51 protein-coding genes, 1 tRNA gene and 3 pseudogenes (1 of these 55 running past the window's edge) are annotated in these 57,671 nt (G+C 62.0%); 11 read left to right on the forward strand and 44 right to left on the reverse strand.

Features of this window, described 5'->3' with window-relative positions:
• From NKI70_RS16525 to NKI70_RS16565, 9 genes and pseudogenes are all read right to left on the reverse strand, one after another.
• Positions 1-190, reverse strand: a 190-nt coding sequence (locus NKI70_RS16525) for a hypothetical protein (protein ID WP_352700791.1), incomplete at its 3' end; no start/stop codon positions are given.
• Positions 191-1,253: 1,063 nt separating this feature from the next.
• A complete protein-coding gene (locus tag NKI70_RS16530; protein ID WP_352680158.1) occupies positions 1,254-1,418 on the reverse strand; it encodes a DUF736 family protein in 165 nt (54 codons plus the stop codon).
• 338 nt (positions 1,419-1,756) lie between these two features.
• Positions 1,757-1,885 (reverse strand): annotated as a pseudogene (locus NKI70_RS16535) (DUF736 family protein); the annotation flags it as partial.
• 384 nt (positions 1,886-2,269) lie between these two features.
• The gene (locus NKI70_RS16540; protein WP_352680159.1) at positions 2,270-2,602 is read right to left on the reverse strand and encodes an antibiotic biosynthesis monooxygenase family protein; all 333 of its coding nucleotides are present in this window, start codon (positions 2,600-2,602) and stop codon (positions 2,270-2,272) included.
• Positions 2,599-2,964, reverse strand: a complete 366-nt coding sequence (locus NKI70_RS16545) for a 4a-hydroxytetrahydrobiopterin dehydratase (protein ID WP_352700790.1) — start codon at positions 2,962-2,964, stop codon at positions 2,599-2,601. The genes NKI70_RS16540 and NKI70_RS16545 overlap by 4 nt, the downstream gene beginning before the upstream one ends.
• A 49-nt stretch (positions 2,965-3,013) precedes the next feature.
• Positions 3,014-3,088: pseudogene (locus NKI70_RS16550) on the reverse strand (NADH-quinone oxidoreductase subunit D-related protein); the annotation flags it as partial.
• A gap of 42 nt (positions 3,089-3,130) precedes the next feature.
• Positions 3,131-4,774, reverse strand: coding sequence for a chaperonin GroEL (gene groL, locus NKI70_RS16555; RefSeq protein ID WP_352458343.1), 1,644 nt, complete (start codon positions 4,772-4,774; stop codon positions 3,131-3,133).
• 50 nt (positions 4,775-4,824) lie between these two features.
• The gene (locus NKI70_RS16560) at positions 4,825-5,139 is read right to left on the reverse strand and encodes a co-chaperone GroES (RefSeq protein ID WP_023676575.1); all 315 of its coding nucleotides are present in this window, start codon (positions 5,137-5,139) and stop codon (positions 4,825-4,827) included.
• Positions 5,140-5,779: 640 nt separating this feature from the next.
• Positions 5,780-6,217 (reverse strand): hypothetical protein, encoded by a 438-nt coding sequence (locus NKI70_RS16565; protein ID WP_352458344.1) that lies wholly within the window; start codon positions 6,215-6,217, stop codon positions 5,780-5,782.
• A gap of 412 nt (positions 6,218-6,629) precedes the next feature.
• Between NKI70_RS16565 and NKI70_RS16570 the strand changes: the two genes are divergently transcribed.
• The 6 genes from NKI70_RS16570 (at position 6,630) to NKI70_RS16595 (ending at position 13,003) form a co-directional block, all read left to right on the forward strand.
• Positions 6,630-7,004 (forward strand): DUF1488 family protein, encoded by a 375-nt coding sequence (locus NKI70_RS16570; protein ID WP_023676577.1) that lies wholly within the window; start codon positions 6,630-6,632, stop codon positions 7,002-7,004.
• Between the two features lie 50 nt (positions 7,005-7,054).
• Positions 7,055-7,240, forward strand: a complete 186-nt coding sequence (locus NKI70_RS16575) for a DUF3606 domain-containing protein (RefSeq protein WP_023676578.1) — start codon at positions 7,055-7,057, stop codon at positions 7,238-7,240.
• 364 nt (positions 7,241-7,604) lie between these two features.
• The gene (locus NKI70_RS16580) at positions 7,605-8,261 is read left to right on the forward strand and encodes an ABC transporter ATP-binding protein (RefSeq protein ID WP_031211739.1); all 657 of its coding nucleotides are present in this window, start codon (positions 7,605-7,607) and stop codon (positions 8,259-8,261) included.
• A complete protein-coding gene (locus NKI70_RS16585) occupies positions 8,261-10,669 on the forward strand; it encodes an ABC transporter permease (protein WP_352724782.1) in 2,409 nt (802 codons plus the stop codon). Before NKI70_RS16580 ends, NKI70_RS16585 begins: the two co-directional genes overlap by 1 nt.
• Positions 10,659-11,714, forward strand: a complete 1,056-nt coding sequence (locus tag NKI70_RS16590) for a lipocalin-like domain-containing protein (RefSeq protein ID WP_352587570.1) — start codon at positions 10,659-10,661, stop codon at positions 11,712-11,714. Before NKI70_RS16585 ends, NKI70_RS16590 begins: the two co-directional genes overlap by 11 nt.
• Positions 11,715-12,742: 1,028 nt before the next feature.
• Positions 12,743-13,003, forward strand: a complete 261-nt coding sequence (locus NKI70_RS16595) for a pyocin activator PrtN family protein (RefSeq protein WP_352458348.1) — start codon at positions 12,743-12,745, stop codon at positions 13,001-13,003.
• A gap of 682 nt (positions 13,004-13,685) precedes the next feature.
• Here the strand turns inward: NKI70_RS16595 and NKI70_RS33970 are convergent.
• The 11 genes and pseudogenes from NKI70_RS33970 to iolG form a co-directional block, all read right to left on the reverse strand.
• Positions 13,686-14,027, reverse strand: a complete 342-nt coding sequence (locus NKI70_RS33970; protein ID WP_502894573.1) for a transposase domain-containing protein — start codon at positions 14,025-14,027, stop codon at positions 13,686-13,688.
• A 649-nt stretch (positions 14,028-14,676) separates the two neighbouring features.
• Positions 14,677-15,169: pseudogene (locus NKI70_RS33975) on the reverse strand (IS66 family transposase); the annotation flags it as partial.
• Positions 15,170-15,475: 306 nt separating this feature from the next.
• Entirely contained in the window at positions 15,476-16,525 is a 1,050-nt protein-coding gene (locus NKI70_RS16620; protein WP_245274692.1) for a Gfo/Idh/MocA family protein, read from the reverse strand.
• Positions 16,526-16,735: 210 nt separating this feature from the next.
• Entirely contained in the window at positions 16,736-17,740 is a 1,005-nt protein-coding gene (locus NKI70_RS16625) for a substrate-binding domain-containing protein (RefSeq protein WP_023676588.1), read from the reverse strand.
• Positions 17,741-17,798: 58 nt separating this feature from the next.
• Positions 17,799-18,899 (reverse strand): ABC transporter permease, encoded by a 1,101-nt coding sequence (locus NKI70_RS16630; protein WP_156937342.1) that lies wholly within the window; start codon positions 18,897-18,899, stop codon positions 17,799-17,801.
• Positions 18,892-19,632, reverse strand: coding sequence for an ATP-binding cassette domain-containing protein (locus NKI70_RS16635; RefSeq protein WP_352449986.1), 741 nt, complete (start codon positions 19,630-19,632; stop codon positions 18,892-18,894). Before NKI70_RS16635 ends, NKI70_RS16630 begins: the two co-directional genes overlap by 8 nt.
• Before the next feature lie 137 nt (positions 19,633-19,769).
• Positions 19,770-20,894 carry a Gfo/Idh/MocA family protein gene (locus NKI70_RS16640; RefSeq protein ID WP_352568985.1) on the reverse strand — a complete coding sequence of 375 codons (1,125 nt, stop codon included), beginning with the start codon at positions 20,892-20,894 and terminating at the stop codon, positions 19,770-19,772.
• Positions 20,884-21,849, reverse strand: coding sequence for a hydroxyacid dehydrogenase (locus NKI70_RS16645; protein ID WP_352568986.1), 966 nt, complete (start codon positions 21,847-21,849; stop codon positions 20,884-20,886). Before NKI70_RS16645 ends, NKI70_RS16640 begins: the two co-directional genes overlap by 11 nt.
• Positions 21,849-22,664: an HpcH/HpaI aldolase family protein gene (locus NKI70_RS16650; RefSeq protein ID WP_023676593.1), complete on the reverse strand. Its 816-nt coding sequence runs from the start codon at positions 22,662-22,664 to the stop codon at positions 21,849-21,851. The genes NKI70_RS16645 and NKI70_RS16650 overlap by 1 nt, the downstream gene beginning before the upstream one ends.
• Positions 22,665-22,674: 10 nt before the next feature.
• Positions 22,675-24,111 (reverse strand): NAD-dependent succinate-semialdehyde dehydrogenase, encoded by a 1,437-nt coding sequence (locus NKI70_RS16655; protein ID WP_023676594.1) that lies wholly within the window; start codon positions 24,109-24,111, stop codon positions 22,675-22,677.
• Positions 24,112-24,114: 3 nt separating this feature from the next.
• Positions 24,115-25,122 (reverse strand): inositol 2-dehydrogenase, encoded by a 1,008-nt coding sequence (iolG, locus tag NKI70_RS16660; protein ID WP_352458352.1) that lies wholly within the window; start codon positions 25,120-25,122, stop codon positions 24,115-24,117.
• Between the two features lie 107 nt (positions 25,123-25,229).
• Between iolG and iolD the strand changes: the two genes are divergently transcribed.
• From iolD to NKI70_RS16675, 3 genes are all read left to right on the forward strand, one after another.
• Positions 25,230-27,077 carry a 3D-(3,5/4)-trihydroxycyclohexane-1,2-dione acylhydrolase (decyclizing) gene (iolD, locus tag NKI70_RS16665; protein ID WP_352568989.1) on the forward strand — a complete coding sequence of 616 codons (1,848 nt, stop codon included), beginning with the start codon at positions 25,230-25,232 and terminating at the stop codon, positions 27,075-27,077.
• 125 nt (positions 27,078-27,202) lie between these two features.
• Positions 27,203-28,102, forward strand: coding sequence for a myo-inosose-2 dehydratase (iolE, locus tag NKI70_RS16670; protein ID WP_352568990.1), 900 nt, complete (start codon positions 27,203-27,205; stop codon positions 28,100-28,102).
• A gap of 3 nt (positions 28,103-28,105) precedes the next feature.
• Positions 28,106-28,939, forward strand: coding sequence for an SDR family oxidoreductase (locus tag NKI70_RS16675; RefSeq protein WP_023676598.1), 834 nt, complete (start codon positions 28,106-28,108; stop codon positions 28,937-28,939).
• A gap of 61 nt (positions 28,940-29,000) precedes the next feature.
• Here the strand turns inward: NKI70_RS16675 and NKI70_RS16680 are convergent, their stop codons facing one another.
• The 3 genes from NKI70_RS16680 to NKI70_RS16690 all read right to left on the reverse strand — a co-directional run bounded on the left by NKI70_RS16680 (position 29,001) and on the right by NKI70_RS16690 (position 32,236).
• Positions 29,001-29,876 carry a MurR/RpiR family transcriptional regulator gene (locus tag NKI70_RS16680; RefSeq protein WP_245274693.1) on the reverse strand — a complete coding sequence of 292 codons (876 nt, stop codon included), beginning with the start codon at positions 29,874-29,876 and terminating at the stop codon, positions 29,001-29,003.
• Between the two features lie 465 nt (positions 29,877-30,341).
• A complete protein-coding gene (locus NKI70_RS16685; protein WP_352724755.1) occupies positions 30,342-31,517 on the reverse strand; it encodes an S-adenosylmethionine:tRNA ribosyltransferase-isomerase in 1,176 nt (391 codons plus the stop codon).
• Positions 31,514-32,236 (reverse strand): SDR family NAD(P)-dependent oxidoreductase, encoded by a 723-nt coding sequence (locus NKI70_RS16690; RefSeq protein ID WP_352625753.1) that lies wholly within the window; start codon positions 32,234-32,236, stop codon positions 31,514-31,516. The genes NKI70_RS16685 and NKI70_RS16690 overlap by 4 nt, the downstream gene beginning before the upstream one ends.
• A gap of 85 nt (positions 32,237-32,321) precedes the next feature.
• Here NKI70_RS16690 and soxR point away from each other — a divergent pair, with 85 nt between their 5' ends.
• Positions 32,322-32,756, forward strand: a complete 435-nt coding sequence (gene soxR / locus NKI70_RS16695; protein ID WP_352458231.1) for a redox-sensitive transcriptional activator SoxR — start codon at positions 32,322-32,324, stop codon at positions 32,754-32,756.
• 1,199 nt (positions 32,757-33,955) lie between these two features.
• Here the strand turns inward: soxR and NKI70_RS16700 are convergent.
• On the reverse strand, positions 33,956-35,338 hold the full coding sequence (locus NKI70_RS16700; RefSeq protein ID WP_352458233.1) for a DUF6538 domain-containing protein: 1,383 nt from the start codon (positions 35,336-35,338) through the stop codon (positions 33,956-33,958).
• 137 nt (positions 35,339-35,475) lie between these two features.
• Positions 35,476-35,560: transfer RNA gene (locus NKI70_RS16705), tRNA-Leu, on the reverse strand.
• Between the two features lie 175 nt (positions 35,561-35,735).
• Between NKI70_RS16705 and lipB the strand changes: the two genes are divergently transcribed.
• Positions 35,736-36,479, forward strand: coding sequence for a lipoyl(octanoyl) transferase LipB (lipB, locus tag NKI70_RS16710; protein WP_023676608.1), 744 nt, complete (start codon positions 35,736-35,738; stop codon positions 36,477-36,479).
• Between the two features lie 387 nt (positions 36,480-36,866).
• Here lipB and NKI70_RS16715 read toward each other — a convergent pair whose 3' ends face one another.
• The 19 genes from NKI70_RS16715 to NKI70_RS16805 all read right to left on the reverse strand — a co-directional run.
• The gene (locus NKI70_RS16715) at positions 36,867-37,550 is read right to left on the reverse strand and encodes an ABC transporter ATP-binding protein (protein ID WP_023676610.1); all 684 of its coding nucleotides are present in this window, start codon (positions 37,548-37,550) and stop codon (positions 36,867-36,869) included.
• Positions 37,547-38,833 (reverse strand): lipoprotein-releasing ABC transporter permease subunit, encoded by a 1,287-nt coding sequence (locus NKI70_RS16720; protein ID WP_352458234.1) that lies wholly within the window; start codon positions 38,831-38,833, stop codon positions 37,547-37,549. The genes NKI70_RS16715 and NKI70_RS16720 overlap by 4 nt, the downstream gene beginning before the upstream one ends.
• Positions 38,830-40,158, reverse strand: coding sequence for a proline--tRNA ligase (proS, locus tag NKI70_RS16725; protein ID WP_352570374.1), 1,329 nt, complete (start codon positions 40,156-40,158; stop codon positions 38,830-38,832). The genes NKI70_RS16720 and proS overlap by 4 nt, the downstream gene beginning before the upstream one ends.
• Before the next feature lie 560 nt (positions 40,159-40,718).
• The gene (locus NKI70_RS16730; protein WP_023676613.1) at positions 40,719-41,003 is read right to left on the reverse strand and encodes a DUF1467 family protein; all 285 of its coding nucleotides are present in this window, start codon (positions 41,001-41,003) and stop codon (positions 40,719-40,721) included.
• On the reverse strand, positions 41,000-41,404 hold the full coding sequence (mce, locus tag NKI70_RS16735) for a methylmalonyl-CoA epimerase (RefSeq protein WP_023676614.1): 405 nt from the start codon (positions 41,402-41,404) through the stop codon (positions 41,000-41,002). The genes NKI70_RS16730 and mce overlap by 4 nt, the downstream gene beginning before the upstream one ends.
• Before the next feature lie 140 nt (positions 41,405-41,544).
• The gene (locus tag NKI70_RS16740) at positions 41,545-43,215 is read right to left on the reverse strand and encodes a ribonuclease J (RefSeq protein ID WP_352589718.1); all 1,671 of its coding nucleotides are present in this window, start codon (positions 43,213-43,215) and stop codon (positions 41,545-41,547) included.
• A 119-nt stretch (positions 43,216-43,334) separates the two neighbouring features.
• Positions 43,335-44,156, reverse strand: coding sequence for a biotin--[acetyl-CoA-carboxylase] ligase (locus tag NKI70_RS16745; RefSeq protein ID WP_352589715.1), 822 nt, complete (start codon positions 44,154-44,156; stop codon positions 43,335-43,337).
• Between the two features lie 4 nt (positions 44,157-44,160).
• Positions 44,161-45,597: an NADH-quinone oxidoreductase subunit NuoN gene (gene nuoN, locus NKI70_RS16750; protein WP_352589712.1), complete on the reverse strand. Its 1,437-nt coding sequence runs from the start codon at positions 45,595-45,597 to the stop codon at positions 44,161-44,163.
• A gap of 18 nt (positions 45,598-45,615) precedes the next feature.
• Positions 45,616-47,121: an NADH-quinone oxidoreductase subunit M gene (locus tag NKI70_RS16755; RefSeq protein ID WP_352724756.1), complete on the reverse strand. Its 1,506-nt coding sequence runs from the start codon at positions 47,119-47,121 to the stop codon at positions 45,616-45,618.
• A complete protein-coding gene (gene nuoL / locus NKI70_RS16760) occupies positions 47,121-49,094 on the reverse strand; it encodes an NADH-quinone oxidoreductase subunit L (protein ID WP_023676619.1) in 1,974 nt (657 codons plus the stop codon). The genes NKI70_RS16755 and nuoL overlap by 1 nt, the downstream gene beginning before the upstream one ends.
• A gap of 10 nt (positions 49,095-49,104) precedes the next feature.
• The gene (nuoK, locus tag NKI70_RS16765) at positions 49,105-49,413 is read right to left on the reverse strand and encodes an NADH-quinone oxidoreductase subunit NuoK (protein ID WP_023676620.1); all 309 of its coding nucleotides are present in this window, start codon (positions 49,411-49,413) and stop codon (positions 49,105-49,107) included.
• Between the two features lies 1 nt (position 49,414).
• Entirely contained in the window at positions 49,415-50,035 is a 621-nt protein-coding gene (locus NKI70_RS16770; RefSeq protein WP_023676621.1) for an NADH-quinone oxidoreductase subunit J, read from the reverse strand.
• A gap of 118 nt (positions 50,036-50,153) precedes the next feature.
• Positions 50,154-50,645 (reverse strand): NADH-quinone oxidoreductase subunit NuoI, encoded by a 492-nt coding sequence (gene nuoI / locus NKI70_RS16775; protein ID WP_023676622.1) that lies wholly within the window; start codon positions 50,643-50,645, stop codon positions 50,154-50,156.
• Positions 50,645-51,688: an NADH-quinone oxidoreductase subunit NuoH gene (nuoH, locus tag NKI70_RS16780; protein WP_023676623.1), complete on the reverse strand. Its 1,044-nt coding sequence runs from the start codon at positions 51,686-51,688 to the stop codon at positions 50,645-50,647. The genes nuoI and nuoH overlap by 1 nt, the downstream gene beginning before the upstream one ends.
• 2 nt (positions 51,689-51,690) lie before the next feature.
• On the reverse strand, positions 51,691-53,772 hold the full coding sequence (gene nuoG, locus NKI70_RS16785) for an NADH-quinone oxidoreductase subunit NuoG (protein ID WP_352699373.1): 2,082 nt from the start codon (positions 53,770-53,772) through the stop codon (positions 51,691-51,693).
• Between the two features lie 74 nt (positions 53,773-53,846).
• Positions 53,847-54,542 (reverse strand): helix-hairpin-helix domain-containing protein, encoded by a 696-nt coding sequence (locus NKI70_RS16790; RefSeq protein WP_352699371.1) that lies wholly within the window; start codon positions 54,540-54,542, stop codon positions 53,847-53,849.
• A 77-nt stretch (positions 54,543-54,619) separates the two neighbouring features.
• Complete coding sequence (gene nuoF / locus NKI70_RS16795; protein ID WP_023676626.1) at positions 54,620-55,924, reverse strand: NADH-quinone oxidoreductase subunit NuoF; 1,305 nt, start codon at positions 55,922-55,924, stop codon at positions 54,620-54,622.
• A 10-nt stretch (positions 55,925-55,934) separates the two neighbouring features.
• Positions 55,935-56,996: an NADH-quinone oxidoreductase subunit NuoE gene (gene nuoE, locus NKI70_RS16800; protein WP_352589702.1), complete on the reverse strand. Its 1,062-nt coding sequence runs from the start codon at positions 56,994-56,996 to the stop codon at positions 55,935-55,937.
• A gap of 435 nt (positions 56,997-57,431) precedes the next feature.
• A protein-coding gene (locus NKI70_RS16805; RefSeq protein ID WP_352699369.1) for an NADH-quinone oxidoreductase subunit D crosses the window boundary here: on the reverse strand, positions 57,432-57,671 show its 3' portion. 951 nt of this gene lie beyond the right edge of the window; 240 of the gene's 1,191 nt are visible here — the last part of the coding sequence; its start codon lies beyond the right edge, outside the window; its stop codon occupies positions 57,432-57,434.

Raw genomic sequence — 57,671 nt, forward strand, 5'->3', positions numbered from 1 at the left:
GCAGCGTGCGCGAATTGACCGGCGCGCCGCCATGCCGCGTCCGGCCGGTGCGAACCTGGAATTGGTCGCTGTCACGATCTGCCATCACGACAGCATCGGGAGTCGAATTTCCCGCTTCAAGATGGCCGGAGCGCAGAGCGTGCGACGGCCCGCGAAGACTTGTTGTGGCGTAGACCAACGGATCGCACATCGCTGCGGCACTACGGGTTTGCGTTTCAGATCAATTGCATACCCGATGGCCGTGAGCCCCCGCACCTCACGTCATTCCGCCTGACGTCAGCACGGGCAGGAAAAAATAATGTGCAGACAGATACTTAGAGCGAAGCGAGGGCGAGCGCCAGCTCGCTTTATCTTGCCCTCGCTCCTCACTCTCGGTCCCGCTGTCCCGCTCCCGTCCTCCGCCATCTCTCCCCGTCCCCCTGAAACAACCCTCCCACTGCAGTTCCCGCGACGCAACAGACCGAAATGCGCTTGACCAGGAATGCCACTGCCAACGTGATGCTATGGAAGGGCACTGGACAAACAGGCTATCTGCGGCGGGTCTCGCAGCCGGACACACAAGCTATCCGGCCGAGGCTCGACCGCAGTTAAGTCAACTACGGCAACGTTCGTCGGCGACCGACTGTTGGGCGAATGAATCGCCGCGAACACTGCCTCTGCCGCAACATTCGCGTCACGGTCGCTACGCATTGCAACGTCATTCCGGATGTCGCCCGTGCGCGAAAACCGGCGAATGGAGGGCGCTCGCCTCGCCCGCTCCCTGCCGAGAGCGCGTCGGAATGGAAACCGCACCATTGATCAGCGATGCGCGCAGCTTCCCGGAAACCATGGATCAGCGGATAAGATCGTGCTGCTGGAGCGCGCCCGCCATTCACCATGCGTGGGAGGTTCCGCGCAAATAGCCGACGCCGAATGGGTGAGCCAAGCATGCAGACATCATTGTCATGGTGCTGCGGACGACAGTGCATACACCCTATCCTGACGCACAGGCAGTCTGCCGCCGTGCTCGCTTCAAGGGCAAGGCTTCGCCGGCCGACCTGCTTGCCGCAAATTGCGTCGCGATGAGCGTCCGCAGCCATTGGCAAGCGTCCCGCTGCCCTTGACCTTCGCTGCGCACGCCAGCCGCCTGACGGGAGATCGGGTCGGAGTGTTTAACCAGCGCCCGAGTTGACGCGAAAGGCTCGCTGAGGCGCAATAGGAGCATCCGATCAGCCTCGCTCGTCGCGCTCCGAGAGCCGGCTCCAGTGCAGGCCCTAAGCACTTTTCTCGGCATCGGATTGGAACAGAGTTGCGCGGATCGGGTTGCACGAAGGATGAATCGTCGATGCATACGGAGAGAAGGCGACAGCCTTCTCGCCGGTGCGATCCCACGCCGCACCGATCTCCATGTCTTTGTAGAGAACGCGGTGGTCTGGCATATTTTGGCATTCGATTTCTCGGCGGGCAGGATGGCAAGCTTCCCGTCGAGCGCCAGGGTTGAGATGTTGCCGAAGAAGCCGTCGTCGTTGCAGGTGAAGGTTCCGATCTGGGCCATTCCGTTGCACCTTTCATAAGCGTTGACGAAGTTTACTGCGAGCCGTCACGGCTCGCCGGAGAGCGTTGTGAACAAACCCAATCGCAGTTAAGTCGCCGGTGAGGAAGGCGCGCAAGGCACCTGCCAAAGTGTAACGTGCCGCATCTGACAGAGGTGCCAAGCAGTGGCGAACCTGAATATGGCGAAGCTCCGCCTTGCGGCGGGGCTTCGTGTTAGGTCGGATCACTCTGCGGCGCGGCGAGACCCGATGAGCGAGAACGCGCCCTCGGTGTCGGTCTCGACCGGGCTCGCAGATATCGGAGCGGAGAAGCTTGGATCGTCGAGCTTGACGGGGTAGTCGCGTCCCTCGCTCGAGGTCTTCTTCTATGCTGCCCCGAACTCGGTGTTATGCAGTGCGCCACGTAAGTTCGATGCGGAGTGAGGTGCCTTTGGCCCTTTTGGCCGATCCAATAACTCGATCCTTGTCTGGCACTTGCTTCTCCTCGCCCGGTGAAATCGAAATTTGTCCGGGACAATGGAACCGTGGACCCGAATGGCGCTGTCTTTCTTGATTGCCGTCAAATGTGGAACATCGACGTAGTGCATTGCGGATCGGCCCCCCAGGCCCGCCGGAGAGCACTGGTGCATGGAGGGGGCGTTGGTGCATGTAAATTCACCAGCTCATGTCGGGTGTCTCGACCCGGCGGTTCAGGTCACGTGGACGGCATGCCTACTGACCACTATCTATCACTTGGGCTACCATCGTACAGATGGGGATCGATCTCGTCCGTCACCTGATCGAAGTGACCCCACTCCTGCGGAATTTTGATGAGCCGATCGCAAGAGATCGCGACTCTGCCATTGGACGTAGTTGACGATGCGACGCCCGTCGAGGCTGCGATGCAGGCTGATTGAGATGAACCCAGGCTGGCGCGCCATAAAGCGCGCTCGCTCGGTCACGACGGACATGCCTCGGCCTGCTTGTCCGGTTCGGGCTCGATAACAGTGATCTGAGTTGCGGGCTGATCGTCGGTACGGATGTGTGGCATAAACGACCTCACTTGATTGGCAATGGATTTGCCGTGTCACCGTTGGCGGTCGAGGGGCCGCCCCGCGCGATCGAGCATCCGATCGATCTTGCTCGCCATGATGAAATCGTTCTCGTGCAGTCCTTTGATCTTCTTGGTGCTCAGGGAAACCGTCACATAACCCCAGCCGAAGCTGATGTCGGGGTGATGGCCCTCGATTTCGGCGAGCTCACCGATCTCCTGAACAAGGGTGAGCGCGTCCCGGAAATTGCGGCATCGAAAGCTCCGCTGGATGCGGTGGGCATCGTCACCCAGCTCCCAATCAGGAGCCTGTGCCTGGAAGCGTTGGGCTTCATCACGCGTGAGCGGCGGGACGCCGCCGCGACAAGGCGTACATGTTTTCTCGGCAAGAGTGTCGGTCATGTTCTTGTCTCCAAGACCATTTTTAGCAGCAAATACGACAGCGACGAGCCTATCGATCGATCTCCCCGAACACGATGTCGAGCGAACCGATGATCGCCGAGATATCGGCTCGCATGTGCCCGCGTCGCTGGCCTTCCGTCGTCCTGGCTATAGTTTCAGGCGCCGCTCAGTAGTCCATTCCGCCCATTCCGCCCATACCTCCCGCGCCACCCATAGCGGGCGAAACCTTCTGCGGAATGTCCGCGATCATTGCTTCAGCGGTGATCAGGAGCGCGGCAATCGAGCCGGCATCCTGCAGGGCCGTCCGAACGACCTTGGCGGGGTCGACGATACCGGCCTTGATCATGTCGACATATACTTCGTTCTGGGCGTCGAAGCCCTGATTGTGATCCTTGCTGTCGGAGAGCTTGCCGACGACGATCGAACCTTCAACGCCGGAATTCTCGGCAATCTGGCGGATCGGCGCTTCAAGTGCTCTCAGCACAATCGAAATACCTGCCGTCATGTCAGCATTCGCGCCAGTAAGCTCAGTCAAAGCTGCCTTGGCGCGCAAAAGCGCAACACCGCCGCCGGCAACGATGCCTTCTTCCACGGCTGCACGAGTGGCGTTCAGCGCATCATCGATGCGGTCCTTCTTTTCCTTGACTTCCGTCTCGGTCGCGCCGCCGACGCGAATGACAGCAACGCCGCCAGCCAGCTTGGCGAGACGTTCCTGGAGTTTCTCCTTGTCGTAATCCGAGGACGTTTCCTCGATCTGCAACTTGATCTGCTGGACGCGCGCCTGGATGGTGGCTTTCTCGCCGGCGCCGTCGATGATCGTCGTCGTATCCTTCTCGATGAGCACGCGCTTAGCCCGCCCGAGCATGTCGATCGTGACGTTCTCGAGTTTGATGCCGAGATCCTCGGAAATCATCTGGCCGGCGGTGAGCACGGCAATGTCTTCCAGCATCGCCTTGCGCCGGTCACCGAAGCCTGGCGCCTTGACGGCTGCGACCTTGAGGCCGCCGCGCAGCTTGTTGACGACCAGCGTTGCTAGCGCCTCGCCTTCGACGTCTTCCGAGATGATCAGCAGCGGCTTACCGCTTTGCACCACAGCTTCGAGGATCGGCAGCAACGCCTGCAAATTGCCGAGCTTCTTCTCATGGATGAGAACGTAAGGGTCCTCCAGCTCCGCGCGCATCTTCTCGGCATCGGTGACGAAATAGGGCGAGAGATAGCCACGGTCGAACTGCATGCCTTCGACGACATCGAGTTCGGTTTCGGCTGTCTTGGCTTCTTCGACGGTGATCACGCCCTCATTGCCGACCTTGTTCATCGCCTTGGCGATCATGGCGCCGACCGACGCGTCGCCATTGGCGGCGATCGTACCAACCTGGGCGATCTCGTCCGAAGATTTGACTTTCCTGGCCCTGGCTTGAATGTCCTTCACCACAGCAGCCACAGCAAGATCGATGCCGCGCTTGAGATCCATCGGGTTCATGCCCGCGGCAACGAATTTGGCACCTTCGCGCAGGATGGAAGCGGCCAGCACCGTGGCTGTCGTCGTGCCGTCGCCGGCGAGGTCGTTGGTCTTCGAGGCCACTTCGCGCACCATCTGGGCGCCCATGTTCTCGAACTTGTCGGCAAGCTCGATTTCCTTGGCGACGGCGACACCATCCTTGGTGATGCGCGGCGCGCCATAGGCCTTGTCGATGACGACATTGCGGCCTTTGGGGCCGAGCGTCACCTTGACGGCGTTGTTCAGAATTTCGACGCCGCGAAGCATCCGGTCGCGGGCATCGGTAGCGAATTTGATTTCCTTGGCAGACATGATTTTACGTCCAGTTCAGTCTTGAAATTGCGGGATCGGAAATCGCCCGGTCAGGCGGCTTTCTTGGCCGCTTTGATCTTCTCGACGATGCCCAAAATGTCGCTCTCCTTCATGATCAGGAGGTCCTCGCCGTCGATCTTGACCTCGGTGCCGGACCATTGGCCGAACAGGATGAGATCGCCGGCCTTGACGTCGAGCGGGATCAGCTTGCCGCTCTCGTCACGCGAGCCCGGGCCCACGGCGATCACTTCGCCTTCCTGAGGCTTTTCCTTGGCGGTGTCGGGAATAATGATCCCGCCCTTGGATTTGGTATCGCCTTCCGCGCGCCGAATGACGACGCGGTCGTGGAGTGGCCGGAATTTCATTGGGGGTTCTTTCTGCCGCCGCACATAGAGCGACTGCAACACTTAACATAGCCCCTTTGGCACTCGAATGATAGGAGTGCCAAATTTTTAATTCCTCAAACCGAAAATATTTGAAATGAAATCAGTCGTTTTTACCGGCGCTTTTGGCCGTCCGAAAGGCGGAGCTATAAGCAATTTTATTGTAATTCATCCCTCTTAATTTTGCCGACAACAGACTATATTAATCCGCAATTACGAGACAAACCTATCGAGCCTTGATTGAATGTGCATCGAGAGATATATACAGTTCGCGAAAATTTGGCACGATTTGGCTTTCCCGGTCCCGATCGACATAGGTCCGCGACCTCCGACCCACCATGAAGCACCGAATTTTCGACAGCGAATGTATAGCGCTTATCCGGCGCGCATGTCGCTCTGTTCGAGCCTTTGAACCACGGCGCTGACCACGGATGTACTGGCAGCATTGGGATCTTTCCGGTTCGGATGGAAAAGATGCAGGAGGGGCGTCGGCGTGCTCCTGCGGAAAGCCGCACCCCCTCATGCAACGCAGCCTCCCCGCGTGGGGAGCGCTTGCCCGCGCTACGGCGGCGGCTTTCCATGCGAGCCGCTTCAAAAATGATGCTGCGAAACGGCTCCGGCTTTATCCGACGAACGCCTCACGCATCCGAGCGAACATGCCGGGCTGTCTCCCGGCAATCGCCGCACGGATGTGACGGGCGGCCGTTACGGCGCTCACCGTCGCGCCGAAATGACAATAGCAGATGATCTCATGCAATTGCCTGTCGGTCAGTTCGAAGAACCGCTTCGCTTCGCCGTAGTTGTCGCTTTCCAACCCGGCGGCGCGGAGGACAGGATCCTCGAAAGCGACTGAGATCGGCGAGCCGTCGCCGCGCATGGCCCCGCGTGATCTAACCGGCTGATACTCGGTTTGGTGTAGCGTCGAGAGTCGCCGGTCAGGGTTCCGTTCAAGGAGCTCCGCCCAGCGTTCAAGACGTTCGCTGCGCGACATGGCCTGGCGCAGGTAGTCCTGATCGATCTCGGCGACGATCTGCAGTTGCTCAAGCGTCTGGTGCTTCATTTTAGCCTCCTATTCGGACGATAGTTGGCCCACCCATATCCTTCTTATACCTGCGGCCAGCGTGACTCCGACCGATCGTGAAGTCCAATCACGATGATGCTGGGAGGGCTTCCCCCCACAAAAATGCGGAGGCTTCGCAAAGATCCGGCCATTAATTTGGCGAACGCGGTCAAGTGCGCGGCTGTTCGACGATGTCGGTCTGGAGTCCGTGCCGATCGAGGTGATCGACGGGCAGAGTCTGTGCTAGAGTAGCCCGGCTCCATCGCTGGCCGGGCAGCGGGATCAAGCGAGTGGCAGTTTAGCTTCGAAACCGCCGTAATTCTGAACGCGCACAATGCGAAGAGACGCAAGGCCGCGAGCCTGCAACAGACGTTCGCTACGCGGTTCTTGACGGCTTGAGGTATGTTCAACCTTGGCGCTGACTTTTCCGAACCGAAGCCGCAGCTACGACGAGGCCGGACAATACCTCCATTTTCTCGGCTACGATGGCATGTTTGAAATGCCGTTCTTGATTGAGATTGAAGCGCTCGCGAACGCAAAACCGGAAGCAGCCACAGCCGAAGCGGGTTATTTGGCGACCTTCGATGCATCAAGGGACTCCATTCGTGATGTCGCGCGGAAAGCTTCCTCCCACGGCCGCAAGAACGTGTACCAGCCCAGAAGACCTCGACGCTTCGAACGGCGGACGAGCAAAGCGTTCCCCGTAAGGGATCGGCTTATCCCTGCGACCGCGGAGTTGTGCGGTTTCGACATGGTTGGCGACTACGTCCTTGTCCCCGTCGATTAGAGGATTATCCTTGACACGTTTGGGCGAGGCGATCGCCCATGGAGGTTGTCATGGCAGACGACAAGTCAAAGCGTGGTCCGCAAGACAGAGCACGGGTCGACGGTGGCGAAGACTATGAAGTCGGGTACCTCATGAAGAAGCACCATCTCGAACGGGCTGATGCCCTCAGGCTGGTAAAAAAGTATGGAAACAACCGCGCAAAGATCGAAGAGGAACTCTTTGCCCGAAAGGTTTGATCGCGTATTCCCGTGAGGCTGGCATAGAGCCAAGCACGCCTGAGTGTGACCAGGCTGCAGGCATAATCATGGCGCTTTTCAGCAACGGCATCGGCACTGCTGAGGAATTGAAGGCAGCGCTCCAGTTCCGTTTGGAGAGTGAGTTGCGACGGCACGGTCAACGCCTATCCCGCCTAGCTGAGAACCGCTCTAGATCGTAATTGTACATCGAATTCCAAGTGGAGGTCGCGTTAGATGCAAAACGCGAGCCTCTGAAGAAAACCATTTAAGGCAGTGGGTTTGGAGGCTGTATGAAAGGGGTCGTTGTTTGGCGCTATTTCACTGGCATGCCGTGTCAGAAGCACGCGGGCCTCCGGGGAGTAACATGCTGCTGAGGCTGGACCAGATCGACAAATTCTACCCCACTGGCGAAGGGCCGTTGCATGTTCTGCACGGGATCGATCTTTCGCTGGAGGCGGGCAAGAGCCTTGCGCTGACCGGCGAGTCTGGCAGCGGCAAGAGCACGCTTTTGCACCTCGTTGCAGGGCTCGACAGCCCTGATGCGGGAGAAATCCACCTTGGCGGTACCAATATTGTGGGGCTGAACGATACGGCCCTTGCCGCCCTGCGGCGGGGAACAGTCGGACTTGTGTTCCAGCAGTTCAACCTGATCCCTTCGCTTGATGTGGCAGCCAACCTTGCCTTTCAGGCTCGACTTGCCGGCCGTCCTGATCCGGCGTGGCTGAAGGTCCTTGCTGAACGGCTGGGCCTGGCCAAGGTCCTAACGCGCTACCCTGAACAGCTGTCGAGTGGGCAACAACAGCGGGTGGCGATTGGGCGGACCCTAGCCGTTCGGCCCCGGCTGGTTTTGGCCGATGAGCCCACGGGCAATCTCGATGAGGCAACAGGGGACGCTGTACTCGATCTTATGCTGTCGCTGGTGGCTGAAACGGGTGCCGCCCTGTTAATGGTTACCCATTCCAACCGTCTGGCAAACCGGCTGAACGCCCACGTTCACCTGCACGCGGGACGGCTGGCTTGATGGTGTGGACCGGGTTGTCAGCGCTCTTGTCGCATTGGCGCAGGCGGCCTGTCCAACTGGCGATGCTGCTTTTGGGGCTATCGCTGGCAACGGCGTTGTGGTCAGCGATTCAGGCGATCAACGGTGAGGCGCGGGCGAGCTATGACCGTGCAGCGGCGATCCTTGGGCAGGACCGGCTCGCGCAACTGGTGCGTGAGGACGGGACCCGGATGGATCAACAGGTGTTTGTGAGACTGCGGCGAGCAGGCTGGCTGGCTTCGCCGGTGATTGAAGGTGAAATGCGGTTTGGGGATGTGCGGTTGCGCGTCCTCGGCATTGACCCACTGACTTTGCCGCCGCAGGCGCAGCAGGTGGATGTTGCAGTGGGTGATGAGCTATTGCCGTTCATCACGGCGCCCGGGGTGCTCTATGCAACTCCGGAAACCGCGGCACGACTAACCGAGCAAGCAACACCTCCCGTGCGCGTGGCCGAGGGTTTGCCGCCTGGCACAGTCCTCACCGACATCGGGCAGGCGCAGGTCTTGCTTGGGGCAAAGGACAAGATCTCTCGTCTTTTGCTCTGGCCGGACCAACCGATTGGCCGTGCCCCTCTAGAGGTGACAGCCCCCGGCCTGACCCTGCGCGAGCCGAGTGAAACGGGGGATCTTGCCAGGCTGACCGACAGTTTTCACCTGAACCTGACGGCTTTCGGTTTTCTTGCCTTTGCGGTGGGGCTCTTCATCGTGCATTCCGCCATCGGTCTGGCTTTTGAACAGCGCCGCCCGGTGTTTCGCACGCTGCGCGCACTGGGCTTGCCGGCCCGCGTGCTGGTCCTTTTGCTGATCGCCGAGCTGCTGATCTTCGCCCTCCTCGCGGGATTGGTGGGCGTGGCACTTGGCTATGTAGTCGCCTCGGCCCTTTTGCCCGACGTCGCCGCCACCCTGCGCGGACTTTACGGGGCCGATGTGCCGGGAACGCTGTCGATCCGCCCCGCAGTGTGGGCAGCGGGGCTGGCGATCGCGGTAATCGGCACGCTGGTAGCGGCCGCACAAAGCCTCTGGCGGCTATGGCACCTGCCGCTGCTTGCGCCGGCCCAGCCTCGGGCCTGGGCGCGGGCTTCGGAGCGGGCCCTGCGCGCGCAAGGCGTGGCTGCGATGGTGCTCCTGTTGACGGCGGCGGGAATTGCACACTTCGGATCCGGCCTCGAGGCGGGCTTTGCGCTTCTGGCGGCACTGCTGTTGGGGGCGGCACTGGCGCTGCCGCTCGTGCTGACGGGGATATTGCACCTTGGCGGCCGCTTGGCGCGTGGACCATTGGCTGAATGGTTTTGGGCCGACACGCGTCAACAGCTTCCCGGCCTGTCATTGGCGCTAATGGCACTGCTGCTTGCGCTGGCCGTCAATGTGGGCGTCAGCACGATGGTGTCGAGCTTTCGGCTGACCTTCACCGGCTGGCTCGATCAGCGTCTCGCCTCAGAGCTTTACGTGACCGCCCGCACCGAAGCAGAGGCCACGGCGATACGCGACTGGCTGGCCCAGCGCAGCGACGCGGTCCTGCCGATCTGGAGCATTGAGGGCCGGGTCGCAGGCCAGCCCGCGGCAATATACGGCGTGGCCGATCATGGCACCTATCGCGACAACTGGCCGATCCTCTCTGCAGTGCCGGGGGTGTGGGACCGGATCGCCACAGGCGACGGCGCCCTGATCAACGAACAACTGGCGCGGCGCCAGGAGTTGGGCTTAGGGGACCAGATCACGCTGCCCGGTGGCTGGCGGGCCAGCATCGTCGGCGTCTATGCCGACTATGGCAACCCGATCGGCCAAGTGATCATCGGGATCGACACACTGCTCCAGCACTATCCTGACGTCTCCCGCCTGCGCTATGCCATTCGGATTGCCCCCGGCAAGGCCGAAGCACTGGCTGCGGGTTTGCGGGCGGAATTCGGGCTGCCCGCGCAGAACGTGATTGACCAGGCCGGGATCAAGGTCTTTTCGCTCAAAGTGTTTGAGCGCACATTCAGAGTGACAGCCGCGCTGAATGTGCTGACGCTGGGAGTCGCGGGGCTGGCGATGTTTGCGAGCCTCATGACCCTGTCGGGGATGCGCCTACCGCAACTGGCGCCGGTCTGGGCCATGGGTCTGCCCCGCCGCCACCTCGTATGGCTGGAGCTTTGGCGCGGCTTGTTGTTGGCAGCCTTGACCATGCTGGCCGCTCTGCCTGTAGGTATCGGGCTCGCCTTTGTTCTACTGGCGGTGGTGAATGTGGAGGCTTTTGGCTGGCGTCTGCCGATGCACCTTTTTCCCGGTGACTGGGCGCGGCTGGCGGCGCTCGCGTTGCTGGCGGCCGGACTTGCAGCCGCCGTGCCTGCCTGGCGGCTGGCGCGTCTTTCGCCATCGGATTTGCTGAAGGTATTTGCACATGAGCGTTAGAGCATTGCTGATCTACATGAGCTTGGCCGCACCTGCCTTTGGCCAGGGTTTTGCTGGGCTTGGCACAGAGGCTGACGGGTTTTCAGTGCCGCAGCCGGGGACTGCATTCAACTTTCCGGCAGACCACGGCCCGCACCCCGGTTACCGGATCGAATGGTGGTATTTGACGGCCAACCTGCAAGCTGCGGATGGAGCGGACTATGGCGTGCAATGGACTCTTTTCCGATCCGCCCTGGCCCCGGTGGAGCGGTCCGGCTGGTCCAGTCCGCAGCTTTGGATGGGCCACGCCGGGCTGACGACGCGAACGCGCCAATTCGTGGCCGAACGGCTGGCACGGGGCGGCATCGGCCAGGCGGGGGTTTCGGCTGCACCCTTTGCGGCCTGGATTGACAACTGGCAGATGGCAGGTCGGGCCCTGCCAGAGGCGGATGCGCTGTCGGCGCTCGATCTGCACGCGGCGGGACAGGCGTTTTCCTACGAACTGGCACTGGACGCCAAAGGCCCTCTGGTGCCGCAGGGAGTGCAGGGCTACTCGGTGAAATCCGAGAAGGGGCAGGCGAGCTATTACTACTCGCAACCATTCTACCACGTGACCGGTACACTGACCCTTCCGGCGGGCGTGATCGCGGTGTCCGGTCAGGCGTGGTTGGACCACGAATGGTCCTCGCAGCCGCTGGCTGAGGATCAGACCGGGTGGGACTGGTTCTCCTTGCATTTCGACAGCGGCGAAAAGATGATGGGCTTTCGCCTGCGCGACGGAGGCGCGGGCTTTACATCGGCCACATGGATCAAGGCCGACGGCAGGCCGCAGCCGCAGGCCCCCGGCGCGCTAAGGGTGACGCCGCTCGAAACGGCGGCAGTCGCGGGACGTAGCGTGCCGATCCGCTGGAGGGTGCAATTGCCGGAAAACGGAGTGGATGTGACCATCCGGACGCTAAACCCAGAAGCCTGGATGGACACACGCTCTCCCTATTGGGAAGGCCCGATCCGATTTGAGGGCACCCATGCCGGGCGCGGCTATCTCGAGATGACAGGCTATGAGTGACTGGAGGACACTGCTCAATCGCGAGATCGCGACGGTTGGCGAATTGCCGAAAATGGAGAAGGTTAGTTTCCAGCGCCCTTCCCTCTACCACCACCTCAAACCCACTATCTCAGGTAATGGCTCTGGCGATGTAGCGGTCCTGCGCCGCCACCTACCACTACATGGCTCCGAATTGCGGATCGATGTTGCGTGGCCGGAGATGGGCGCGCATCTGCGTAGTGCAGAGTTGCCGCGAGCGTGTTTTCCGATTTCTACGTCGAAGCACCACCGCTGCACGCGTCAATCTTGTCGGTGTCGATCTCCATGCCAAGCAGTCTAACACGCGAAACGGCGTCTGCCGCGGTCCACACCGGATGGTTACGCTGCACGGCGCATTCTGCCGATGATTGAGGTTCATGAAGGCCTTCCCGCAAAATATGCGCCTTAATGCCCGGCCTCACGGCCTCACGCAATCCAGACATTTTCAAACTCGCCACACGAAAAAACCGCCTCGGTTAGACCGAGACGGTTATCGTACTATGACAGAAGTGGTTGCGGGGACACGCAACCACCGATACCGACATCATTAACGTGACGATTTGACAGGTCCAGGCCAGCATTGCAGGGAGGCGACTTGGTGGGCTCGGAGGGATTCGAACTCCGCGCTTGGAAAAGCGTCCCTCTCGTCTTCACCGTGCAGGCCGCTTACTCTGGGCGGCAGAGTGCCCTTCCGCGCTTCGCCAAACCTGCCGTGGGAAAAGCCTTGCCGTTTTTTCCGGCGGGGCTTTGATCAGATCGCGACTATTAGTGATTTATGCTGGAACTGGTTGCGGAGGTCTGGAGTCGGACCGATTTGCGCCGATTAAGAAGCCCGTCAGCAAACGAACTCGGTCACAGCACTGTATTGGCGGTATCCCTCTAGCGACTTGAACGCCCCGGCCGTTGCTTAGGTCGCGCCCACCCTTTTGCACGCGCCCCCCTGCCCGGCCGTTGAACCCGTTGGGCGGCTTGCTAGTCTGCCAAGCTCCTAACAGGGATAGCAACCTGGAATGAACACAGCACTGCTTTTGATGGCTCAGTATGGTGGCAAGGCCATCATCCCGATCGATGAGGTCTGCCGAGACTATTTCTCCCACCTGACGCCGCCGAAGTTGGTCCGAAAGATTTCCATGGGGGAAATTGCCCTTCCGCTCGTGCGGATCGAGGACAGTCAGAAGTGTGCCAAGGGCGTCCATCTCGCCGATTTGGCCAAATACCTTGAGTTCCGGACTGAGGCTGCGAGAAAGGAAATGACGGGTCTCACGGAGTAGCGAGGGAGCGTGAATGAGGTTTCGTTCAGCCCTGCCGTACACAGCCGCCCGCGGCTTATGGCCTGATGAGCGACGAACTGGATCAACCGTTTCAAGGCCGGTACTGCATTTGGTACAGCACCACTTCAACAAAGACGCGTAATCGACTGTCTGAACTGCATGTTTGTTGGGACTGCGTCCCATCTGATGTTGGACACGATGGTACAACTTTGCAGTATCAAACGAGGCTTTTCGCGAAATGATCCTACAGAACACGCACGTGTCCCTGCGACGAGCCGAAGCAGCGCACCGGCTGCGTGGAACACGCTGACGGGAGGGGCCTGAAAAAGAAGATTATTAGTCGGCTGCCGAGGTCATTATGAATTCAAATGCCGTCAGCTATTTGTACAGTTCTGGCTTACTCATTGCGCCAATAACTGCCTTTCGCCCTTCTGATAGTGATTGCAGACCCGCCTCGGCAGCGATTGCAGCCCGGTATCCGTCCAGCAGCTTGCTCCGGCCGGAATTCCGCTGAGTATTGAATGGATCCAGGCCTGGGCCTGCAGGCGATAGGCATCGGTGAAGCGAGGACGCCAGTCCGCGGGATAGGCCGTTCCTCGCGACAGACCCGAATTGATCTCGGTGCGCAGGGGCGAAAGCAGCGAGACCGTTGCGGTGGAAGCGTAAGCGCCTCGCGGATCGCCTATGGATTTGGGCTTGACGTTTTCCGGAATCGCCAGGGCATGAGTTCCTCGATCTGGGTTTGCGGATGGCCGTTGATGATGGCGTCGAGGGTTTCGGCGAGGTAGGCGACCGGGTTGACGTCGTTGAGCCTGCAGGTGGCCACGATGGAGGCGAGCAGCGCCCAGTTGTCGAACGTAGTGCTGTGCTGCGATTGTCGACAGTGTCCCAGGAGCCTCTTAGGGACTATTGCCTCCAACGATCCGTTGCTTTCCCCACCCCAACTTTCAAAATTGTGGTAAAGTCTCGACGTTGTTATTGGCTTTGAGCGAGCGGTGTGAGGGCGCTGGAGGCTACCATGCACTTCATTAAGCTCCTGGTTGGCTCAGCAATATTGACAGCATCGGGGGCAGCGTTTGCGGCAGAGGAGGTGTCTGTCGAGAGAGGACGGCTGGTTTCCATCATCGGCAGCTGTCACGACTGCCATACTGACGGCTACAGGGAAGCCGAAGGCGCACTCGACCCCACCAAGGCATTGAGAGGGAAAGTAATAGGTTGGCGGGGGCCGTGGGGCACAACGTATGCAAGCAATCTGAGATGGAGCGCGCAAGACCTTAGCGAAGACGGGTATGTAACCTACATCAAGACACTTCGCACATTGCCGCCGATGCCTTGGTACAACGTTCGCGTCATGCCGGAGAGCGACATTCGGTCATTCTATCGATATGTGAAGTCGCTCGGTGATCCCGGCGCCTTCCTCCCGAGAACGGCGAGACCGGGGGAAGAGCCGAGGACGCCCTTCGTCACGCTGGAGCCACCGCAAATGCCGAAACCTTGTTCACGCGACCTGGACTGCGGCGTGGGCGAAGTTTGCTCGGCCGCACCAGTCCGCCAATGCGTTAAGAAGTAGGCACCGTGGGCAGCGGCCCTCTTAAGACAGCCGACCCCAATTACGCGGTAGGGCGAAACCTTAAGTTTCGGAATAGTAGCGAACGCCGCCCTCGGGCCAGACGTCAAGTCAGACCGTCAATGATAAAACTTAGGGTGAGCGCCTCGCGGATCGCCTGTGGATTTGGGCTTGACGTTTTTCGGAATCGCCAGGGCATGAGTTCCTCGATCTGGGTCTGCGGATGGCCGTTGATGATGGCGTCGAGGGTTTCGGCGAGGTAGGCGACCGGGTTGACGTCGTTGAGCCTGCAGGTGGCGATGGAGGCGAGCAGCGCCCAATTTTCGGCCCCGACTTCGTGACCTGCAAACAGGGCATTTTTTTCTGGTCAGGCATACTGGCCTGATCGCGTTTTCAACCGGGTTGGTGTCGAGTTCCAGGCGGCCATCGTCCAGGAAGCGGGTCAGGCCTTGCCAGTGGCCGAGCCCATGCCGGATGTCTTCGGCCAGGCCAGAGCCGGAGGAGATCATCGATAGCTGCTTTTCGAACCATGGTTTCAGGGCAGCGATGAAGGGCGCGGAATGCTCCCGTCGGGCGGCAAGCCGGGCTTGAGGTGATGCGAGCATCCGCGCGTGATCCGCACCCATTACCCCTACGCCGATAATTCCAACGCGTATACTCAAGTTGACCTCCGTATTATTCCAATGCGTTCAGTCAAGCCAGCCGGTTGTCCGGGCTTTTCCGGCCTCGTGCGAGTCGGCGGCCGCCTGGATGAATTTCACCCAGCGCAGCCCGTCGAGCACGTTCGGAAACAAGATCGTGACTGCCTCCGCATGAACGGTTGCACGGTACAACGCGGTACGCGATGCCGTTTCGTGAGACGCTTCTCGCAATGAATCCTGGCCGGCTCCGCGGGCGAAAGCGCGTCAGAGAAGCAGCCGCTGGTCCGTTGTAGGCAAGATGCGGATCATATCCGCAGTAGGATGAACCTGCCGTGCCGGCGTGTCTATCTTCTGAGGCTGACCGGTGCTGGCGGCGCGCTCAATGGCAAGCAGGGCGCGCACGTCGGCAAATCCTTCTCCACCGTCGGCTTCAGGCGGTTGTGCATTCAGGATGCAGTCGGAGAAATACGCGGTCTGTCCGGCGAAATGGTCTGTCTGCGGGAACGCCTTTTCGGTTCTGATGTCGCCATGCCGAAGCTTCATTTGCACGGCAGTCTCGAAACGGAAGCCAGGGTCGGCCGTTACGCTCCCCTTCGTTCCGGCCACGTGGTAAAAATCCGAATTGTCCGCGCCGAAGCTGGCAATGAACTGCGCAAGCCGGCCCTCGGGGAAGCGCAACGTCACGGCAATGCTTTCCTCTACCTCCCCGACTGAGGCGCTGCCGAAACTCCTTACCGCGACTGCCTCGATCGGCTCAGTGGCAAAGATATGGCGCGCGGCATTCAGGCAGTAGACGCCGATGTCCTGCAAGGGACCGCCCCAATAGGCGGCCTTGAGGCGGTGATTGTCGGACGACGCTACGAAGGAGAAGACCGCGGCAAAGATGCGGGGATCGCCGATCTCACCGCTGCGGATGCGCTCCAGGACCTCGACAGTGCCGGGCTCGTTGTGCAGCCGATACGCCGTCATCAGGTACGCTCCGCTCTCATTGGCGGCGGCGATCATCGCCTCGCATTCCGCCTCGGTCGTGGCCAGCGGCTTCTCAACGAGCGCGTGCTTGCCGGCTCTCAGGGCTCGGATCGCATAGTCGGCATGCATGGAGTTCGGCAATGCCACGTAAACTGCATCGGCGACGTCCGATGCGAGCATCTGGTCGTACTGCTCATAGCTGAAGACGTGTTCCACGCCGTAGAATTCGGCGAGCTTGGCGGCGTTTTTGGCCGAGCCGCTGACGATCGCCGTGATTGTCGAGTTTCCGGTCTGGGACACACCGGGCATAAAGGCTTCCTGTGTGATCCAGCCCGCGCCCACCACGGCATATCGTATCTTTCTCAATTGCTCCTCCCGAATGGGATCACTCCCGGCACTCGTCTAAAAATGGTCACGCCGTGGCCAGCGGAGCGTCTCTGAGGCCTGACGGCAGCGGTCGATTTGAGCCAGTCGCTCGATGGGTCTGTTGTCGCCTCTCAGGGGCAAAGGCGGGCAAGAGTCATCCCTCGCCCGCCGCAGAGTTGCGCCCCCCGCCTACTTTCCGATGCAGGTGTCGGCGGTTTCGGGGGTGCAGACGTCGAGACCGGTGTAGGTCGGGTCGGCCGGCGCGGGCTTGCCGTCCTTGATGTCCTTCAGCGCCAGCATGGTCTTGTAGCCCATTTCGAACGGCCGCTGTCCGACCTGGCCGAGCGACAGGCCTTCCTTCATCTGGTCCATCTGCACCGGCAGCGTGTCGGCGACGACCAGAGCCAGCTCCTTCTTGGCGATCTTATCCTTGTACGGCTCGACCGCAGCGCGATTCGCATCCGGTATGAATTGCGGAAAGCCGCCTGTCGGCACGAAGGCGTCGAGGTTTGGCGTCTTCGCCATGAAGTCCTGGAACTGCTGAACCGACAGAGGGAAGTCGTCGTTGGTATAGAGAGGGCAGCCCGGTGCTTCCGTCCAGCCGTTCTGGCCGGTCAGGGCATCACCTGGCGAGGCGGCCGACTCCTTGCCGGCCAGCGTATCGCGTATACCCTTCATGCGCTCATTGTGGTTGGCCGCGGCAGCTCCGCCCGACTGGATACAGATGGTGCCGCCTTTCGGCTTGATGGTCTGCACGATCTTGGCGAGGTTGACGCCAATTTCGTAATTGTGCGTGCCGATATAGGCGACACGCAGGTCCTTGTTCTCCGGTAGCACATCCGAGTCCCAGGTAAGCACGGGAATGCCCGCTTCCTTGGCGGCCTGAAGCGCGACGGCCATTGCCGCGGCGTTCGACGGGGCGACGGCGATGCCGTCGACCTTCTTGGCCACCAGGTCCTGCACGATCTGCACCTGCTCCTCGCCGCCGCCATGCTCGCCGGGGCCGATATACATGCATTCGATCGCGCCGCTGGATTCGGCTTCGGCCTTCTTGCAGCCGTCACGAGCCTGGTCGAAGAAAGGATTGTTCATGTTCTTCGGCACAAGGGCGAAGACGTATTTCTGCTGGGCATAGGCCTGCCCTGCCATCAGCGCGGAAAACGCCACGGCCGCCGTCAGAATGTATTTTTTCACCTGTTCCTCCACTTTGTTTTGACGTCCACTATCCCCGACGGCTTGCGGCCGCCGGATTCTATTTGCGCTTCCAGGTAAACATACCCTCCAGCGTCGCCCGCAGCGACTTGCCCGAGGTCTGCATGCCGAGAAGCACGGCAAGAATGATGAAGGCCCCGACAAAGGCGCCCTGCCAGTTCGAATCGATCCCGGCCATCAGCAGCGCGTTGCGGATGACCTCGAGGAAGGCCGAACCGATCACAGCGCCAAACGCGGTTCCGTAGCCGCCCATCAGGCTGGCCCCCCCGATGACGGTGCCGGCGATCACCCTCAACTCGTAGCCGGTTCCCATCGCGTTGATGGCCGAGCCGCTGTAGCCGAGCAGCAGCAGGGACGCGATCGATGCGGTAAATGCGCAGAAGACATAGGCCTGGAATTTGATCCAGTCGACGGGGACGCCGGTCATCCGCGAGGCGTTCTCGTTGCCGCCGATCGCGAAGAGGTGGCGCGCCCAGGCGGTGAAAATGAAGACGGAGCCGACGATGAGCGCGAGGATCACCATCACCCAGAACTGCGAGGACAGTTCCGGGATCCAATGAGGCACCCAGCCGTCAGGCGTGTGCCTCGGCCATTTGGCCTGGCCGATGGCCTTGACGATCGGCGCATCGGGTCCGAACTGGTAAAGCATCTGGTTGCCGGACAGCACGACCGCCAGCGAGCGCGCGATCGACAGCATGCCTAGCGTCACCACGAAGGACGGCATGCCGATATAGGCCACGAAGAAACCGTTAAAGGCTCCGCAGGCGATGCCTGCGAGCAGACCCGCGCCAAACGCCACATACCAAGGCTGGTGCCAAGTGAGCAGCAGGCCGGCGACGATCGCGACCAGCCCCATCACCGAGCCGACCGACAGATCGATGCCGCCGGTGATCAGCACCACCGTCATGCCCAGCCCCATGATGGCGATAGGTGCAAAATTGCGGGTGGTGTTGGTAACGTTGTCGACCGTGCCGAAGCTGGGCTCCAGCCACGTCATGAAGACCACCAACACGAAAAGCGCGATCGCGACCCAGAAGGCCTGGCTGGCGATCATCTTCTGGAAAACGCTCTGCTCTATTATGCCGACCACATCACCGATGGACGCATGGCCTTCCTTCAGCATGTCGCTCTGGCTATGCATCACGGATCGCTCCCGTAATTAGGCCGGTGATCTCCTCCGGCGATGTCTTCTCCGTCGCCTTGTCGGCCACTTTCGAGCCGCGTCTCAGCACGATGATGCGGTCGCAGACCGCGAACACATCGGGCATGCGGTGGCTGATCAGCATTACCGACACATTTTGCGATTTGAGCCGCCGGATCAGCTCCAGCACCTCGGCTACCTGGCGGACCGAAATCGCCGCGGTCGGCTCATCCATCAGCACGAGCTTGGAGTTGGATAGCCGGGTGCGGGCAATGGCGACCGCCTGCCGCTGGCCGCCTGACATTTTTTTGACCAGATCGCGCGGCCGCGTCTCCGACTTCAGCTCCGCGAACAGTTTTGCCGAGCGGTTGATCATCGCCTGCTTGTCGAGCACGCGGAGCGGCCAAAACCCCTTCTTAATCTCGCGGCCGAGAAAGACATTTTGGGCGGCCGTCAGATTGTCGGCCAAGGCCAGATCTTGATAGACGACCTCGATCCCTTCGCCCCGTGCCTCGATCGGCTTGTGGAAATGGCAAACCTTGCCGTCCACCGCGATTTCGCCGTCGGAGGGTGGGAAGTTCCCCGCAATCAGCTTCACCATGGTCGATTTCCCGGCACCGTTGTCGCCCATCAGGCCAACCACCTCGCCGGCAGCAACCGCGAAGCTAACATCTGACAAGGCGCGGATAGCACCAAAGCTTTTCGAGACGCTTCGTACGTCCAGCACAGACACATTCTCCTCCCTGTGCGACGTCGACTTGAGCACTCAGCCGACGTACCTCTCTCCGGCTGCAATCTATATTGCAAAATGTACAAACATGCAATGTTTATTTCAGACGCATGCGGGGCGGCGACCAACTCTCCCTCGCATCAGTCTGTTCGCAGCCACTTGCTCTCCCGGGCCGAGCCCTGAATTGCCTCCACGAGTTCCTGGATGCGTTGGCCGGCCCGGAAGCCGAAAGACTCGTCTCGCTTCCCGGCGATCGCATCGACGAACCGCGCAATCTCGATAGCCTTCAGATCGTTGAAGCCGAGCTGATGGCCTGATGCGACGCAGAAGAGTCCATAGGGATCGTGATCCGGACCGGCCTCGATGCGCCGAAAGCCACGCCGGCCGCCGGGATCGGCCGTGCTGTAGAAATGCAGCTCGTTGAAGCGCTCCTGGCTGAAGACGAGCGCCCCCTTGGTGCCATAAACCTCGAAATCGTGCTGCATCTTGCGGCCGGTGGCGACCCAGCTCGCTTCGATGCTGCCGGATGCACCATTGGCAAAACGCAGAAATGCGCGACCGATGTCGTCGACCTCGATGGTCCGGCGCCCGCCTCGGCCATCCGGACGGCTCGCTATGACGGTGACGGAATCGCCGAGGACCCGTTCCACCGAGCCAAGCAGAAACTCCGCCGTGGCCAGAGCATGGCTGCCCAGATCCGCCAATGCGCCACCGCCGACAGGATCGTGCCGGAAGGTAAATGGGCTTTCCGCATCCGCCATGTAGTCCTCGGCGTGAATGCCGCGATAGCTGCGGATCTCGCCCAACTCGCCCGCGCGGATCATCTGCCGCGCCAGCGCGAGCAGCGGGTTGCAGAGATAATTGAACCCGACCTGCGTCCTGACGCCGGCCGCTTCCGCCGCCTCGGCCATCCGTCGGGCATCCGCCGCAAGGGGCGCCAGCGGCTTCTCGCAATAGACGTGCTTGCCGGCGGCAATGGCGGCGAGCGCCATCTCCTTGTGGAAGCCGTTCGGCGCCGTGATATCGATCATATCGATCTCCGGGTCCTCGACCAGACGCCTCCAGTCCCCGCTCGCCCGCGCGAACCCCAAGGCCTGCGCCGCCTGCGCGGCGAGGTCCTCGGTTCTGTCCGCAACCGTGTGGAGCACCAGTTCGTAGGGAAGATCGAAGACACGTTGTGCGGCAGCAAAGCCGAACACATGGGTCTTGCCCATGAAGCCGGTGCCGATCAGGCCGATTCTGAGTTGAGGTTTTTCACCGGCCATTCAACTCGGCTCCGTTTACCACCAGCGCTGAGTCGATCCGCCCGGCGAAAAAATCGAGCACGTTCTGCACGGACGAGATTGCCATGCGCTCGCCGCACTCGGCGGTGAGCCCGGCAATGTGCGGCGTCAGAATCACCTGGTCGAAGCCGAAGAGCGGATGGTCCGCGGCGGGTGGTTCATCGTCGAAGACGTCGATACCGGCCGCTGCGATGCGCCCCGCTCGCAGCGCCGCGATCAGCGCCGCCTCGTCGACGATGCCGCCCCGCGCTGTGTTGATGAGAACAGCAGTCGGTTTCATCGCCGAGAGTTCCACGGGGCCGATCACCGGGCGCTCGGCCTTGGGTACGTTGACGGAGATCGCATCGGCCCAGGCGAGTCCCGTTTGCAAATCGCTCACCGGCGCGACCGGCCCCTCCGGCCAGCCTTGCCTCTCAAGGAATGGATCATAGGCACGCACGTCCATGCCGAATGCCGCCGCCATGCGCGCCAGGTGGCGGCCGATCCGGCCGAACCCGAGGATCAGAAGCCGCTTGCCCGAGAGTTCGCTTGGCTCCAGCCGGTTGCGCCAACCCCATTCGTTACCGCGCACCGAACGATCCGCTCGGATCAGCCGCTTGGTTGCCGCCAGCAACAGCATCATGGCGTGCTCGGCCACCGACACCGAGTTCACATCGCCGACTATCGCCAGCGCGATACCACGTTCGTTGAGAGAAGGCAGATCCACAGCGTCGTAGCCGACGCCATGGCGCGAGACGATCTTCAACCTCTCGGCGCGTGCGACGGTCGGAGCCGACAAGGGCTGGGTGCGAATGACCAGGCCATCGGCCTTGCCGATCAGAGGTGCGTAGCTTGGTTCGGAGACATCTTCGACATAGTCGTAGGTGACGCCGGGCGACGCATCGAGAAGTTCGATGCCGCTCGGATGAAGTTTTCCGGCGACCAGAACGTGCGGCATCAATAGCCTCCCTTGCCGGCTTCAAGAGAGGCGGGCTTCGCGCCGGTCAATTCGCGAAAGCGGGCAACACACGCCTGGGCCGCTGCTGCGAGCAGGCGGGAGTCGCCTGACACGGTGGTCATGTCGAAACCCCATTCGATGGCACGTGCGGCGTAGTCGGCCGTGCCGCAATGGAGCGCGGCGCGTTTGCCGTTCCTCTTGCAGGCTGCAACGATCGTCCGCAGAGCGGCGATCATGTCAGGCTCCTCGCGATCGAAGGACGGCGCGAGACGCCCCTGGTGCAGGCTGAAGGTCAGGTCTGCGGGACCGACATAGATGCCGTCGAGCCCTGGCGTTGCGGCGATCGCATCGAGATTGCGCATCGCCTCGGCGGTCTCGACCATGGCGAAAGCCAGGATCTCGTCATTGGCTTCGGCCGCGTAGTTGGCACCTGCCGAGAAGTTGGCACGCGTCGGCCCAAAACTGCGCTGGCCGGCCGGCGGATAGCGCAGGTAGCTGACGAGCTGAGCCGCCTGTTCCGGTGTGTTGATCATGGGACAGATCACGCCATAGGCGCCGGCATCCAGCACCTTCATGATGATGCCCGGCTCCAGCCACGGCACGCGCGCCATGGGCACCACCCTGGATGCACGCATCGCCTGGAACATCGGAAGCAGCATCGAATAGTCGAGCGCGCCGTGCTGGACATCGATGCTCACGCTGTCATAGCCCTGCGCGGCCATGATCTCGGCGGTGAATGGACTGCCGATCGAAAGCCAGCCATTGATCGTGGGCCGCCCTTCGGCCCAGATCTGCTTGAGCTCGTTCTTGATCAAGGCGGCCTCCTCAGAACACAATCTGCGCAAGCTTGGTGTCGAGGTAGTCACCGATACCTTCGCTGCCGCCTTCGCGACCCATTCCGGAATATTTCGTGCCGCCGAACGGCGCTTCCGATGCGGCGAGAGCGAAGCTGTTGATGCCCACCATGCCTGCCTTCAGCTCGGCTACCGTGCGGCGCGCACGCTTCGGGCTCGACGTGAAGGCATAGGCCGACAATCCCATTGGCGAAGCATTCGCCCGCTCCAGCGCCTCCTCATCCGAGGAAAACCGGGTGATCGCCGCGATCGGCCCGAAATTCTCCTCGGCAAAGACCCTCATGTCGTCGGCAACATCGGTCAGGACCGTGGGCTCATGAAAATGGCCGGCATTGAACGCCGCAACCCGATGGCCACCCGCGACGAGCTTCGCACCGGCTTTCATAGCGTCGGACACGATGTCTTCGATCTCGGAAAGCCGGCCGGCATTGATGAGCGGGCCCATCTGCACGGATGGGTCGAGCCCGTCGCCCAGTTTCAACGCTTTGGCGCGTTGCACAAAGCCCTCGACGAAGGCGTCGTGCAGGCTTTCGTGGACGAAGAAACGATCCGGTGTGACGCAGACCTGGCCGGAATTGGCGTATTTGGTCGGCACGGAGACGTTGAGCGCGGCATCCAGATCGGCGTCGTCGAAGACGATCAGGGGCGCGTTGCCGCCAAGCTCCATAGACACCTTCTTCACCGTGTCGGCAGCATCGCGGATCATCTGCTGGCCGACGCGGGTCGAGCCGGTGAGGGACACCTTGCGCACCGCCGGCGAAGCCATGATCGGCGCATAGGTCGTGCTCGTGGGCCCAACGACCAGGCTGACGGTGCCGGCAGGAAGATTGCAGGCGCGGATGCAGTCGACCATCAGCATCGCCGTCCCGGGCGTCTGACTTGACGGCCGGACGATGGTCGAGCAGCCAGCGCCAAGCGCCGGCGCCACCTTGCGGGCGACCAGTGCCGCCGGAAAGTTCCAGGCGGTGAAGGCGGCTGCGATCCCGACAGGCTCGTGCAGAACTTCGAAACGACCGCCGGGCACGCGCGATTCGATGACGCGCCCATAGATCCGGCGGGCCTCCTCGGCGTACCAGCGGAACTGATCGACCGCCAGCCCCCATTCGCGCTCGGACTGGGCAATAGGTTTGCCGGTCTCGCTGGAGATCATCCGCGCGGCTTCGTCCTTGCGGCGGATCATCTCGTCCGCGATAGCATGCAGGGCGGACGCGCGCTCAAAACCACCCTTGGATTTCCATGCGGAAAACCCACGGGCGGCGCTAACCAGCGCCTCTTCCGTGTCCGCGCGGGTGGCGACCGGAGCCTCGCCCAGCGGCTTTTCCGTCACCGGGCTCGTCACCGGCGCCGTCCCGCCGTCGGATGCCTTGCGCCACTTCCCGTCGATGAACAGTCCGTAATTCGCGTACATGGCTTATCCGATCTCGCTGACCTTCACGAAGCGGCCTTCGACCGCCGATTTCATCGCCGCCTCAGCCAGGATCAGGGCGCGGCGCCCGTCCTCAAAACCGACCAGCGGCGGCTCGCCCTTCTCGACGCAGGTGACGAAGGCGTCGATCTCGGCATCGAACGCTTCGCGGTATCGCTCGATGAAGAAGTCGAGATAAGGCGCGGCGGCTTCGGTTTGCGCGACCGAGTAGCGGCGCAGTTCGTGAGGCTTCCTGTTGCCGCTGATCACCATGCCGGTGCTGCCCAGCAACTCGACGCGCTGGTCGTAGCCATAAGTGGAGGTTCGGGAGTTGTTGATGTGGCACTGCTTGCCGCTTTTGGTCCGCATCACGACCATGACGCTGTCGTAGTCGTTCAGCTCCGCCATCATGGCCGGGTCGATCAGCCGGCCACCGATGGCGAACACCTCCTCCGGCTCCTCTCCCAGCATGAAGCGGGCCAGGTCGAAATCGTGGATCGTCATGTCGCGAAAAAGCCCGCCCGCGACCTCGTAGTAGGAACGGGGCGGCATGCCCGGATCACGCGAGGTGATAATAACCTGGTGCAGGTCGCCGATCTCGCCGGATCGTACGGCGTTCCACGCCGCACGATGACCGGGGTCGAAACGTCGGTTGAAGCCGATCTGGACCGGCACGCCCTTGGACAAAATTGCTTCGGCGCAACGGTTCACCCTTTCCAGGCTAAGATCGATCGGCTTCTCGCAGAGCACGGGTTTGCCAGCGGCCACCGCCTTTTCGATGTAGTCGGCATGCGTGTCAGTCACCGTCGCGACAAGGACCGCATCTACATCTGCCGAGGCAAATACCTCGTCCGCGGATCCCGAAGCGCGAACGCCGTGCCGCGCCGCGACAGTCTCCGCGGACGATTCGTCGATGTCATAGACGGTGGCTAGTTCCGCACGAGGATGTGCGGCGATGTTTGCCGCATGCATCCTGCCAATCCGACCGCAGCCGAGCACAGCTATCCTGAGCAAGAAGTCCTCCCGGTTTGAATGTTTGCAATGATCGTTGCAAACATATTGATTTGTCAATGGGCATTCCGTATAGATTTGGAAAGACCGTCGTTAGGGAGGAGACAAAGATGACCAGAGCCACCGTCCGTCTGACCATGGCACAGGCGCTCGTGCGCTATCTGTGCAACCAGTTCACGGTCGTCGACGGCGAGAAAGTTCCGCTTTTTCCGGGAGTCTTCGCCATCTTCGGGCACGGCAACGTGACGTGCCTTTCTGAAGCACTCGAGGCGGTGAAGCACGTGCTGCCGACCTGGCGCGGCCAGAATGAGCAGTCGATGGCGCTTGCAGCGATCGGCTTTGCAAAGGCGAAGCGCCGGCGCCAGATCATGGTTGCGGCGACCTCGATCGGTCCGGGTGCGCTGAACATGGTGACGGCGGCGGGTGTCGCCCATTCGAACCGGCTGCCGGTGCTGATGCTCTCAGGCGACACCTTCGTCAGTCGCCGGCCCGATCCGGTCATGCAGCAGGTCGAGCACTTCGGCGACCCGACCATCAACGTCAATGACGCCTTTAAGGCGGTCACGCGCTACTGGGACCGCATCGTCCATCCCGAGCAGATCATCTCGTCGTTGCCGCAGGCGGTTGCGGTGCTGCTTGATCCGGCCGATTGCGGGCCTGCCTTCATCGCTTTGCCGCAGGATGTGCAGGAGATCGCCTGGGATTATCCCGAAGCCTTCTTCGAACAGACGGTGAATGAGGTGCCGCGCCCCCGGCCCGATCGCAGCCGGCTCGCCGAAGCGACGCGCCTCCTCAAAGGCGCAAAGCGGCCGCTGATCATCTCGGGTGGTGGCGTGCGTTATTCGGGTGCCGAGAAGGTTCTTGGCGATTTCGCCAAAAGGCATGGGATCCCGCTCGCGGAGACGATTGCCGGCAAAGGCACGGTTACGCACGACCACCCCGCGCATGTCGGACCGATCGGCATCGTCGGCTCAACCTCCGCCAACGCGCTGGCGGCGGAAGCCGACGTGATCATCGCCGTCGGCACACGGCTCATGGACTTCACCACCGGATCCTGGAGCGCCTTCTCGGCCGACGCAAAGTTCGTCTCGATCAATGCCGCACGCTGGGATGCCACCAAGCACCGGGCGCTCGCCGTCGTCGGCGACGCGCTGGAGACGGTGAGCGAACTCGAAGGTGCCCTCGGCGACTGGAAAGCGGAGAGGGCCTGGACAGACAAGGGTCGCATCGAGTTCGCCAAGTGGAACACGATGCTTGACGGCTTCCAGAAGCCGACCAACGAGCCGGTCCCGACCTATGCGCAGGTCGTAGGCGTGGTGAACGCCAAGGCGGGCGAGCGTGACCTGCTGATCACCGCGGCCGGCGGACTGCCCGGCGAGGTGATGAAGAACTGGCGGGTGAAGGAACCCAACACTTTCGACTGCGAGTTCGGCTTCTCCTGCATGGGTTATGAAATCTCTGCCGGCTGGGGCGCGGCCATGGCCGACCCTACCCGCACGCCGATCGTCATGATCGGCGACGGCACCTACATGATGATGAACTCCGACATCTATTCGTCGGTGCTCGCCGGCCACAAGATGATTCTCGTGGTATGCGACAATGGCGGCTATGCGGTGATCAATCGGCTGCAGAACGCCAAGGGCGGCGCCTCCTTCAATAACCTTATCAAGGACTGCCGGGTCAAGGAGCCGTTCTCGGTCGACTTCGCCAAGCACGCGGAAGCCATGGGCGCGCTGGCGCGGCGTGTCGAAAGCCTTGCCGATCTCGGCCAAGCGATCGAATGGGCGAAGACCACCGACCGAACCACCGTCATTACCATCGTCTCCGACGCCTTCAGCTGGACGCCCGGGGATGCATGGTGGGACGTCGGCGTGCCCGAGATCAGCGGGCGCCAGCAGGTCCGCGACGCGCATGCCGCGCAAACCGAAGGTCGCAAGAAGCAGCGCGTGGGTGTCTGAACCGTTCGGGCGCGCGGGGGCGTCCCCTGCCGGAACGATGCAAAACTCCCTGAGCATTGTTCCGGCAGTTTTTTGTCGCTGCGCAGGCAGCCAGCAGCATTCGAAAATCATGATTGGAGATGACGATGAGAGCCAAGCTTGGCATCGCGCCGATCGCCTGGTGGAACGACGACCTTCCCGAACTGAGCGACGACGTCTCGCTGGAGGAGTGCCTGCGGCAGGCCCGTCAGGCCGGCTTCACCGGCATGGAGACTGGCCGCCGCTTCCCGATGGACGCGGCGGTGCTTGAGCCCATCCTGAGGCAGCATGCCATGAGCGTCTGTGGCGGCTGGTTCTCCGGCCGCTTGCTGGTCGGCAATATCGATGAAGAGAAGGACCGCATCGCCGCGCAGATGGAGTTGTTCAAGGCGACCAACGCGCCCTGCATCGTCTATGGCGAGACGGGTCGCACCATTCAGGGCGACCGCGGAACGCCGCTGGCTATGCGCCCGCGTCTCGACGACGATCAGATCAAGGCCTACGGCCGTAAGCTCACCACTTTCGGCGAATGGTGCGCGGGTCAGGGCATGCCGATTTGCTACCACCACCACATGGCCGCGCCGATCGAAAGCGAACAGGACGTCGATCTGCTGATGAAGCATTCCGGCGAGGGTCTGCCCCTGCTCTACGATGCCGGCCATATGGCCTTTGCCGGCGGCGACGTGCTGCGGGTGGTGGACAAGCACCACGCCCGGATTTCGCATGTACACACCAAGGACATCCGCCAAGCGGTCGTGGACGGGCTCGACCGCAGCCGGGAAAGTTTTCTCGACGCAGTGGTAAAGGGGGCCTTCACCGTACCCGGTGACGGCTCGCTCGACTTCGAGGCGATCGTGAAGCGGCTGGCCTCCTACGGTTACGAAGGCTGGTTCGTCGTTGAAGCCGAGCAGGATCCCGTCAAAAGTCCGCCACTCGAAATGGCGAAGATCGGGCATAAGGAATTGCGGCGCGTCATGGCCGCGGCTGGCTACACTGTGGAGAGCTGAAGTATGAATCGCATGGATGGAAAGGTCTGCGTTGTCACGGGTTCAACGCAGGGGTTGGGAGCGGCCATTGCGCGCCGGCTGGCGGAAGCCGGCGCTGCCGGTCTTGTCACTCTCGGCCGCAACGAGGCGAAGGGCCGTGCCGCGGCCGAGGCGATCACGCACGACACCGGCGTGCCTGTCCACTTTGTCAAGGCCGATCTCGGCAAAGTCGAGGATTGCCGAAGCGTGATGGCGGAGGCCGAGCGCGTTTATGGCAAGATACATGTGCTGGTGAACGCCGGTGCCCGCACGGACCGTGGCACCATCCTCGATACCTCGCCCGAACTTTTCGACGCCCTGTTCGCCGTCAACGTGCGCGGACCCTACTTCCTGATGCAGGAGGCCATCCGCCGCATGATCCGCGACGGCATTGAAGGCGCCATCTGCAACATCGGCTCGATCTCGGAACATGCCGGCCAGCCTTTCATCAACGTTTACTGTGCCACTAAGGCGGCGCTGGCGACGCTGACCCGCAACACGGCGTTTTCCGTCATGAAGAACCGCATCCGCGTCAACCAGCTGGATGTCGGCTGGATGGCGTCTGATAACGAGCGAGAATTGCAGGCGAGTGAGACGGGCGATCCCAATTGGGAAGCGAAAGCCGTTGCGAACCTGCCCTTCGGCCGGCTGGTCGATCCGGCCGAGGCCGCCCGCACCGTCAACTTCCTCGTTTCGGACGATGCCGGGCTCATGACAGGTGCGGTGGTGGATTACGACCAGACAGTCCTCGGTGCCGCATCCGGCCCCATGGCCGTGCCTGAAAAGGCGATGGCGCTCTCGCCTTCCGACACTGATTGAGAATCGACGGCCGGCGGTCCGAAAATGCTACAATGAGGCCAGGTTTCGCGGTTCGCAGTCCCTACCGCTCGGTAACCGTTGGAATGCGGGGATCGACTGCGTTGTTCTGAAGCCTGGCCGCCAAGGCCACGGTCAAAGCCTGCGCAAGACACATAGGAGCTGCCAGCGAGCGCGAGAAAGTGTATTCGTGCTCCGGTACGGCGAACAGAACGCGCGCGCTCTTGGCCAATGGAGACAGCGTGCTGTCCGAGATCGCCACGATGGGTACACCTCTCCCCACGGCTTCTTCCACAACATTGACGACCTCGTTCGCATAGAAGCGGAACGACACCGCAAACAGCAGGTCCGTCTTCCGCATCGCGCGGGCCATATGCGTGGCCAGTCCGCCGCCCGGATCCAGGAGCACGCAGCGCTTACCTAGCATGGTCAGTATATAGCGAAGGAGTTCGACGACCGGTGCCGAGCGAAGTTGTCCCATCAGATAGATGACGTCGGCCTTCTCGAGCAGGCTAACGGCTTCTGCCAGATCCTCGGGTTGAAGATCGGTGAGCATCTCTTTCAGGGACGCGATGTCACGGACGACCAGGTCGTGCATCAATCCCATCTCGCTGCGATCTGTCCGCTCCCCCAGTTCCTTCTCCAACGCCTTGACGCGGGCTTCGAAGCCGGGAGCCGCGGTGGACAATCGTTTCTGGAAGAGGCTCTGCAGGTCCTTGAACCCTTCATACCCCAATGCTTGGGCAAATCGGACGAAGCTGGACGCGTGAACGCCGCTGCCTTCCCCGATCGAGTTCACCGATCGCACCGCGACGTCATTCGGATTTTGGGTGAGGTACAACGCAATCTTCTGGTACGACTTGCTCATCCCATCATACCGGTCGTGTATCACGCGGATGAGATCCTCATAATCCTTGGGAGCCTCGACCTTCTCGTCCACGATGCACATCCTTGCAATTTTTGTTGCATGATGGCGTCTTTGAAGGTTTTTGACCAGCAGAGAGTTGTCAACTCTGTTATCGGGTCTGTTATCGGGTCTGTTATCGGGCCACAAGTTGTGTGCGCACCGCGCGTCCGCGCACCAAGAGGGCTGCGACAGCTCCGTGCGAAGGAGAAGCGTCAGAGGAGCAGCGGTTTCGGACCCTTGAGCGGCTTTACGGCGATGTTCTCGAAGTTTGGCGACCGTGGACGGCGGCGAGACTGCAGGGGAAGTGCCTGGACTGTGGTCACCACATGGCTGAGGAAGCACCGGATGCGCTCGCGGCCGAAATCCTGCGATTCTTGGGACCCTGCTAGGCTCTGCCTGCCGTGGCACGTATCGAAGCATTGACGCCCGGCAAGCCATGTTGTCCGCTTCGCCCGCAATGCGGACCCAATGTGAGGGCTTCGGAACTTCGACTTTGGGTCAAATGCCGAATTTGGTCCGCTGTAACATAGCTCCGACTTCCTTGCGCGCCGAGCACGAAATACCACCGATCCTGCCGACATCATGGCCCACCTCGAGTAAAGCCTTCGTCTCGAGCCCCTCGCCCCGATTTTGTTCGCGCGATAGAAGCGGCGGTTGGCGATTGAGCAGCATGGAATCGCCGAATTCATGCGCGCGGTATCGATACGCGATGAAGGCTGCGGAGGCCTTGGCGAGCAGAGCATCGTCGGCAAAGGCGCGCAGGAGCTCGAAATGGCTTTCGCCTGGCTGGTGGACGCCCGTGAGAATCGCATCGACCACGCGAAGCCGCGTGCCCCGCGCGATGCGCCCTGTCGCAATGCCATTTCCGGCACGCACATTGCCGCCGGGATTGGCGGCTGCCTCAAGTGCGCGCACTACGCTCGTGCCGATCGCAATGATGCGGCTGCCGCGCAGCTTCGCCCGCGCGACCTGCGCCGCGGTGCGCCCAGGGATGCGGTATGGCTCGTCGAAGGGAAGGCGCGAGTCGAGCGCGGGATCGCCGGTAGAAGAGACGCCCGCAGCATGCGTGAGTGTTGCAAAGCCAACGTCGTGCCGACGCCAGGCTTGGAGCGTGCGCCAGTCGAGCGCGAAGCCTGCCGACGGCGCCTCGAACGCGACCGGCCCGGCGGCAATCTTCGTCCAAACATCCCACAGTGCCAACGGCTCGGGAACATGCGCGTATTGGATCGGCCGGCCGAGCTGCGCCAGTTCTGCAAACACCGCTGCGCGGTTGCCTGGGAAGTGCAACTCGAGAAGGCGTGGATGGTCGAGAAGGCGCTCGACGACGGTGTCAAGCGAGCCGAGCCGGAGGCGATCGCCTGGTGACAGCGGAGGTGGAGGCAGCCGGTCTTCCGTGCGCGTGCGGTGATCGCCCGAGCCGAAGGCAATCGCCACGAAACGGGTTGGATCGGGAAGTGACAGCCAGCCCGCCAGGCGGATCTCGATCGCCTCGCCGCTTGGGACATGCGTGCCGTGCAAGCTGGCAGGCAAGGTCGCGGCGTCATTGGCGACGACCAGATCGCCGGGGTTGAACAGCGTCGCGAGTCCAGCTCGCGGCAGGTCGCGCATCGTGCCGTCCGCCTCGACGACGAACAGCCTGGCGGAGCGCCGATCGGGACGATCGGCGGCAATCATCCATGTGCTCCGGCCAGAAGGGTAGAGCGGACCGGCAACGCGTCGAGCATCTTTTTGATGATCTCGGCAGCTGCCTGCTCGGGGCGCTTCAAGGTCGCCGGATCAGCATCAGGGATCGCGAGCGCGTGCAGTGGGGTGTCCATATCGCCGGGGTCAAGCGCGAGGAACCGGATGCCGTCTGCTTTCGCCTCCTCGTCCCAAATCGCCGTCAGATGGGCAAGAGCGGCCTTGCTCGCGCCGTATGCTCCCCAGCCGGGATAGGCGTTCACCGCGGCGTCGCTGGAAATGTTGATGACCAGCGCGCCGCGGCCCTCGCGTGCGGACGCGGCAAGCGCACCGAACAGGGCTTTCGTCAGCCGGAAGGCGCCGACGAGATTGACCGCGAGCGCCATTTCCAGCTCCTCGCACTCGGTATCGGCGAGGAGCGCCAGAGGGACAGGGCCGAGGCTCGACGCATTGTTGATCAGGACATCGAGCCCGCCGAGGCTGGCAGTAACCTGCAACGCGATCGGGTAGATGTCCGCCTTCTTGCCGACGTCGCCGACAATGCCGTGCGCGCCCGTCTCATCGGCGATGCGTTCGACATTCGCGGCGGTCCGGGCGACGAAGGCGACGCACGCACCCTGTGCGGCAAGCTGCCGCACAAGCGCCAGTCCGAGGCCGGACGTGCCGCCCGTGACTGCCACGCGAAGTCCCTGAAGTTCGATATTCGTCTGCATTGCCAGTGCTCCTTTAATCCGTATGCCTCTTGCTACAAGTTCAAGTTAACTTGAAGTCAAGCGGGAATTGTGCTTTCGTTCATGCATGGATTCCATGCTGACCATCACCGACGTGTCACGGCGCAGCGGCGTCGCCTCATCGGCCCTGCGCTTCTACGAGGAGCGCGGGCTGATCGGGTCCGAGCGGGCCGGCTCGGGACACCGACGCTATCCGCGATCCGTGCTGCGCCGGATCGCCTTCATCGTCTTCGCGCAGCGAATTGGGCTGACGCTCGAGGAGATCGGCGCCGAGCTGGCCAAGTTGCCAGCCGATCGCGTGCCGTCGCGTCGGGATTGGTCGCGGTTGTCAAGCCAGTGGACCAAGCGCATCGACCAGCGCATCGCCGAGTTGCAGCGCCTGAGGTCGGGGCTTACCGAGTGCATCGGTTGCGGCTGCCTGTCGATCGACCGGTGTAGCCTTGCGAACCCTGCCGATATGGCAGGACGCAAGGGGCCGGGGCCGAGGTATTGGCTGGGGTGAGTTGGCAGCCAAGTGCGAGACGCTGCGGACCGGTAACGTTCAGCGGCGGTATCGTTTGTCGCTGACTTTCTCGATCCACTCGACGGCGTTGCCATCAATTGCTTGCGCCGTCCTGCCAGACGGTTCGTTCCTTCTAAAGATGCGGCTGCATTTCAGCGGGCCAAGCGAAATAAGGAAATACGTCGAACTGCTCCGGGTGCGGCAGTCATCAACCTCTTCAGCCCCCCGAAACGCTGAGCATTGGAGCCGTTGCGCGTTGCCACAGGCTGATCGGATTGATCCGGCGGTTGGCGATACCTTTCTTGCGGCAACGAAGGACGAAAACGGTGTCTAGGCCATCGGTAATGGTAGCCTGTTCAAAATTTCGCCAATCGTTGGCTGATCGCCCGCACGGTACTGCATTCGGACAGCATGACCCAAGACTTTACATTAAGTATTCGAATTTGTTCGCTTTCGGCGCAGTTGGTCCCGCCCATCATTGAACCGACACGAATCTCATGACCGATTTCCTGCCAAGCGATCGCCGTGTGAAGCTTGTCAAACTCACCCCAAAGGTGCCGCAATATCGAGGAATGCTAATGATAAGGTAATCATAAGCGACCTCCCGAGATACTCGCGCTCCCACGCACTGATCCGGATCAGCTGATTGCCTCTCCTCAGGTAATTATAGCCCACCAAATCCGGCATTGCCTGCGTCCTCCGATCGGTTTGGTCGGATCGGATGAGGCATTCCGGCCCGCCGACAGCCTGCGGATCGATTCGGTCTCGTGTCCGGTTCAAGGGCATCGACCCGTCTGAGTCCGCTCAGCAATTCATGTGGCCGGATGTGGCTAGCTGCATCTGACAGTGCAGAGTTGCCGCAAGCGTGTTTTCCGATTTCTACGTCGAAGTATCGCCGCTGCACGATGCGGGAGGCAAACCGCTTTTCTCACCTGCGCCTGCTGCCATTATCTCGTCTGTGTCATCGCCGAACAGGAAACAGACGGGACAGACAATGACCTGTGTTCTGCCACAGGTAAGCACTGTTCCTGAGCCCGTGACCTTAGACAGAATTGACCGCGCTCTGGATACGCTCGCCCTAGCTATCCACAAGGCTGGCAACAAAGGACGAGCGTATCTCCCGATTTACGAGCGTCTTGAACGGGAGAAGAAGAAATTGATTGCAGAGATGGGCGCAATGCTGCGCGTCCAGGAACGGCTCAAACGATCTCGGGATCGAAAGGCAAAGCAATTTTTTTGAGTTCGTCTCGTCGCCATTGCAACGATCCGCCCGTACCATACTCTACACGCTCTATCGTATGGCCCATCAAGATTTTGCGAAGCTCGCTGTCGATACCTGCCTCCTTCATACGATCCTCGAAACTGTGCCGGAGGGAATAAATCTTGTGCTTCGGTGTCGGGAAAAGTTTGTGTGTTTTAAAGAATTTATTGAGGTTTGCAGAAAGCGCCTCTTCACGATTGCGGTAGCGCGGAAAGCCCTGCGGATTTTTCTTAAAAACTTCCAGCGCGACGCCTACCAGCGGTACATCTCGCACTGACCATTCGGTCTTGATCTCGCGCGGATCATCGGCGTCCTCTCGTGGGGTAATGCGAACATACGGAACCGGCGTGTCAAGGAAGATCACGGTCTCATCAAGATTGCATATCTCGCTTGGGCGTGTGCCTGTCTCGATCAGCGCCAGAACGCAGCGACGCGCTTGAGCATCCAGGGATGCTAAAGCGCCCGGCCTCATGATCTGATCGGTTATCCATTTGGGTTCGAATGACGGCCGTTTACGACGGCGCTTGCCACGCTCCGAAAAGCGGAGGTCATCGAATGGGGTGCCTTTTTGTTCCTCGCCCAAATGAGCGAAATAACGCCTGTAGAGATCCCGCATGTTGCCGAGGTCTCGATTGCCGGCAGACGCCGAATGTGTCGCGGCTCCGATGTCTGGCGGCGGCGCGATGCGCTTGAGCCAGAACCGGTAGAAGGTCAGTCCGTCTTCACGCGTGACGTCGCCGATCGGCTTGTCACCAACCAGGGCAACGAAATTGTTTACGGCTCTCTGCTTTACCTTCTTCCACATTCGGCGCTGCGACTGGCTCTTACCCGCGACTTCATGGGCCATGATCTCATCGGCGTAGAGATCAAAAGCTTTGGAGACTTTGACCGGCGGCACCTGCACCCCGCCGAGGAGAGCGTCGGCGACCGCGGGGGCCGCTTGAACGCGCTCCAGCGCCTCGACACGCTTTAAAATTGAATCGACATTCTGAAAGCCTGCCACCTGTCCATTTGAAAGGTAGGAAACGCCCATGGCTTCAGCCCGGCGAACGGCGTCGCGATACTGATCGAGTGCTGACCTTGTCTCGCCGCCGCAAAGAAGCACCGCCCACAGGGTCTTGTCCGCGTCTTCGAGCTTGTCGCGCATGGCACGTGCGAGGCGGCGTTCGTCCGTTCCCAGGGACTTGCGAATGAACCTGCCGCGATCGTCGATGCCGACCATCTTGGCGGGCATTCGCCGATGATAATAGAAAATTCCGTCGCGCTGGACGAGGTAGCGATCCGGGTCTCTGGCGGGCTCTGCGACGGCCTCTTTTCGCATGGGCCAAACTCGCGATGTATCTCAGTTTGTATCCCAAATTGTATCGCATTTCGGCAAGAACGCCAAGCGCCCTCATCAACGGGTGCTCTGCCGGACTGGAGTTTCAATGGCTTAGAGGGCCAAGTTCACGAATTTGATGGTGCGGTCGAGAAGACTCGAACTTCCACGGGTTGCCCCACAGCGACCTCAACGCTGCGCGTCTACCAATTCCGCCACGACCGCACGTGGTAGGAGCCGGAACCAACCGGCCCGCGGCGTGTAGCAAATCGTTTCCGGTGAAACAAGTGCGCGGCCAGCAATAATCGGCCGGACATCGGCATAACTCTTCAAGGGCCGAACGTGCCGGAACTGGACGTTTGTACCGATTGCCGCCATATGAGTGGCGAGACGAGATATCATGACAGAACGCAGCCAGATCGCCACGTCGTTCCTGCCCTTGCCCGGCTCGGCGCCGGTCGAATGGCGCATCGAGCCCGGGCTCACCGCCTATCCCGATGCGCTCGCCGTGATGGAGGCGCGCGCCGAGGCAATCCGCAGCGGCGCCGCCGGCGAGATGGTCTGGCTGGTCGAGCACCCGCCGCTCTACACCGCCGGCACCAGCGCCCGCATCGAGGACCTGATCGAGCCGGACCGTTTCCCGGTCTTTGCCGCCGGGCGTGGCGGCGAATACACCTATCATGGGCCGGGCCAGCGAGTCGCCTACGTCATGCTCGACCTGAAGCGGCGGCGCGAGGATGTCCGCGCCTTCGTCGCCGCACTCGAACAATGGATCATCGGCTCGCTGGCCGCCTTCAACGTACGCGGCGAACGCCGCGAGGACCGCGTCGGCGTCTGGGTGGTTCGGCCGGACCGCCCCGCTTTGCCCGACGGCTCGGCGGCCGAGGACAAGATCGCCGCCATCGGCATCAGGCTGAGGCGCTGGGTGAGCTTTCACGGCATCGCCATCAATGTCGAGCCGGACCTTAGCCATTTCAGCGGCATCGTGCCGTGCGGCGTCCAGCATCACGGCGTCACCAGCCTTGTCGACCTCGGCCTTCCCGTGACCATGGCCGACCTCGACCTGGCGCTGAAATCCGCTTTCGAGGACGTGTTCGGGCCCGCCGCGGTGTCGCCTGTCGAAGTGTCCCGCAAGGCCGGCTGAAACACTCGCCCAATGCCTGCGCCAATATGCGAAGGCGGCCCTCGCTCATCAGCATCGAGCCCGCCCTTGAGCTCAATCCTCACATCGCGCCGATCCAGATTGCCATGGAAATGAGGAACGTGCTCATGCACACCAGCGAGACGACATCCTGAACAAGATCGGTCATAACTCTCTCCTGTTGTTAGTATGTTCGTATTTTGTTCTAATTTTGTTCGAATGTCAACGATCGCAGTCCGGGCGTCACCCGAATTGCGCTCGGTCATTTCGACAGGGTTAAGAAAGGGTTGAGAAGGAGATGCCGAGCGTTTCGGGGCCGACAGGCGCGCGAAAGCGGCGGGACGGCGCACGGCAGCTCGCGGGCCGTCATCGCCTCAATTGCAGCGCACCCTAAAGCGGCACAACCTTGCCGTCGGACAGCGTCACGCGGCGGTCCATGCGCGAGGCGAGCTCGTGATTGTGGGTGGCGATGAGCGCCGCCAGGCCCGATTGCCGGACCAGTGCTGCCAGCGCCTCGAACACATAGGAAGCGGTCACCGGGTCGAGATTGCCGGTCGGCTCGTCGGCCAAAAGCACCAGCGGCGCATTGGCGACGGCACGCGCAATGGCGACCCGCTGCTGCTCGCCGCCGGAGAGCTCGGAGGGGCGATGCTGTGCCCGCTTGCCGATCTGCATATAGTCGAGCAATTGCGCCGCCCGCTCGGCCGCCTCCTTGCGCGGCAGCCCTTTTATCAGCTGCGGCATCATGATGTTTTCCAGCGCAGAAAACTCAGGCAACAAATGATGGAACTGGTAGACGAAGCCGACATCGTTGCGGCGGATCGCCGTGCGCTCGTCGTCGGAAAGCCGGCCGCAGGCGCGCCCCGCCAGGATCACGTCGCCGGCGTCCGGTCGCTCCAGCAGCCCGGCCGTGTGGAGCAGCGTCGACTTGCCGGTGCCCGACGGCGCCACAAGCGCCACCATCTCGCCACGCTTCAGCGAAAAATCGGCGCCGTTCAGGATGGTCAGCTTGCGCGGCCCCTGTACATAATGGCGTTCGACGCTCTTCAGCTCGATAATGGCCTCGGCCATCATTCGTACCTCAGCGCTTCGACCGGATCGAGCCTGGCAGCGCGCCACGCCGGAAACAGTGTCGCCAGGAACGACAGCGCCAAAGCCATGAGAACGACCGAGATCGTCTCGCTGGCATCCATGCGCGCCGGCAGCTGGCTCAGGAAATAAAGCTCGGGATTGAACAGCCGCTCGTTGGCCAGCCAGGAGAAGAACTGGCGGATGCGCTCGACGTTGAGGCAGATCACGATGCCGAGCAGCACGCCGGCGATGGTGCCGACAACGCCGATCGCAGCCCCGGTCATCAGGAAGATGCGCAGGATCGCGCCGCGCGTGGCGCCCATGGTGCGCAGGATGGCGATGTCGTGGCCCTTGTCCTTCACCAGCATGATCAGGCCCGAAATGATGTTGAGCGCCGCCACCAGCACGATCAGCGTCAGGATCATGAACATGACGTTGCGCTCGACCTGCAGCGCGTCGAAAAACGTCTTGTTACGCTCCCGCCAATCGACGAGGGTGATCGGCCGTTGCGCCGCCTCTTCGACCTTCGGCTTCAGCGCGTCGATATTGTCGGGATTGTCGGCGTAGATCTCGATCGTCTGCGCCCTGCCGTCCATGTTGAAATAAAGCTGCGCTTCCGAAAACGGCATGTAGACGATGGAGCTGTCATATTCCGACATGCCGACCTCGAAGATCGCGGTTATCGGATAGCCTTTCATGCGCGGCGTCGTGCCGAGCGGCGTGACGTCGCCCTCGGGCGAGATCAGCGTGATGGTATCGCCGAGCACAAGGCCGAGATTCTCGGCCATGCGGCTGCCGATGGCGACTCCCTCGCCGGTGTCGAAGCCGACGATCGAGCCCGCCTTGATGTTGTTGGCGACGATCGTGATCTTGCCGAGATCCTCGCCGCGTATACCGCGCACCAGCGCGCCGGTGCCGCCGCCGACATTGCCTTGCGCCAGCACCTGCCCGTCGATCAGCGGAATGGCATATTTGACGCCGGGCACGCCGTTGATGCGGCCGGCGACCTGGTCATAGTCCTCCAGCGGCATGTCGAGCGGCTGCACGATCAGGTGCCCGTTGACGCCAAGGATGCGCGTCAGCAGTTCGGCGCGAAAGCCGTTCATGACCGCCATGACGACGATCAGCGTGGCAACGCCCAGCATGATGCCGAGGAAGGAGATCGAGGCGATCACCGAGATCACCGTCTCCTTGCGGCGCGAGCGCAGATAGCGCCACGCCACCATGCGCTCGAAGCCGGAAAAGGGTCCTGCCGCCGAAGGTTTGGCTGCTGCCGCTTCACTCATACGGCGGCACCGAAACGCTTTTTCACGTCGCCGATCGGCAGCGTCTCGCGCTCGCCGGTCCTGCGGTTCTTGATTTCGACCTCGCCGGCGGCGACACCACGCGGCCCGACGATCACCTGCCACGGGAGCCCGATCAGGTCGGCGGTGGCGAACTTGCCGCCCGGCCGCTGGTCGGTGTCGTCGTAGAGCACCTCCTTGCCGGCGGCGGCAAAGGCGGCATTCAGCTCGCGGCAGACGCGGTCGCATTCGGCATCGCCAGCCTTCATGTTGATCAGGCCGACATCGAACGGTGCCACCGCCTCCGGCCAGATGATGCCGTTATCGTCATGGCTGGCCTCGATGATCGCCGCGACCAGCCTGGACGGGCCGATGCCGTAGGAACCGCCAGAAACGAAATGATCCTTGCCGTCCGGCCCGGTCACCTTGGCGCCCATCGGCTTGGAATATTTGTCGCCGAAATGGAAGATATGCCCAACCTCGATGCCGCGCGCCGAGACCCTGTCGCCTTCGGAGAGCTTTTCCCATGCCGCCTCGTCATGCATTTCGTCGGTGGCGGCATAGGGCGTCGTCCACGTCTTGACGATGCCGCCGATCTCGGCGTCGTTCGAAAAATCGGTATCCGCCCCCGGCACCTCAAGCGAGAGATAGTCGCGATGGCAAAACACCTGGCTCTCGCCGGTGTCGGCCAGGATGATGAACTCATGGCTGAGGTCGCCGCCGATCGGCCCGGTGTCGGCGCGCATCGGAATGGCCTGCAGCCCCAGGCGCGTAAACGTCCTGAGATAGGACACGAACATGCGGTTATAAGCGGCCTTGGCGCCTTCATAATCGAGGTCGAAGGAATAGGCGTCCTTCATCAGGAACTCGCGCGAACGCATGACGCCGAAGCGCGGGCGCACCTCGTCGCGAAACTTCCACTGGATATGATAGAGGTTGAGCGGCAGGTCCTTGTAGGACTTGACATAGGAGCGGAATATCTCGGTGACCATCTCCTCGTTGGTCGGCCCGTAGAGCATATCGCGGTCTTGCCGGTCCTTGATGCGCAGCATCTCCTTGCCGTAGTCTTCATAGCGGCCGCTTTCGCGCCACAGCTCGGCCGATTGGATGGTCGGCATCAGGATTTCGAGTGCGCCGGCGCGATTCTGCTCCTCGCGAATGATCCGGCAGACCTTGTCCAGCACCCGCTTGCCGAGCGGCAGCCAGGAAAAGCTGCCCTGCCCCTGCTGGCGGATCATGCCGGCGCGCAGCATCAGCCGATGCGAGACGATCTCGGCCTCGCGCGGATTTTCTTTGAGAATGGGCAGGAAATAGCGCGACAAACGCATGGACTGGTCCGTGAGAGAGGATGGCGGCGCCGGAATCGGCGCAGCGCAGGCTTGCTTGCCCCGGCTTCATAGCCATTTCATGGCGGAATGGAAACCCGGCCCAAGCGCTGCACAGGCGCCGCAATTGCCGCACGCGGCTTGCTGGGCGTTTCGCAAGCAACGCCTGCCGTACTATTGTGCACTGCAGCACGAGATTGCCTGTTTCCGGGCAAAATTCTTCGTGACATTTTCACCCGCCTTAGGCTAGTGTGCCCCCATAACCGAGAGGGTAGAGAAAAATCTGCCCTCCTACGCGGTCAAAGTCTTGGGAGGATGCGATCTAGGCGCGGTAACTCGCTGCCGCCGGACACCGGAAACAGATCGGACGCGTTTAAATTGCAAGGCCTCGCGCCTTGCATTTTTTTTGTGCAATCATCTGGTTAGCACGACAGATTACCAAACTACATGACGTTGCGTCAGCCCAAACCCGCCCCGGCCTTTACTTTGGATTGACCTTGCTGGCTCAGCTTGATTTCAGAGCCTCGGCTAGGCTGGGATAGTCGGACACGGTAGGTAGCCGGCTAATGCGCTGGGCTCTGGTTGAAATCCGGCACGATGTGCGGGATGTCGTCGATACCGAGGCCAAGCCCTCTCGTGATGCCGTAGAAGATACCCATGAGGACCAGCGTGACGATCGTCGTGCGCAGCGCCGCGCGCAGCATGTGCGGTCCGCGCGGTGCGCTCGGAACCGTGCCAAGCGTCACGTCCCGATCCTCGTCCTGCGTCCGCATGCTGAACGGCAGGACGGCGAACAACACCACCCACCATGTGGCGAAGAACAGGGCGACAAACGAAACCCAACTCATGCTTGCTCCAGTTCGACCAGCGTGCCGAAGAAATCCTTGGGGTGCAGAAACAATACCGGCTTGCCATGTGCGCCGATCTTCGGATTGCCGTCGCCCAGCACGCGCGCGCCGCTGGCCTTGAGACGGTCGTGCGCCGCAACAATGTCGTCCACCTCATAGCAGACATGGTGCATGCCGCCGGACGGATTCTTCGCGAGGAATGCGGCGATCGGCGAGGCTTCGCCGAGAGGCTCGAGCAACTCGATCCTGGTGTTGCCGACGTCGACGAACACCACCGTAACGCCATGCTCCGGCAGCGCCTGCGGCGCGGTCACGCGAGCGCCAAGCGTATCGCGATAGACCGCCGCAGCCGCGGCCAGATCCGGCACCGCAAGCGCGACATGGTTGAGGCGTCCGAGCATAGCGTACTCCCGGGTTAGGGGAGTAGGGGAGTAAGGCAGTAGGGGAGTAGGGAAAAAAGGATCTAGAAGTGCATCTGTTTGCGCTCCTACCTCCTACTTCCCTACTCCCTTACTGCCCTACTCCCCTACTCCCTTGTTCGTCACCTCGTGACGAACACCGTCACCAGCGGCTTCTTGCCCCAGGCTTCGTTGGCCGCGCCGCGCACCGCGCGCCGCACTGCCTCCTGGACCAGGTCGAGGTCTTTTCGGCGCTGGCGGGGGATGGAGTCCACGGCGCCGATTGCCGCATCGATCATCAGGTCTTCCAGGCTCTCGCCGCTGCCGTCGGCCTCGGCGACGCCGATGGCGACGAGATCGGGATCGCCGGCAAGCTCGTATTTGTCGTCGAGCACGACATTGACGGCGACATGGCCGGCAAAGGACAGCTTGCGGCGGTCGCGAATGCCCATCGCCTGGTCGGTGCCGATCAGCCTTCCGTCCTTGTAGATGCGGCCGAACGGCACCTGGTCGATGATGGCGGCGGCACCCGGATACAGCCTGAGCATGTCGCCGTCGCGCACCTGCGCGACCTGGCCGATGCCGGACGTCGACATCAGCGAGCCCTGCGCCACCAGATGCGCCGCTTCGCCATGCACGGGAACGCCGATCTGCGGCCGCACCCATTCATACATCTTGCGCAATTCGCTGCGGCGTGGATGGCCGGAGACATGCACCAGCGCATCGCCGTCCTCGATGATCTTGATGCCGAGATCGATCAGGCGGTTCTTGATTTCGAGGATCGCCTTCTCGTTGCCGGGAATGGTGCGCGAGGAAAACACCACCGTGTCGCCGGCCGTCAGCGCCACCGACTTCATCTCGTCGCGCGACAGCTTGGCAAGTGCGGCAAGCGGCTCGCCCTGGCTGCCGGTGCAGATGATGACGAGGTTTTCGCGCGGGATGAAGCCGTAATCCTCCTCGGCGATGAATTCCGGCAACCCGTCCATATAGCCGAGTTCATCAGCCACATCGATGACGCGCTTCATCGAGCGGCCAATCACCAGGCACTGGCGGCCGGCATCCCGCGCCGCCTTGGCGATGGAGACGATACGCCCGACATTGGAGGAGAAGCTGGTGACGGCGACCCGGCCCTTGGCGTTCTGGATGACGCTCTTGAGGCCCTCGCCCACCGCCACTTCGGACGGCGATTCCCCTTCCCGCATCGCATTGGTGGAATCGCAGACCAGCGCCAGCACACCCTTGTCGCCATAGGCTCGGAAGCGCGCCTCGTCGGTCATCGGCCCGACCGTCGGCGCCGGATCGATCTTCCAGTCGCCGGTATGGATGACGACGCCGGCCGGCGTCGTGATCGCCAGCGACATCGGTTCGGGAATGGAGTGCGCAACAGGGATGGCCTCGATCTCGAACGGGCCGACGGTGAATTTCTCGCCGGCCCGGTAGATCGTCACCGGGATCTTCGGCGCCCCTTGCTCGCCCTGCCGCTTGGCTTCCAGCAGGCCGGCGCTGAACGGCGTCATCCACACCGGCGCCTTGAGCTTCGGCCAGATGTCGTGGAGCGCGCCGTAATGGTCCTCATGCGCATGGGTGATGACGATGCCGCGCAGATTGGCGACATTCTCCTCGATGAAACGCGTGTCGGGCAGAACCAGGTCGACGCCGGGCAGGGTTGCATCGGGAAAAGTGACGCCGACGTCGACCACGATCCATTCGCGCGCATTGGCCGGCCCATAGCCGTAGAGGGCGAAGTTCATGCCGATCTCGCCGACACCGCCGAGCGGCACGAAGACAAGTTCGGCGTTTTCCGCTATCGCCATGGTCTTTCCTTCCTTGCCGGTCAAAATTGTGGGCCGGTCAAAATTGTCGGCCGGTCAAAATTGTCGGCCGGTCAAATTCAAGCTGGTCAAATACCTGGCCAGTCAAACGTATTGGCCAGTCAAACGCCGGCCGAGGCAACCGCGCCGAAATGCACGTCGCCGGCGGCGATCGTCAGAACCGAACCTTGATCGTCGCGGATCACGAAACGGCAGTCCTCGTCAATGGTCTCGAAGGTGCCGCGCACCACATTACCGTCAATTCTGACAGCAACCTGCCCGCCAAGCCCCGCCGCACGCGCCAGCCACCGCCGCCTGACGGCGGCAAGCCCGCGCCCTTCGTTCCACAGCCGCGCATTCTCGCTCCATGTATCCGACAGCGCCAGGAACAGCGTCTCGGCATCGCAAGCAGACCCCAGCGCGCTGAGCGACGTCGCTGGATAAGGCAAATCCTCAGGGTATGCCACCACGTTGACGCCGACACCGACAGCCACCGCGGAACGGCCACCATCCAGCATCGCCGATTCCAGCAGGATGCCGGCGAGCTTGGCGCCCGAGGCAAGCACATCGTTGGGCCATTTCAGTTCGAAACGGTTCTTGCCTTGGCTCGCACCATCGAGGCCGATCGCGATCCTGCCCTTCGGCACGACAGCGTCGAGCGCGTCGGCCAGCGCCAGTCCGGCAACGAAGCCGAGCGTCGCGGCAAGCCGAAGCTCGGTGTTGGTGATCACCAGCAACGTCGCTGCCAGATTGCCCTCGGGCGTCGCCCAGGCGCGGCCACGGCGGCCACGCCCGGCTTCCTGCTTTTTGGAGACGACCCAGAGTTTGCCCGGATCGCCGGCCCGTGCATGCTCCAGCGCCAGCGCGTTGGTGGAGCCGACCGTGTCGTGCGCCTCGAGCCGGAACCCGTCCGAAGCCGCGGTTGGAGCCAGCCTGAAAGTCATTCCGTCAGAAGAAGGTCTTGGCCGCGGCTGCGGCGTAGGTTCCGATCGGGCCGCCGATCAGCACGTAGAACAGCACGAAGGCGCCACAGACACCGAGCACGACGCGCAGTTCGGACGCCATCGGCACGAAGCCGCCGACCGGTTCGTCGAACCACATGATCTTGATGATACGCAGATAATAGTAGGCGCCCACCACAGAGGCGAGCACGCCGATGATCGCCAGCGCGTAGAGGTTGGCATTGATGGCGGCGAGGAACACGTACCATTTCCCCCAGAAGCCGGCGAGCGGCGGGATGCCGGCCAGCGAGAACATCAGGATGGTGAGGATCGTCGCCATGATCGGATTGGTCGCCGACAGGCCGGCGAGATCGCTGATCTGCTCGACATTGCCCTCCTTGCGCCGCATGGCGAGGATGAAGGCGAAGGTGCCGAGCGTCATCACCAGATAGATCAGCATGTAGATGGCGACGCCGCGCACGCCATCCTGGCTGTTCGCGGCAAGGCCGACCAGCGCATAACCCATATGACCGATGGAGGAATAGGCCATCAGCCGTTTGATGTTGGTCTGGCCGATGGCCGCAAAGGCACCAAGCGCCATCGAGGCGATCGAGATGAAGACGATGATCTGCTGCCAGTCGGCGGCGATCGGCTTGAAGGCGCCCATGGTGACGCGCACCATCAGCGCCATCGCCGCCATCTTCGGTGCCGCCGCCAGAAAAGCCGTCACCGGCGTCGGCGCGCCTTCATAGACGTCGGGCGTCCACATATGGAACGGCACCGCCGAGATCTTGAAGGCAAGGCCGGCCAGCACGAAAACCAGGCCGAAGACGAGCCCAAGCTGGCGCTCACCGCCGCTCAGCGCCGTGGCGATCTCCTGGAAGCCGGTGTTGCCGGTGTAGCCGTAGACCAGCGAGATACCGTAAAGCAGCATGCCCGACGACAGGGCGCCAAGGACGAAATACTTCAGCCCGGCCTCGGTCGAGCGCAGATTGTCCCGATTGATCGCCGCCAGCACGTAGATCGCCAGCGATTGCAGCTCGAGGCCGAGATAGAGCCCGATCATGCCGTTGGCCGAGATCATCAGCATCATGCCGAGCGTGCAGAGCAGGATCAGCACCGGATATTCGAACTTGTCGAAACGCTCCGCCTGGGCAAAGCGGACCGACATGACCAGCGTCACCGCCGAGCCGACGAGCGCCAGCACCTTCATGAAGCGGGCGAACGGATCCTGGATGAAGGCTTCGCTATAGGCGTTGCCCTGTCCCGGCGAAAAGACCAGCCAGGCGCCGGCGATCACCAGCACGGCGACGGCAAGGCCGCTCACCGTGACAGTGGTGTTGGCGCGCGAATAGGCGCCGAGCATCAACAGCGCCAAGGCGCCGATGGCGAGGATCAGCTCTGGCGTCGAGAGCGACAGGCTTGAGAGAAGGTCCGGCGTCATGGTTCGCAAAACCCCCAGTCAGTTCGCCGCCGCGGTCTGCGCGGCGCCGATGGATGCGGTGACATTGGTAACGAGCGCCTTGACCGATTCGGCGGTCGCGTCGAAGATCGGCGCCGGATAGACGCCGAAGAAGATGACCAGCGCGACCAGCGGATAGATGATCACCTTCTCGCGCGTCGACAGGTCGAGCAGGCCTTTCAGGCTTTCCTTGGTCAGCGCGCCGAAGATCACCTTGCGGTAGAGCCAGAGCGCATAGGCCGCCGAAAGGACGACGCCGGTGGCGGCGAAGAACGCCACCCAGGTGTTGACCCGGAACACGCCGAGCATGGTCAGGAACTCGCCGACGAAGCCGCTGGTGCCGGGCAGGCCGACATTGGCCATGGTGAAGATCATGAACACGGTTGCATATTTCGGCATGTTGTTGACCAACCCGCCATAGGCGTCGATGTCACGCGTGTGCATGCGGTCGTAGACGACGCCGACGCAGAGGAACAGCGCGCCGGAGACCAGGCCGTGCGACAGCATCTGGAAGATCGAACCCTGGACGCCTTCCTGGTTCATCGCGAAGATTCCCATGGTGACGAAGCCCATGTGAGCGACCGACGAATAGGCGATCAGCTTCTTCATGTCCTCCTGCATCAGCGCCACCAGCGAGGTGTAGATGATGGCGACGACGGAGAGCGGGAAGATCAGCGGCGCGAACATTTCGGATGCGATCGGAAACATCGGCAGCGAAAAGCGCAGGAAGCCGTACCCACCCATCTTGAGCAGGATGGCGGCCAGGATTACCGAGCCGGCCGTCGGTGCTTCGACATGCGCGTCCGGCAGCCAGGTGTGCACCGGCCACATCGGCATCTTCACCGCGAAGGACGCGAAGAAGGCAAGCCATAGCCAAGTCTGCATATTGGCCGGGAAGTTGTGGGTCAGAAGCGTCGGGATGTCGGTGGTGCCGGACTGGAAGAACATCGCCATGATGGCGAGCAGCATCAGCACCGAGCCGGCCAGCGTGTAGAGGAAGAACTTGAACGAGGCATAGACGCGCCGCTTGCCGCCCCACACACCGATGATGATGAACATCGGGATCAGGCCGGCTTCGAAGAAGACATAGAACAAGACGATGTCGAGCGCGCAGAACACGCCGATCATCAGCGTCTCGAGCAGCAGGAAGGCAATCATATAGGCCTTGACGCGCTTCTCGATCGATTCCCACGAGGCGAGGATGCAGAGCGGCATCAGGAACGTGGTCAGGATGACGAACAGCATGGAGATGCCGTCTACGCCCATATGATAGGAGATGCCGGAATCCAGCCAGGCAAACTTCTCGACGAACTGGAAGCCGGGCTGCGAATTGTCGAAGCCGGTCCAGATGAACAGCGAAATCACAAACGTGAACGCGGTCGTGAACAGTGCTATGGCGCGGATGTTGCGGCGCGCGTTCTCGCTGTCGTCACGCACGAAAAGGATGAGCAGCACACCAACCAGCGGCAGGAAGGTGACCAGCGATAGGATCGGCCAGGCGGTCATCAGAGCATCATCCAGGTGACGAGTGCGGCAACGCCGATCAGCATGGCGAAGGCATAGTGGTAAAGATAGCCGGTCTGCAGCTTGACGACCCGGTTGGTGACGTCGACGACGCGCGCCGAAATGCCGTCCGGCCCGAGCCCGTCGATGACGGTGCCGTCGCCGGTCTTCCACAGGAAGCTGCCGAGGCGCTTTGCCGGCCGCACGAACAGGAAGTCGTAGAGCTCGTCGAAATACCATTTGTTGAGCAGGAAGGCGTAGAGCAGGCGATGGTTGGCGGCGACGCTCCGAGGCATTTCCGGCGCGCGAATATAGAACTGCCAGGCAATCGCAAAGCCGATCAGCATGGCGATGAACGGTGACAGCTCGACCCACAACGGCACTTCGTGGATTTCGTGCAGGATGTGGTTGTCCGGCAGCGTGAACAGCGACGCCTTCCAGAATTCGGCATAGCCCTCGCCGAAGAAGGCGCCGTGGAAGATCACGCCGGCAAACAGCGCGCCCGCCGCCAGGATGAACAGCGGCACCAGCATGACCGGCGGCGATTCATGGACATGGTGCATGACCTCGTGGCTGGCCCGCGGCTCGCCGTGGAAGGTCATGAAGATCAGCCGCCAGGAGTAGAAGGAGGTGAAGCAGGCAGCAATGACCAGCAATATGAAGGCAAACGCGGCGACCGCATTGTGGCCGGCGAAGGCCGCTTCGATGATGGCGTCCTTGGAAAAGAAGCCGGCCGTGCCGATGATCGTTACCGGGATGCCGACACCGGTCAGCGCCAGCGTGCCGATCACCATCATCCAGTACGTTTTCGGAATGAGCGTCCTCAGGCCGCCCATCTTGCGCATGTCCTGCTCGTCGGAGACGGCGTGGATGACCGAGCCCGAGCCGAGGAACAGCAGCGCCTTGAAGAAGGCGTGCGTGAACAGATGGAAGATCGCCGCGCCATAGGCGCCGACGCCGAGCGCCACGAACATGTAGCCGAGCTGCGAACAGGTCGAATAGGCGATGACGCGCTTGATGTCGTTCTGGACGAGACCGACTGTCGCCGCGAAGAAGGCGGTGAAGGCGCCGATGAAAGTGACCACGGTCAATGCCGAATGCGACAGCTCGAACAGCGGCGACAACCGCGCCAGCATGAACACGCCTGCCGTCACCATGGTCGCGGCATGGATCAGTGCCGAGACCGGCGTCGGGCCTTCCATGGCATCCGGCAGCCAGGTGTGAAGCGGCACCTGCGCCGACTTGCCCATGGCGCCCATGAACAGGAGCAGGCAGACAACCGTCATCGCAGCCTGCTTGTCGAGCGCATAGCCGAGGAAGGTCAGCACGGCCGGGCCTTGCGGCGCGCCTTCCGCCGGAATGAACGTCGCCGCATTGGCGAAGATGGTGCCGAGATTGACCGAGCCGAACAGCACGAACACGCCGAATATGCCGAGCGCAAAGCCGAAATCGCCGACGCGGTTGACGACGAAGGCCTTGATCGCAGCCGCATTGGCCGACGGCTTCTTGTACCAGAAGCCGATCAGCAGATAGGAGGCAAGGCCGACGCCTTCCCAGCCGAAGAACATCTGCACGAGGTTGTCGGCCGTCACCAGCATCAGCATGGCGAAGGTAAACAGCGACAGATAGGCGAAGAAGCGCGGCCGGTCCGGATCGTGATGCATGTAGCCGATCGAGTAGATATGGACCAGCGACGACACCGTGTTGACAACTACCAGCATCACCACCGTCAGCGTGTCGATCCTGAGCGCCCAGGACGCCTCCAGCCCGCCCGACTGGATCCAGCGCATCACCGGCACGGTGAACACCTCTCCGCCGCCGAAGCCAACCGAGAAGAAGGCGACCCACGACAGCACGGCCGCGATCACCAGGAAGCCCGAGGTGATGTATTCGGAAGCCTTGGCCCCGAGCGAGGTGCCGAACAGGCCGACGATCAGAAAGCCGAGCAGCGGAAGGAAGACGATGGCCTGATACATGGTGGTTCCGTCAACCCTTCATCATGTTCACGTCTTCGACCGCGATCGAGCCGCGGTTGCGGAAGAAGACGACGAGAATGGCAAGGCCGATCGCCGCTTCGGCCGCCGCGACCGTCAGCACGAACAGTGCGAACACCTGGCCGACCAAATCGCCGAGCGCCGCCGAAAAGGCGACGAAATTGATGTTGACCGCAAGCAGGATCAGCTCGATCGACATCAGGATGACGATGACGTTCCTGCGGTTCAGGAAGATGCCGAACACGCCGAGCGTGAACAGGATCGCCGATACGGTCAGGTAGTGCGCGATGCCGACGACCATCTCAGACTCCTTCGCCCGTCTTGACCTTGCGGATTTCCACTCCGGTTGCCGCCGTGCGGCCGACCTGGGCGGCGATCGACTGCCGCTTGACGCCCGGCTTGTGGCGCAGCGTCAGCACGATGGCGCCGATCATGGCGACCAGCAGCACCAGCCCCGCTACCTGGAAGTAATAGAGGTAATCCGTATAGAGGATGTCGCCGAGCGCTGCCGTGTTGGAGCGCGCGGCCAGGTCCGGAATGGGTTTCGCGACCGTCGCCGCCAGTTTCGGCGCGAATGTATAGCCGCCGAGCACCACGATCAGCTCCGCCGCCAGGATCAGCCCGACCAGCGCGCCGATCGGTGCATATTGCAGGGCGCCTTCCTTCATTTCGGCGAAGTCGACGTCGAGCATCATGACGACGAACAGGAACAGCACCAGCACCGCGCCGACATAGACGACGAGCAGGATCATCGCCAGGAACTCGGCGCCGGTCAGCATGAACAGGCCGGCGGCGTTGAAGAAGGTCAGGATCAGGAACAGCACCGAATGCACGGGATTGCGCGCCGATATGACCATGAACGCCGATGCCACCGCGACAAAGGCGAAGAGGTAGAAAAAGGCCGCCTCTAGTCCACTCAGCATGGGTTCCCCCGGGTTTCCTGTCAGAACAGGACGTTCGTCCTGTTTTTTGCCACCGCCTCCGGTCGGCAAGTTGCGTGTTCCTTAAACCAGGCCCCTCGCCCCGTCCATGCGTCAAATATCAGCGGTAAGGCGCATCCAGCGAGATGTTGCGCGCCAGCTCACGCTCCCAGCGGTCGCCATTGGCCAGGAGCCTGTCCTTGTCGTAATAAAGCTCCTCGCGCGTTTCCGTCGCGAATTCGAAATTCGGCCCCTCGACAATGGCGTCGACCGGGCAGGCTTCCTGGCAGAAGCCGCAATAAATGCATTTCACCATATCGATGTCGTAGCGCACGGTGCGCCGTGTGCCGTCGTTGCGGCGTGGGCCGGCTTCGATGGTGATGGCCTGTGCCGGGCAGATCGCCTCGCACAGTTTGCAGGCGATGCAGCGTTCCTCGCCGTTCGGATAGCGGCGCAGCGCATGTTCGCCGCGGAAGCGCGGGCTGACCGGCCCCTTTTCATGCGGATAGTTGATCGTCTCCTTCGGCGCGAAGAACTGGCGCATCGACAGGAAGAAAGCGCTGACGAAATCCTGCAAAAGCAGTGACTTGGCGGCCTGGGATAATGCTGACATCAGGCAAACCCGGTGAGTTTGAGAAAGGCGGCGGTGGCGACCACCATGAACAGCGAGATCGGCAGGAAGACCTTCCAGCCGAGCCGCATCAGCTGGTCGTAGCGATAGCGCGGCACGAACGCCTTCACCATGGAGAACATGAAGAACACCAGGCAGACCTTGAGCACGAACCAGATGAGCCCCGGCACCCAGGTGAAGGGTGCGAAGTCGAAGGGCGGCAGCCATCCGCCGAGGAACAATATGGTGGCCAGTGCGCACATCAGGACGACGGCGACATATTCGCCGAGGAAGAACAACAGGAACGGCGTCGAGGAATATTCGACCATATGGCCGGCGACGAGTTCCGATTCGGCTTCCACAAGGTCGAAGGGCGGCCGGTTGGTCTCGGCCAACGCCGAGATGAAGAAGACGATGAACATCGGGAACAGCGACAGCCAATGCCAGTCGAGGAAGGTGTTGGGCAGGCCGAGCCGCGTGCCCAGCCCGTCCTGTTGCGACAAGACGATGTCGGACAGGTTGAGCGAGCCGACGCAAAGCAGCACGGTGACGATGACGAAGCCGATCGAGACCTCGTAGGATACCATCTGCGCCGCCGAGCGCAGTGCGCCGAGGAACGGGTATTTCGAATTGGAGGCCCAGCCGCCCATGATGACGCCATAGACCTCGAGCGAGGAGATGGCGAAGACATAGAGGATGCCGACATTGACGTTGGCGATCGCCCAGCCTTCATTGACCGGTATGACCGCCCAGGCGGAGATCGCCAGCACCGCCGACACCAAAGGCGCCAGCAGGAAAACGCCCTTGTTGGCGCCGGACGGGATGACCGGCTCCTTGAAGACGAATTTCAGCAGATCGGCGAAGGCCTGCAGTGTGCCCCATGGGCCAACGACATTCGGGCCTCGGCGCAATTGCACCGCCGCCCAGATCTTGCGGTCGGCGTAAAGCACATAGGCGACGAAGATCAACAGAACGACGATCAGCACGACCGACTTCAAAAGGATCAGCAGCGCCGGCAGCACGTAGAAGGAGAAGAAGGTGTCCATGTCTACTCCGCCGCCTGCCTGAAGCCGTTCTTCGCCAAAGCCGAGCATTCGGCCATCACCGCGGAAGCCCGCGCGATCGGGTTGGTCAGGTAGAAATCCTTGACCGGCGAGGTGAAGGTGCCCTTGTTCAACCGCCCGCCGAGCTTGGCAACCCTGGCGATGTCGGCCGGGTCGCCGGCCGCGACATGATCGATGCGGGCAAGATGCGGGTATTCCGCATAGAGCTTTGCGCGTAGCTGCGGCAGTGAATCGAAAGGTAGCTTCTTGCCCAGCACATCCGACAGTGCCCGAAGGATCGCCCAGTCCTCGCGCGCCTCGCCGGGCGCGAAGCCGGCACGGTTGGTCTGCTGCACGCGCCCCTCGGTGTTGACGAAGGTGCCCGACTTTTCGGTATAGGCGGCACCCGGCAGGATGACGTTGGCGCGATGCGCGCCCTTGTCGCCATGCGTGCCGATATAGACGACGAAAGCGCCGCCGGTCTTGGCCATGTCGATTTCGTCGGCACCGAGCAGGAACAACACATCGGTCTCGCCAAGCATGCCGGCGACGTTCCTGCCGCCCTCGCCCGGCACGAAGCCGACATCGAGGCCGCCGACGCGTGCCGCCGCGGTGTGCAGTACGGCAAAACCGTTCCAGTCGGCCCTTGCAGCATTGACGGCGACGGCGAGCTTCGCCGCTTGGCCAAGCACGGCCGCGCCGTCCGGACGCGCCAGCGCACCCTGGCCGACGATGATCAGCGGATGCGTCGCCTTCTTCAGCAGCTGGAAGAACTTGCCGTTGCCGTCGGCCAGATCCTTCAGCGATTCTGGCCCGGCGCCGAGCTGCTCGTAATCATAGCGTGTATCGCCGACATCGCCGATGACGCCGACCGGCAGATTGCCGGCCCGCCAGCGCTTGCGGATGCGAGTGTTGAGCAAGGAGGCCTCGAAGCGCGGATTGGCGCCGATGATCAGCACCGCATCGGCCTGTTCGATGCCTTCGATGGTCGGGTTGAAGACATAGCTCGCCCGGCCGAGCGACGGATCGAGTGCGGCGCCGTCCTGGCGGCAGTCGGTGTTCTTCGAGCCGAGCGAAGCCATCAGAAGCTTCAGCGCGTAGATCTCCTCGACGGCTGCGAGATCGCCGGCAATGGCACCGATCTTTTCGGGTGCCGCATTCGACACCGCTTCCTTGATCGCGGCAAAAGCCTCGGCCCAGCTTGCCGGGGCCAGTCTGCCATCCTTGCGCACATAGGGGCGGTCGAGGCGCTGCGTGCGCAAACCGTCCCAGATGAAGCGGGTCTTGTCGGAAATCCACTCCTCGTTCACCGCCTCGTTGGTACGCGGCAGGATGCGCATCACTTCGCGGCCCCGGCTATCGACGCGGATCGCGGAGCCGACGGCGTCCATCACGTCGATGGATTCGGTCTTGGTCAGTTCCCACGGCCGTGCCTGGAAGGCATAGGGTTTGGAGGTCAGCGCACCGACCGGGCAAAGGTCGATGACATTGCCCTGCAGTTCCGAAGTCATCGCGCTTTCGAGATAGGTGGTGATCTCGGCATCCTCGCCGCGGCCGATCAGGCCGAGCTCGGATATGCCGGCAATCTCGGTGGTGAAGCGGACGCAGCGCGTGCAATGGATGCAGCGGTTCATGATCGTCTTGACCAGCGGCCCGATATACTTGTCTTCGACCGCCCGCTTGTTCTCATGGTAGCGCGAGGAATCGACTCCGAACGCCATCGCCTGGTCCTGCAGGTCGCACTCGCCGCCCTGATCGCAGATCGGGCAATCCAGCGGGTGGTTGATCAGCAGGAATTCCATCACGCCTTCGCGTGCCTTCTTGACCATCGGCGTGTTGGTGAAGATTTCCGGCGGCTCGCCATTCGGACCGGGGCGCAGGTCGCGCACGCCCATGGCGCAGGACGCCTGCGGCTTGGGCGGGCCGCCCTTTACTTCGATCAGGCACATGCGGCAATTGCCGGCGATCGACAGCCGCTCGTGGAAGCAGAAGCGCGGCACTTCCGCCCCGGCGTCCTCGGCCGCCTGCAGCAGCGTGTAATGGTCGGGTACAGTGATCTCTTTCCCGTCGACCTTGAGCTTTGCCATTTCGCCTCAAACCCCTGCGGACGTTCCGCAATCTTTCCTTCCGGGCGCAGCCGAGACCGCGCACGATATTGAATTCACTTTTTGGCCGCGGCCAACGCGGCCGCCTGACCGATCCAGCCGTCACGGCCGATGCGGCCCTTCAACGACAGGTAATCTTCGACCCAGGCGATCTCTTGCGGCGTCCACGCGGCGATCTGGGCGTATGTCCAGATGCCAAGGCCGTTCAGCACCTTTTCCAGTTTCGGCCCGATGCCCGATATCGCCTTGAGGTCGGCGGGCTTGGCTGGCCGATCCATCGGCTTGGGCTGCTTGAAATCCTCCGGCATCAGCCCGGCCGACGCATCCGCTGCAACGGTGCCGGCATTCGCCAAGCTCCGCGCCGCGGTGCTCGTCGCAATGTCGGTCACGTCATTGGCGAAGGACTGCGCCTCGGCAATCAGGGTTTTGGTCGCTGCGCGCGCCTTTGTCGAGGAGCTTTTGCCGGTCGCGGAAAAGCGTTCCGTCCGGGCCTCGAAATCCTCGGCGACCGGCTGCCAAAGCCGCTGCGAGGTTTCGGCCGCGCCCGAAAGCACGCCCATCCAGATGCCAAAGGCGTGGTTGGCAAGACCGATGCCGAGTGCCGTCATCGCCGCCGCGCCCGCGACAGGATGCGCCAGGAGATTGACGGCATTGGCCATCTCCTTCGGCATCATCCTGGTCAGATCCTGGTTCATCTTCAACAACGGGTCCATATCGGGCGTAAAATCGTCGGGTGTCGAAAACAGCGACATAGGTGGTCTCCTGGTCGTTTCCGTCTGCCCCGCGCTCGTTTCCTCGTGTCGGACATTCGTCCGCATTTTGAATACTTCTATTCCGCCGCCGCCAGCACCGGTTCGGCACGGTGCGCGTTGCGCGAAAACTCATCGATGCGCCGCTCCACCTCGCCGCGGAAATGCCGCATCAGGCCCTGGATCGGCCACGCCGCCGCGTCGCCCAGTGCGCAGATCGTGTGGCCCTCGACCTGCTTGGTCACGTCGAGCAGCATGTCGATCTCGCGCTTCTGCGCTTCGCCGCGCACCAGCCGCTCCATCACCCGCCACATCCAGCCGGTGCCTTCACGGCAGGGCGTGCACTGGCCGCAGCTTTCGTGCTTGTAGAAGTAGGAAAGCCGCGCGATCGCTTTCACGATATCGGTCGATTTGTCCATGACGATGACAGCCGCCGTGCCGAGGCCCGATTTCAGATCGCGCAGCGCGTCGAAATCCATCGGCGCGTCGATGATTTGCTCGGCCGGAACCAACGGCACCGAGGCGCCGCCCGGAATGACCGCCAGCAGATTGTCCCAGCCGCCGCGGATACCGCCGCAATGCGTCTCGATCAGCTCGCGGAACGGGATCGACATCGCCTCTTCGACGGTGCACGGATTGTTGACGTGACCGGAGATGCAGAACAGTTTGGTGCCGACATTGTTGGGCCGGCCGAAGGACGAGAACCAGGCAGCACCGCGGCGCAGAATGGTCGGCGCGACAGCGATGGACTCGACATTGTTGACCGTCGTCGGGCAGCCATAGAGGCCGACATTGGCCGGAAACGGCGGCTTCAGCCGCGGCTGGCCCTTCTTGCCCTCGAGGCTTTCGAGCAGCGCCGTTTCCTCGCCGCAGATATAGGCGCCGGCGCCATGGTGCATGTAAATGTCGAAATCGTAGCCGGAGGTGTTGTTCTTGCCGATCAGCTTGGCCGCATAGGCCTCGTCTATGGCGCGTTGCAGCGCCTCGCGCTCGCGGATGAACTCGCCGCGCACATAGATGTAGGCGGCGACCGCGCCCATGGCGAAGCCGGCAAGCAGGCAGCCTTCGACCAGCGTGTGCGGGTCGTGGCGCAGTATGTCGCGGTCCTTGCAGGTACCGGGCTCGGATTCGTCGGCATTGACGACGAGATAGCTCGGCCGGCCGTCGCTTTGTTTGGGCATGAACGACCATTTCAGCCCGGTCGGGAAACCGGCACCGCCGCGGCCGCGCAGGCCCGATGCCTTCATCTCGTTGACGATCCACTCGCGCCCCTTGGCAACGATGCCGGGCGTGTTGTCCCAGGCGCCGCGCGCCATGGCACCGGCCAGCGACTTGTCGAAGCGGCCGTAGATGTTGTTGAAGATGCGGTCTCTGTCCTGAAGCATTGCTCGTTCCTCAGACCGGCTTCTTGCCGGTCGGCCGGCTCTTGTTTCCGAGCGACGGTTTGGTCGCCTTGGCGGCAGCCTTCGCCGGTTTAACCTTGGCCTCCGGCGCTTTGAAAGCAGACGCCGGCTCGGCCTTGTTCTTGGGGCCTCTGCGCTGTTTCGAGACGTCCTCGACCTGCGGTTCGGCCTTGTTGGCATTGGCGGCCGAATGCAGAGGCGCTGCGACGCTCGCCGCCCTTTCCGCCGCGGGCGCGACTTTCGTCGCCGACGGCGATTTCAGCGCCGGGTTGGTCTCGACCGCGTCGGTCTTCGGCTTGCTGGCATTCGAGGGCGCAACCGGCGCCGGCGCGGCAGGAGCAGCTGGCGGAACTGATGCTGCGGCGGCAGCCGCCGGCTCTGCATCCTTGGCGGCCTTGGTCGCCGCCCTGGTTTCCCGGTCGCGGGTCGCCTTGAGGATCGCCTTTTCGCTCTTGAGGGTCGTCAGGCCGCTGGCCGGCTCGGAAGTGATGCGGCCGTTTTGCGGTCCTGGCGTCACCGAAGCACCTTTGCCGGCGTCATAAAGGTCGATGATCTCGGCAAGCCGCTCCGGCGTCAAATCCTCATAGGTGTCCTTGAATATCATCACCATCGGTGCGTTGACGCAGGCGCCGAGGCACTCGACCTCCTCCCACGACAGCGTGCCCTTGTCATTGGTGTGAAACTGGTCGTGATGGATCTTCGAGCGGCAGACATCCATCAGCGCTTCCGAGCCGCGCAGCATGCAGGGCGTGGTGCCGCAGACCTGGATATGCGCGCGGGTGCCGACCGGATTGAGCTGGTACTGGGTATAGAAGGTGGCGACTTCCAGCCCACGGATATAGGGCATGTCGAGCATGTCGGAGATCGTTTCGATCGCCGCCTTGGTCACCCAGCCTTCCTGCTCCTGCGCCAGCATGAGCAAGGGGATGATCGCGGATTGCTCGCGTCCCTTCGGATATTTCTTGATCCACTGCTTCGCCGCCGCCGCATTCGCCCGGTTGAAGGCGAAGGAGGCTGGCTGGAGGCTGGCTTCTGCGAGACGGCGGACTGACATTGCGATTTCGCTTCTTCGGTTTCTACTGGCGGGAGCCATAGGCACGATAGCAATCCTCGGATCGCCCCAAAACGCATACGAACTCTTCATTTCCACGCTTCAGGCGGATGTATCCGTCATAGCGGCTATACACCCAAGCTATTGGCTTGCAACGATATTCTTCGGGGATCAATGACGCTACGAGGTTGTCATGAACCGCGCAGTTGGACGATGTCGACGGCCGGCCATGGACAAGAATGCCCTCATCCATTGCTGGGGTCTGGGTGCTCAAGCCACGGACTGTAAGCAGATCGCCTTCTGCAATAAGCTTGAACCCCTCTTTGAGAAGATCGGTTGACGAGGGACCCTCACCGGACCCAGCAAGCGACACTTCAGCGGAAGCCGCAAGGCATGCCGCGGCCAGAAACGCCTTTGACGGTCGAGCCATTCCCATCATCACCGATCGACCTCACCAAACACGATGTCGAGTGAACCTAACACGGCGGTGACGTCGGCCAACATGTGGCCGCGACACAAAAAGTCCATGGCCTGGAGATGCGCGAAGCCGGGCGCGCGCAGCTTGCAGCGATAGGGCTTGTTGGTGCCGTCGGAGACCAGATAGACGCCGAACTCGCCCTTCGGTGCCTCGACGGCGGCATAGACCTCGCCGGCCGGCACGCGGTAGCCTTCGGTGTA

The sequence above is a fragment of the Mesorhizobium sp. M0500 genome (assembly GCF_040321165.1).
In the GTDB taxonomy this organism is placed as follows: domain Bacteria; phylum Pseudomonadota; class Alphaproteobacteria; order Rhizobiales; family Rhizobiaceae; genus Mesorhizobium.

What these genes read in the sequence shown, in the direction of transcription:
- NKI70_RS16530 (WP_352680158.1), bottom strand. Translation starts at nt 1,418, where the DNA reads ATGCCAGACCACCGCGTTCTCTACAAAGACATGGAGATCGGTGCGGCG.
- NKI70_RS16545 (WP_352700790.1), bottom strand. Translation starts at nt 2,964, where the DNA reads ATGACCGACACTCTTGCCGAGAAAACATGTACGCCTTGTCGCGGCGGC.
- groL (WP_352458343.1), bottom strand. Translation starts at nt 4,774, where the DNA reads ATGTCTGCCAAGGAAATCAAATTCGCTACCGATGCCCGCGACCGGATG.
- NKI70_RS16560 (WP_023676575.1), bottom strand. Translation starts at nt 5,139, where the DNA reads ATGAAATTCCGGCCACTCCACGACCGCGTCGTCATTCGGCGCGCGGAA.
- NKI70_RS16565 (WP_352458344.1), bottom strand. Translation starts at nt 6,217, where the DNA reads ATGAAGCACCAGACGCTTGAGCAACTGCAGATCGTCGCCGAGATCGAT.
- NKI70_RS16575 (WP_023676578.1), top strand. Translation starts at nt 7,055, where the DNA reads ATGGCAGACGACAAGTCAAAGCGTGGTCCGCAAGACAGAGCACGGGTC.
- NKI70_RS16580 (WP_031211739.1), top strand. Translation starts at nt 7,605, where the DNA reads ATGCTGCTGAGGCTGGACCAGATCGACAAATTCTACCCCACTGGCGAA.
- NKI70_RS16585 (WP_352724782.1), top strand. Translation starts at nt 8,261, where the DNA reads ATGGTGTGGACCGGGTTGTCAGCGCTCTTGTCGCATTGGCGCAGGCGG.
- NKI70_RS16590 (WP_352587570.1), top strand. Translation starts at nt 10,659, where the DNA reads ATGAGCGTTAGAGCATTGCTGATCTACATGAGCTTGGCCGCACCTGCC.
- NKI70_RS16595 (WP_352458348.1), top strand. Translation starts at nt 12,743, where the DNA reads ATGAACACAGCACTGCTTTTGATGGCTCAGTATGGTGGCAAGGCCATC.
- NKI70_RS16630 (WP_156937342.1), bottom strand. Translation starts at nt 18,899, where the DNA reads ATGCATAGCCAGAGCGACATGCTGAAGGAAGGCCATGCGTCCATCGGT.
- NKI70_RS16640 (WP_352568985.1), bottom strand. Translation starts at nt 20,894, where the DNA reads ATGGCCGGTGAAAAACCTCAACTCAGAATCGGCCTGATCGGCACCGGC.
- NKI70_RS16645 (WP_352568986.1), bottom strand. Translation starts at nt 21,849, where the DNA reads ATGCCGCACGTTCTGGTCGCCGGAAAACTTCATCCGAGCGGCATCGAA.
- NKI70_RS16655 (WP_023676594.1), bottom strand. Translation starts at nt 24,111, where the DNA reads ATGTACGCGAATTACGGACTGTTCATCGACGGGAAGTGGCGCAAGGCA.
- iolD (WP_352568989.1), top strand. Translation starts at nt 25,230, where the DNA reads ATGACCAGAGCCACCGTCCGTCTGACCATGGCACAGGCGCTCGTGCGC.
- iolE (WP_352568990.1), top strand. Translation starts at nt 27,203, where the DNA reads ATGAGAGCCAAGCTTGGCATCGCGCCGATCGCCTGGTGGAACGACGAC.
- NKI70_RS16675 (WP_023676598.1), top strand. Translation starts at nt 28,106, where the DNA reads ATGAATCGCATGGATGGAAAGGTCTGCGTTGTCACGGGTTCAACGCAG.
- NKI70_RS16685 (WP_352724755.1), bottom strand. Translation starts at nt 31,517, where the DNA reads ATGATTGCCGCCGATCGTCCCGATCGGCGCTCCGCCAGGCTGTTCGTC.
- NKI70_RS16690 (WP_352625753.1), bottom strand. Translation starts at nt 32,236, where the DNA reads ATGCAGACGAATATCGAACTTCAGGGACTTCGCGTGGCAGTCACGGGC.
- soxR (WP_352458231.1), top strand. Translation starts at nt 32,322, where the DNA reads ATGGATTCCATGCTGACCATCACCGACGTGTCACGGCGCAGCGGCGTC.
- NKI70_RS16700 (WP_352458233.1), bottom strand. Translation starts at nt 35,338, where the DNA reads ATGCGAAAAGAGGCCGTCGCAGAGCCCGCCAGAGACCCGGATCGCTAC.
- lipB (WP_023676608.1), top strand. Translation starts at nt 35,736, where the DNA reads ATGACAGAACGCAGCCAGATCGCCACGTCGTTCCTGCCCTTGCCCGGC.
- NKI70_RS16715 (WP_023676610.1), bottom strand. Translation starts at nt 37,550, where the DNA reads ATGATGGCCGAGGCCATTATCGAGCTGAAGAGCGTCGAACGCCATTAT.
- NKI70_RS16720 (WP_352458234.1), bottom strand. Translation starts at nt 38,833, where the DNA reads ATGAGTGAAGCGGCAGCAGCCAAACCTTCGGCGGCAGGACCCTTTTCC.
- proS (WP_352570374.1), bottom strand. Translation starts at nt 40,158, where the DNA reads ATGCGTTTGTCGCGCTATTTCCTGCCCATTCTCAAAGAAAATCCGCGC.
- NKI70_RS16730 (WP_023676613.1), bottom strand. Translation starts at nt 41,003, where the DNA reads ATGAGTTGGGTTTCGTTTGTCGCCCTGTTCTTCGCCACATGGTGGGTG.
- mce (WP_023676614.1), bottom strand. Translation starts at nt 41,404, where the DNA reads ATGCTCGGACGCCTCAACCATGTCGCGCTTGCGGTGCCGGATCTGGCC.
- NKI70_RS16740 (WP_352589718.1), bottom strand. Translation starts at nt 43,215, where the DNA reads ATGGCGATAGCGGAAAACGCCGAACTTGTCTTCGTGCCGCTCGGCGGT.
- NKI70_RS16745 (WP_352589715.1), bottom strand. Translation starts at nt 44,156, where the DNA reads ATGACTTTCAGGCTGGCTCCAACCGCGGCTTCGGACGGGTTCCGGCTC.
- nuoN (WP_352589712.1), bottom strand. Translation starts at nt 45,597, where the DNA reads ATGACGCCGGACCTTCTCTCAAGCCTGTCGCTCTCGACGCCAGAGCTG.
- NKI70_RS16755 (WP_352724756.1), bottom strand. Translation starts at nt 47,121, where the DNA reads ATGACCGCCTGGCCGATCCTATCGCTGGTCACCTTCCTGCCGCTGGTT.
- nuoL (WP_023676619.1), bottom strand. Translation starts at nt 49,094, where the DNA reads ATGTATCAGGCCATCGTCTTCCTTCCGCTGCTCGGCTTTCTGATCGTC.
- nuoK (WP_023676620.1), bottom strand. Translation starts at nt 49,413, where the DNA reads ATGGTCGTCGGCATCGCGCACTACCTGACCGTATCGGCGATCCTGTTC.
- NKI70_RS16770 (WP_023676621.1), bottom strand. Translation starts at nt 50,035, where the DNA reads ATGCTGAGTGGACTAGAGGCGGCCTTTTTCTACCTCTTCGCCTTTGTC.
- nuoI (WP_023676622.1), bottom strand. Translation starts at nt 50,645, where the DNA reads ATGTCAGCATTATCCCAGGCCGCCAAGTCACTGCTTTTGCAGGATTTC.
- nuoH (WP_023676623.1), bottom strand. Translation starts at nt 51,688, where the DNA reads ATGGACACCTTCTTCTCCTTCTACGTGCTGCCGGCGCTGCTGATCCTT.
- nuoG (WP_352699373.1), bottom strand. Translation starts at nt 53,772, where the DNA reads ATGGCAAAGCTCAAGGTCGACGGGAAAGAGATCACTGTACCCGACCAT.
- NKI70_RS16790 (WP_352699371.1), bottom strand. Translation starts at nt 54,542, where the DNA reads ATGTCGCTGTTTTCGACACCCGACGATTTTACGCCCGATATGGACCCG.
- nuoF (WP_023676626.1), bottom strand. Translation starts at nt 55,924, where the DNA reads ATGCTTCAGGACAGAGACCGCATCTTCAACAACATCTACGGCCGCTTC.
- nuoE (WP_352589702.1), bottom strand. Translation starts at nt 56,996, where the DNA reads ATGTCAGTCCGCCGTCTCGCAGAAGCCAGCCTCCAGCCAGCCTCCTTC.